The 56,109-nt window shown below is 66.0% G+C and carries 56 protein-coding genes (2 of these 56 running past the window's edge); 41 read left to right on the top strand and 15 right to left on the bottom strand.

Annotated elements, in window-relative coordinates; all coding sequences use genetic code 11:
• The 4 genes from QX135_RS23470 to QX135_RS23455 all read right to left on the bottom strand — a co-directional run.
• Positions 1 to 938 carry the 5' portion of an ABC transporter permease gene (locus QX135_RS23470; RefSeq protein WP_316178467.1) on the bottom strand. 43 nt of this gene lie to the left of the window's left edge, so the window shows 938 of its 981 coding nt (coding positions 1-938); the start codon lies at positions 936 to 938; its stop codon lies beyond the left edge, outside the window.
• Positions 935 to 1,915 (bottom strand): ABC transporter permease, encoded by a 981-nt coding sequence (locus tag QX135_RS23465; RefSeq protein ID WP_315754908.1) that lies wholly within the window; start codon positions 1,913 to 1,915, stop codon positions 935 to 937. The genes QX135_RS23470 and QX135_RS23465 overlap by 4 nt, the downstream gene beginning before the upstream one ends.
• A complete protein-coding gene (locus QX135_RS23460; protein WP_315796191.1) occupies positions 1,912 to 3,453 on the bottom strand; it encodes a sugar ABC transporter ATP-binding protein in 1,542 nt (513 codons plus the stop codon). Before QX135_RS23460 ends, QX135_RS23465 begins: the two co-directional genes overlap by 4 nt.
• 76 nt (positions 3,454 to 3,529) lie before the next feature.
• Positions 3,530 to 4,669 (bottom strand): sugar ABC transporter substrate-binding protein, encoded by a 1,140-nt coding sequence (locus QX135_RS23455; protein WP_315796193.1) that lies wholly within the window; start codon positions 4,667 to 4,669, stop codon positions 3,530 to 3,532.
• 224 nt (positions 4,670 to 4,893) lie between these two features.
• Between QX135_RS23455 and QX135_RS23450 the strand changes: the two genes are divergently transcribed.
• The 4 genes from QX135_RS23450 (at position 4,894) to QX135_RS23435 (ending at position 9,343) form a co-directional block, all read left to right on the top strand.
• Complete coding sequence (locus QX135_RS23450; protein ID WP_315796195.1) at positions 4,894 to 5,919, top strand: LacI family DNA-binding transcriptional regulator; 1,026 nt, start codon at positions 4,894 to 4,896, stop codon at positions 5,917 to 5,919.
• Positions 5,920 to 6,392: 473 nt separating this feature from the next.
• Positions 6,393 to 7,853 carry an aldehyde dehydrogenase family protein gene (locus tag QX135_RS23445; protein WP_316234316.1) on the top strand — a complete coding sequence of 487 codons (1,461 nt, stop codon included), beginning with the start codon at positions 6,393 to 6,395 and terminating at the stop codon, positions 7,851 to 7,853.
• A 183-nt stretch (positions 7,854 to 8,036) separates the two neighbouring features.
• Positions 8,037 to 8,453, top strand: coding sequence for a carboxymuconolactone decarboxylase family protein (locus QX135_RS23440; RefSeq protein WP_315736685.1), 417 nt, complete (start codon positions 8,037 to 8,039; stop codon positions 8,451 to 8,453).
• Positions 8,450 to 9,343, top strand: coding sequence for an NAD(P)-dependent oxidoreductase (locus QX135_RS23435; protein ID WP_316234315.1), 894 nt, complete (start codon positions 8,450 to 8,452; stop codon positions 9,341 to 9,343). The genes QX135_RS23440 and QX135_RS23435 overlap by 4 nt, the downstream gene beginning before the upstream one ends.
• On the opposite strand, the gene QX135_RS23430 is transcribed toward QX135_RS23435, so the two are convergent.
• The 9 genes from QX135_RS23430 to QX135_RS23390 all read right to left on the bottom strand — a co-directional run bounded on the left by QX135_RS23430 (position 9,344) and on the right by QX135_RS23390 (position 17,810).
• Complete coding sequence (locus QX135_RS23430) at positions 9,344 to 9,631, bottom strand: YciI family protein (protein WP_316234314.1); 288 nt, start codon at positions 9,629 to 9,631, stop codon at positions 9,344 to 9,346.
• 66 nt (positions 9,632 to 9,697) lie between these two features.
• Complete coding sequence (locus tag QX135_RS23425) at positions 9,698 to 10,672, bottom strand: sugar ABC transporter substrate-binding protein (RefSeq protein WP_316234313.1); 975 nt, start codon at positions 10,670 to 10,672, stop codon at positions 9,698 to 9,700.
• Positions 10,673 to 10,711: 39 nt separating this feature from the next.
• Entirely contained in the window at positions 10,712 to 11,689 is a 978-nt protein-coding gene (locus QX135_RS23420) for an ABC transporter permease (protein WP_316234312.1), read from the bottom strand.
• Positions 11,686 to 12,636: an ABC transporter permease gene (locus tag QX135_RS23415; protein WP_316234311.1), complete on the bottom strand. Its 951-nt coding sequence runs from the start codon at positions 12,634 to 12,636 to the stop codon at positions 11,686 to 11,688. The genes QX135_RS23420 and QX135_RS23415 overlap by 4 nt, the downstream gene beginning before the upstream one ends.
• The gene (locus QX135_RS23410) at positions 12,629 to 14,152 is read right to left on the bottom strand and encodes a sugar ABC transporter ATP-binding protein (RefSeq protein ID WP_316234310.1); all 1,524 of its coding nucleotides are present in this window, start codon (positions 14,150 to 14,152) and stop codon (positions 12,629 to 12,631) included. Before QX135_RS23410 ends, QX135_RS23415 begins: the two co-directional genes overlap by 8 nt.
• Positions 14,149 to 15,543 carry an FAD-linked oxidase C-terminal domain-containing protein gene (locus QX135_RS23405; RefSeq protein ID WP_316234322.1) on the bottom strand — a complete coding sequence of 465 codons (1,395 nt, stop codon included), beginning with the start codon at positions 15,541 to 15,543 and terminating at the stop codon, positions 14,149 to 14,151. The genes QX135_RS23410 and QX135_RS23405 overlap by 4 nt, the downstream gene beginning before the upstream one ends.
• Positions 15,544 to 15,607: 64 nt before the next feature.
• On the bottom strand, positions 15,608 to 16,492 hold the full coding sequence (locus QX135_RS23400) for an intradiol ring-cleavage dioxygenase (protein WP_316234309.1): 885 nt from the start codon (positions 16,490 to 16,492) through the stop codon (positions 15,608 to 15,610).
• A gap of 13 nt (positions 16,493 to 16,505) precedes the next feature.
• Positions 16,506 to 17,405, bottom strand: coding sequence for an NAD(P)-dependent oxidoreductase (locus tag QX135_RS23395; RefSeq protein ID WP_316234308.1), 900 nt, complete (start codon positions 17,403 to 17,405; stop codon positions 16,506 to 16,508).
• 84 nt (positions 17,406 to 17,489) lie between these two features.
• Positions 17,490 to 17,810, bottom strand: a complete 321-nt coding sequence (locus tag QX135_RS23390) for a Dabb family protein (RefSeq protein ID WP_315736696.1) — start codon at positions 17,808 to 17,810, stop codon at positions 17,490 to 17,492.
• A 104-nt stretch (positions 17,811 to 17,914) separates the two neighbouring features.
• Here QX135_RS23390 and QX135_RS23385 point away from each other — a divergent pair, with 104 nt between their 5' ends.
• The 29 genes from QX135_RS23385 to QX135_RS23245 all read left to right on the top strand — a co-directional run bounded on the left by QX135_RS23385 (position 17,915) and on the right by QX135_RS23245 (position 47,217).
• A complete protein-coding gene (locus QX135_RS23385) occupies positions 17,915 to 18,844 on the top strand; it encodes a LysR family transcriptional regulator (RefSeq protein ID WP_315736697.1) in 930 nt (309 codons plus the stop codon).
• Positions 18,845 to 19,773: 929 nt separating this feature from the next.
• Entirely contained in the window at positions 19,774 to 20,784 is a 1,011-nt protein-coding gene (gene pstS, locus QX135_RS23380; RefSeq protein WP_315736698.1) for a phosphate ABC transporter substrate-binding protein PstS, read from the top strand.
• Positions 20,785 to 20,871: 87 nt separating this feature from the next.
• Positions 20,872 to 21,879 (top strand): phosphate ABC transporter permease subunit PstC, encoded by a 1,008-nt coding sequence (gene pstC / locus QX135_RS23375; RefSeq protein WP_410053229.1) that lies wholly within the window; start codon positions 20,872 to 20,874, stop codon positions 21,877 to 21,879.
• 3 nt (positions 21,880 to 21,882) lie between these two features.
• Positions 21,883 to 22,764, top strand: coding sequence for a phosphate ABC transporter permease PstA (pstA, locus tag QX135_RS23370; protein WP_315713506.1), 882 nt, complete (start codon positions 21,883 to 21,885; stop codon positions 22,762 to 22,764).
• Complete coding sequence (gene pstB, locus QX135_RS23365) at positions 22,761 to 23,582, top strand: phosphate ABC transporter ATP-binding protein PstB (protein ID WP_316178494.1); 822 nt, start codon at positions 22,761 to 22,763, stop codon at positions 23,580 to 23,582. The genes pstA and pstB overlap by 4 nt, the downstream gene beginning before the upstream one ends.
• A 30-nt stretch (positions 23,583 to 23,612) precedes the next feature.
• A complete protein-coding gene (gene phoU / locus QX135_RS23360) occupies positions 23,613 to 24,329 on the top strand; it encodes a phosphate signaling complex protein PhoU (RefSeq protein WP_315736702.1) in 717 nt (238 codons plus the stop codon).
• A 16-nt stretch (positions 24,330 to 24,345) separates the two neighbouring features.
• Complete coding sequence (gene phoB, locus QX135_RS23355) at positions 24,346 to 25,053, top strand: phosphate regulon transcriptional regulator PhoB (protein WP_315713503.1); 708 nt, start codon at positions 24,346 to 24,348, stop codon at positions 25,051 to 25,053.
• A 145-nt stretch (positions 25,054 to 25,198) separates the two neighbouring features.
• Complete coding sequence (locus QX135_RS23350) at positions 25,199 to 26,515, top strand: trypsin-like serine protease (RefSeq protein ID WP_316178497.1); 1,317 nt, start codon at positions 25,199 to 25,201, stop codon at positions 26,513 to 26,515.
• A gap of 170 nt (positions 26,516 to 26,685) precedes the next feature.
• The gene (locus tag QX135_RS23345) at positions 26,686 to 27,807 is read left to right on the top strand and encodes a HoxN/HupN/NixA family nickel/cobalt transporter (protein WP_316178499.1); all 1,122 of its coding nucleotides are present in this window, start codon (positions 26,686 to 26,688) and stop codon (positions 27,805 to 27,807) included.
• Positions 27,808 to 27,822: 15 nt separating this feature from the next.
• On the top strand, positions 27,823 to 28,839 hold the full coding sequence (locus tag QX135_RS23340; RefSeq protein ID WP_316178752.1) for a HupU protein: 1,017 nt from the start codon (positions 27,823 to 27,825) through the stop codon (positions 28,837 to 28,839).
• Positions 28,836 to 30,275, top strand: coding sequence for a nickel-dependent hydrogenase large subunit (locus tag QX135_RS23335; protein WP_315736706.1), 1,440 nt, complete (start codon positions 28,836 to 28,838; stop codon positions 30,273 to 30,275). The genes QX135_RS23340 and QX135_RS23335 overlap by 4 nt, the downstream gene beginning before the upstream one ends.
• 233 nt (positions 30,276 to 30,508) lie before the next feature.
• On the top strand, positions 30,509 to 31,600 hold the full coding sequence (locus QX135_RS23330) for a hydrogenase small subunit (RefSeq protein WP_316178502.1): 1,092 nt from the start codon (positions 30,509 to 30,511) through the stop codon (positions 31,598 to 31,600).
• A 21-nt stretch (positions 31,601 to 31,621) separates the two neighbouring features.
• Complete coding sequence (locus QX135_RS23325) at positions 31,622 to 33,412, top strand: nickel-dependent hydrogenase large subunit (RefSeq protein WP_315736708.1); 1,791 nt, start codon at positions 31,622 to 31,624, stop codon at positions 33,410 to 33,412.
• Between the two features lie 14 nt (positions 33,413 to 33,426).
• Complete coding sequence (gene cybH / locus QX135_RS23320; RefSeq protein WP_316178504.1) at positions 33,427 to 34,170, top strand: Ni/Fe-hydrogenase, b-type cytochrome subunit; 744 nt, start codon at positions 33,427 to 33,429, stop codon at positions 34,168 to 34,170.
• A gap of 12 nt (positions 34,171 to 34,182) precedes the next feature.
• Complete coding sequence (locus QX135_RS23315) at positions 34,183 to 34,770, top strand: HyaD/HybD family hydrogenase maturation endopeptidase (RefSeq protein ID WP_316178506.1); 588 nt, start codon at positions 34,183 to 34,185, stop codon at positions 34,768 to 34,770.
• A gap of 22 nt (positions 34,771 to 34,792) precedes the next feature.
• Entirely contained in the window at positions 34,793 to 35,083 is a 291-nt protein-coding gene (locus tag QX135_RS23310; protein WP_315736711.1) for a HypC/HybG/HupF family hydrogenase formation chaperone, read from the top strand.
• 235 nt (positions 35,084 to 35,318) lie between these two features.
• The gene (locus QX135_RS23305) at positions 35,319 to 35,765 is read left to right on the top strand and encodes a hydrogenase accessory protein (protein WP_316178508.1); all 447 of its coding nucleotides are present in this window, start codon (positions 35,319 to 35,321) and stop codon (positions 35,763 to 35,765) included.
• Entirely contained in the window at positions 35,762 to 36,625 is an 864-nt protein-coding gene (locus tag QX135_RS23300) for a hydrogenase expression/formation protein (protein WP_316178510.1), read from the top strand. The genes QX135_RS23305 and QX135_RS23300 overlap by 4 nt, the downstream gene beginning before the upstream one ends.
• The gene (locus QX135_RS23295; RefSeq protein WP_315778869.1) at positions 36,622 to 36,834 is read left to right on the top strand and encodes a rubredoxin; all 213 of its coding nucleotides are present in this window, start codon (positions 36,622 to 36,624) and stop codon (positions 36,832 to 36,834) included. The genes QX135_RS23300 and QX135_RS23295 overlap by 4 nt, the downstream gene beginning before the upstream one ends.
• Complete coding sequence (gene hybE / locus QX135_RS23290) at positions 36,831 to 37,340, top strand: [NiFe]-hydrogenase assembly chaperone HybE (RefSeq protein ID WP_315778867.1); 510 nt, start codon at positions 36,831 to 36,833, stop codon at positions 37,338 to 37,340. The genes QX135_RS23295 and hybE overlap by 4 nt, the downstream gene beginning before the upstream one ends.
• The gene (locus QX135_RS23285) at positions 37,337 to 38,443 is read left to right on the top strand and encodes a nickel-dependent hydrogenase large subunit (RefSeq protein ID WP_316178513.1); all 1,107 of its coding nucleotides are present in this window, start codon (positions 37,337 to 37,339) and stop codon (positions 38,441 to 38,443) included. Before hybE ends, QX135_RS23285 begins: the two co-directional genes overlap by 4 nt.
• Positions 38,436 to 38,777, top strand: a complete 342-nt coding sequence (hypA, locus tag QX135_RS23280; RefSeq protein ID WP_315736719.1) for a hydrogenase maturation nickel metallochaperone HypA — start codon at positions 38,436 to 38,438, stop codon at positions 38,775 to 38,777. Before QX135_RS23285 ends, hypA begins: the two co-directional genes overlap by 8 nt.
• A complete protein-coding gene (hypB, locus tag QX135_RS23275) occupies positions 38,777 to 39,745 on the top strand; it encodes a hydrogenase nickel incorporation protein HypB (RefSeq protein ID WP_316161525.1) in 969 nt (322 codons plus the stop codon). Before hypA ends, hypB begins: the two co-directional genes overlap by 1 nt.
• Positions 39,742 to 42,012, top strand: a complete 2,271-nt coding sequence (gene hypF, locus QX135_RS23270) for a carbamoyltransferase HypF (protein ID WP_316178516.1) — start codon at positions 39,742 to 39,744, stop codon at positions 42,010 to 42,012. Before hypB ends, hypF begins: the two co-directional genes overlap by 4 nt.
• Positions 42,012 to 42,248, top strand: a complete 237-nt coding sequence (locus tag QX135_RS23265; RefSeq protein WP_315736723.1) for a HypC/HybG/HupF family hydrogenase formation chaperone — start codon at positions 42,012 to 42,014, stop codon at positions 42,246 to 42,248. The genes hypF and QX135_RS23265 overlap by 1 nt, the downstream gene beginning before the upstream one ends.
• A complete protein-coding gene (gene hypD / locus QX135_RS23260) occupies positions 42,245 to 43,372 on the top strand; it encodes a hydrogenase formation protein HypD (RefSeq protein ID WP_316178518.1) in 1,128 nt (375 codons plus the stop codon). Before QX135_RS23265 ends, hypD begins: the two co-directional genes overlap by 4 nt.
• Positions 43,369 to 44,409, top strand: a complete 1,041-nt coding sequence (hypE, locus tag QX135_RS23255; RefSeq protein WP_316178520.1) for a hydrogenase expression/formation protein HypE — start codon at positions 43,369 to 43,371, stop codon at positions 44,407 to 44,409. Before hypD ends, hypE begins: the two co-directional genes overlap by 4 nt.
• An 8-nt stretch (positions 44,410 to 44,417) precedes the next feature.
• Positions 44,418 to 45,875, top strand: coding sequence for a sigma-54 dependent transcriptional regulator (locus tag QX135_RS23250; RefSeq protein WP_316178522.1), 1,458 nt, complete (start codon positions 44,418 to 44,420; stop codon positions 45,873 to 45,875).
• Positions 45,850 to 47,217 carry a sensor histidine kinase gene (locus tag QX135_RS23245; RefSeq protein ID WP_315811240.1) on the top strand — a complete coding sequence of 456 codons (1,368 nt, stop codon included), beginning with the start codon at positions 45,850 to 45,852 and terminating at the stop codon, positions 47,215 to 47,217. The genes QX135_RS23250 and QX135_RS23245 overlap by 26 nt, the downstream gene beginning before the upstream one ends.
• Before the next feature lie 121 nt (positions 47,218 to 47,338).
• Here the strand turns inward: QX135_RS23245 and QX135_RS23240 are convergent, their stop codons facing one another.
• Both QX135_RS23240 and QX135_RS23235 read right to left on the bottom strand, forming a co-directional pair.
• Positions 47,339 to 48,025, bottom strand: a complete 687-nt coding sequence (locus QX135_RS23240) for a GntR family transcriptional regulator (protein WP_316178524.1) — start codon at positions 48,023 to 48,025, stop codon at positions 47,339 to 47,341.
• Positions 48,026 to 48,125: 100 nt separating this feature from the next.
• The gene (locus QX135_RS23235) at positions 48,126 to 48,839 is read right to left on the bottom strand and encodes a GntR family transcriptional regulator (RefSeq protein WP_316178526.1); all 714 of its coding nucleotides are present in this window, start codon (positions 48,837 to 48,839) and stop codon (positions 48,126 to 48,128) included.
• A gap of 138 nt (positions 48,840 to 48,977) precedes the next feature.
• On the opposite strand from QX135_RS23235, the gene QX135_RS23230 reads away from it, so the two are divergent.
• The 8 genes from QX135_RS23230 to QX135_RS23195 form a co-directional block, all read left to right on the top strand.
• Entirely contained in the window at positions 48,978 to 49,502 is a 525-nt protein-coding gene (locus QX135_RS23230) for a copper chaperone PCu(A)C (RefSeq protein ID WP_316178528.1), read from the top strand.
• A 91-nt stretch (positions 49,503 to 49,593) separates the two neighbouring features.
• Entirely contained in the window at positions 49,594 to 50,748 is a 1,155-nt protein-coding gene (locus QX135_RS23225) for a PQQ-binding-like beta-propeller repeat protein (RefSeq protein WP_316178530.1), read from the top strand.
• Positions 50,669 to 51,343 (top strand): hypothetical protein, encoded by a 675-nt coding sequence (locus QX135_RS23220; RefSeq protein ID WP_316234307.1) that lies wholly within the window; start codon positions 50,669 to 50,671, stop codon positions 51,341 to 51,343. Before QX135_RS23225 ends, QX135_RS23220 begins: the two co-directional genes overlap by 80 nt.
• A gap of 58 nt (positions 51,344 to 51,401) precedes the next feature.
• Positions 51,402 to 51,932 (top strand): c-type cytochrome, encoded by a 531-nt coding sequence (locus QX135_RS23215; protein ID WP_315755013.1) that lies wholly within the window; start codon positions 51,402 to 51,404, stop codon positions 51,930 to 51,932.
• On the top strand, positions 51,929 to 52,561 hold the full coding sequence (locus QX135_RS23210) for a hypothetical protein (RefSeq protein ID WP_316178534.1): 633 nt from the start codon (positions 51,929 to 51,931) through the stop codon (positions 52,559 to 52,561). The genes QX135_RS23215 and QX135_RS23210 overlap by 4 nt, the downstream gene beginning before the upstream one ends.
• A gap of 81 nt (positions 52,562 to 52,642) precedes the next feature.
• A complete protein-coding gene (locus tag QX135_RS23205) occupies positions 52,643 to 54,196 on the top strand; it encodes an AMP-binding protein (RefSeq protein WP_316178536.1) in 1,554 nt (517 codons plus the stop codon).
• Between the two features lie 37 nt (positions 54,197 to 54,233).
• Entirely contained in the window at positions 54,234 to 55,172 is a 939-nt protein-coding gene (locus QX135_RS23200; protein ID WP_315755020.1) for an AEC family transporter, read from the top strand.
• Between the two features lie 28 nt (positions 55,173 to 55,200).
• A protein-coding gene (locus QX135_RS23195; RefSeq protein WP_316178538.1) for a thiamine pyrophosphate-binding protein crosses the window boundary here: on the top strand, positions 55,201 to 56,109 show its 5' portion. 804 nt of this gene lie beyond the right edge of the window; the window shows 909 of its 1,713 coding nt (coding positions 1-909); it begins with the start codon at positions 55,201 to 55,203; the stop codon falls past the right edge of the window.

The following is a 56,109-nucleotide window of genomic DNA, read 5'->3' as shown; positions in this document are numbered from 1 at the left end:
ACGGCGCCGTAGATCAGCTGGCGGCCGGCCTCGCTGATCTGCATCACCGACAGGATCGATTGTAGCAGGGTGATCAGCACGACGCCGGCGACGGTGCCGAGATAGCTGCCGCGGCCGCCGAGAATGTGCGTGCCGCCGAGCACGACGGCGGCGATCGAGGGCAGCAAATAGGCGTCGCCCATCGACTGCGCTGCCTTCGAGGCATAGCCCGCGAGCAGCACGCCGCCGAAGGCGGAGAGGGCGCCCGACAGCGCGAACGCCAGCATGGTGATGCGGCGTGTATCGATCCCTGAGAGATAGGCGGCGCGCTCGCGGTTGCCGATGGCGTAGATGGCGCGGCCGAACGTGGTCCGCGACAGCAGCCAGATCGCTACGCCGCCGATGATCGCCCAGACCAGCACCGCGTTCGGAACGCCGGGAACAATGGTGCCGGTGGCGAGATAGCGCATCGCCTTGGAGGCGGAATCCTGCGGCGCGAAGCCGCCGGTGTAGGCGACCATCAGCCCTTGCGCGACCGCGTTGGTCGCCAAGGTGATGATCATCGAGGGGATGCGCAGATAGGCGACGCCGATGCCGTTCAACAGACCGATGGCGGCGCCGCAGAGAATGCCGCAGGGAATCGCGATGATGGCGCCGGTCGTGCCATGAGCGGCCGCCGCGCAGGCCATCATCGCACCGGTCGTGACGACCCACGGCACCGACAGATCGATCTGGCCGAGCAGGATCACCAGCATCATCCCGGTGGCGATCACGCCCAGGAAGCTCGCGACCTTCAACTGCTGCAGCAGATAGTCCGGCGACAGGAAGCTGCGCGAATAGAGACTGCCCACGAGCAGCAACAGCAGGATGCAGCCGAACGAGGCCGCCACCGCCGGATCGATCCGGCGCAGTATGGCGATCCCCCGACGGGCTGGTTGTGATGCCGTTGCGTCGCTCATCCGAACCACTCCAGGCGATTGCGCACCCGCACCAGGCCGAACGCTCCGATCGAGACCGCGAGCATCAGCACGAGGCCCTGGAATAGCGGCTGCCACAGCGGATCGAAATCGAACACGAACAGGAGATCGCCGATGGTGCGGAACGCGAGGGCGCCGAAGATCGCCCCGATCGCGCTGCCGCGCCCGCCCATCAGCGACACGCCGCCGAGCACCACGGCCGCGATCGAGAACAGCGTGTAGGCGTTGCCGCTCGCATAGGCGGCCTCGCCGGTATACGAGAAGAACGTCAGGAACAGGCCGCCGATCGCCGACAACAGGCCGGCCAAGGTGTAGGCGACAAACTTGGCCGCGCGGATCGGCGCGCCGGACATGTAGGCTGCGACCTCGGAGGAGCCGGTCGCGAACGCGGCGCGGCCGACGACCGAGCGGCTATAGGGCACCCAGATCAGCAGCGCCGTCACAGCCAGAACCACGAGACTCGTGGGCAGCACGCCGAACAGCCTGCCGGTCAGGGCATCCGCCAGCGTTTCGTTGACGGACCCGCCGGGATTGGGTCGCAGGAACAGCGCGAGCCCGTAATACATCGCGCCCGTGGCGATCGTGGTCACGATCGGCTGCAGACGCCCGAAGATCACGATCGCGCCGTTGATCATGCCGCAGACGATGCCGGTGCCGAGCACGCCGGCCACGCCGAGCGCCGTCTCGGTGGCGGTTCCGACCACGATCCAGGACGCGAGGCAGTTGGTCAGAGTCAGGATCATGCCGACGGACAGATCGATGCCGGCGGTGATCACCACGATCGCCTGCGCCATGGCGACGAAGGCCAGCAGCGTCGCCTTGTTGGCGGCGGTCTGCACCATGTTGGCGCTGAAGCCGGCCGGATGATTGGTCGCATAGAGCACGAACATCGCGACGAAGATCCCGATCGCGAGCAGGGTGCCGCGCTGTTCGGAGAGCCAGTACCGCCACTCGGTCATGCCAGACTCGCTTCCGCTCGCTCGCCCTCGTCGACGTTGAGCGCGCTGCTGACCAGCGCACGTTCGGTGATCTCGGCCCCCGCGAGCTCGCGCCTGATCGCGCCATCGTACATCACCAGCACGCGGTCGCAGCAGCCGATCAGCTCGTCATAGTCGGTCGAATAGAGCAGGATCGCGGCGCCCTCGTCGGCAAGCCGGCGCAGCAGCCGGTAGATCTCCTGCTTGGTGCCGACATCGATGCCGCGCGTCGGATCATTGAGCAGGATGATGCGCGGCTTGTTCATCAGCCATTTCGCGATCACGACCTTCTGCTGGTTGCCGCCGGAGAGCGCGCTGACGGCGAGATCTGGAGAGGCCGTCTTGATCTCGATCAGGCGGATCATCTCGTCGATCAGCGTCGATTGCCGCTGCCGGTCGATGATGCCGAATGTCGCGAACCGGTCGAAGGCCGCGGCCGAAAGATTGTCGCGCACCGACATCGGCAGCATCAGCCCTTCGGTCTTGCGGTCCTCCGGAATGAGCGCGAGACCAATGCGCTCCGACTTGGCGGTGACGGGGCTGTCGATCGTCACCTTGTTGCCGTCGATCAGAATGTCGCCGCGACAGTCCCGCAGCACGCCGAACAGCGCCAGCAGCAGCTCGCGCTGGCCCTGGCCGTCGAGCCCGCCGAGACCGATGATCTCGCCGGCCTGCAGCGAGAACGAGATGTCCTTCAGCCGGTCGCCCCAGCCGAGGCTCTTGCATTGCAGCGCTGGCGGCCGGCCATCGATTTTCCGCGGCGGCTTTTCCGGGAAGGCATGCTTGTACTCACGGCCGATCATGAGCTCGATCACTTCGGCATCCGTTTTGGTACCGGCCGGGAAAGTCGCGATGCGGCGGCCGTTGCGGAACACGCTGCAGTCGTCGGCGAGCTCGGCGATCTCGTGCATGCGATGGGAGATGTAGAGCAGCGCCAGCCCCTCGCTGCGCAGGCGCTTCAGCACCTTGAACACCTTGGTCACGTCGGAAGCGGTCAGCGCCGAGGTTGCCTCGTCGAGGATCAGGATCTTGGGCTGCCGCGACAGCGCTTTCGCGATCTCGACCATCTGGCGGCGCGACAGCGGCAGGTCCTTCACCAGCGCACGCGGATGAATGTCGCCGGCGCCGGCGCGGTGCAGCGCCTCCTCTGCAAGTCGACGCTGGCCCCGCCGATCGATCATTCCGAATCGCGTCGGCGGATGAGAGATCATGATGTTGTCTGCGACCGACAGGTCGGGAATCAGCGACAGCTCCTGGAAGATGCAGACGACGCCGGCATCGTTTGCCGCGGAAGGACCGGTGAAGGCGACCTCGCGTCCCGCAAGCGTCATGCGGCCTTCGTCCGGCGTGACCACGCCGACCATGAGCTTGATCAGCGTCGACTTGCCGGCGCCGTTCTCGCCGAGAATCGCGTGGATGCGGCCGGGGTGGACCTCCAGGTCCGCACCGTCGAGAGCGATCACGCCGCCATAGCGCTTGGACAATCCTTCGGCGCGAAACAGCGGCTCGGCCGCGATCATGCTTGCTCCCTCAGTCGTTTGGGCAATAGGGACGGGCTGGCCGCGAGAGAACTCGCGGACCAGCGATCGCACCGGCCTATTGGTTTTCTTTCGACTGGCCCATGATCTCCTGCGCCGTGAAGTTGATGCCGCAGGTCGGGAAGGAGTTGCCGACGAAGAAGTTGTCGGACTGTGCCGGGAAGTAGTCCTGATCCTTCTTGAAGCTCGGATCTTCCACGACGGCGAGCGGCAGCTTGACCGATTGCGGCACTACCTTGCCTTCGAGGGCGGCGAGCGCGACCTTGATCGCGACCGCGACCTGCGCAGGGCCGGTACCGGCGGAAGAGCATTTCAGGCCTTCGGACGCCTTGGCGGCGCAGAACTTGCGGAAGCCGTTTTCGGTCTCGCCACCGAACGGCACCATCTTGTGCTTGGCGTCGAGCATGGCCTGCACGATGCCGGTGTCGCCGCCCTGGCCGGAGATCGCATCGAACGGGCCATTGGTCGCGATCGCATCCGCCGTGGCCTTCTGGGCGACGCCGTCGTCCCATTTGCCGACGACCTCGGTGACCTGCCACTTCTTGCCGGAGGCATCGAGAACGGAGTGGAAGCCGTTGTGCCGGTCGGTGTCGACCGAGGTGCCGGCGACGCCGCGCACCTCGAGCACCTTGCCGCCGCCGGGCACGTTCTTGACCAGCCACTTCGCCCAGAGTTCGCCGAGACCCTTCTGGTCGACATTGACGTTGATCGCATCTTCCGTCGCAAGGATGTTGTCGAAGGCGACGAGGATCACGCCGGCCTGCTTGGCACGCTTGATCACCGGCCCGAACGCGGTCGGGTTCTGCGCGTTGACGACAATCGCGTCATAGCCGGAGTCGATGAAGTTGTTGATTGCCGAGATCTGGGCCGGGACGTCCTCGCCGGTCGAGACGACCTTGAACTCCTTCAGCTTGGCCTTGACCTCCGGCTGCGCCGCATAGGCCTTCGCGGTCTGAATCATCTGGATGCGCCAAGTATTGGCGATGTAGCCGTTCGCCAGTGCGATGCGGTACGGGCCCTTCTTGGCCGGAAACTTGAAGAACTTGGTGTCCGCGGTCCACGGCACCATGCATTCAGGCTCGGTCGCCGGTCCCTTGACCATCTCCGGCTCCGCCAGCGCCTTGCCGGCAAACGCCGTGACCAACACCAGCGATGCACAAGTGGCAAGGCATCGCGCCCTCATCGACTTGGACGACATTCGTGACCTCCCCTGTTGTTGTGGCGCCAAATCAATGACGCATGTGCGAGACGCCTCTTTGTTTCCGGAGGTTTGTGCGAGCATTGCTCGTCGTCTCGACCCGCCAAGCGTTACTGATCAATGACAGCGCTGTCAATTACCGTCGCGCGGCTTTTGCCAAGCGGCCGGTCGCATGTCATGAATATGGTTCGGACAAATCCGCGTGAATCAATGTTGCAAGGATCATGTCTCAGAAGCGTCGCACCACGCTGGAGGACGTCGCCCGCATCGCCCATGTCAGCGCTGTCACCGTGTCGCGGGCGCTGCGGCGGCCCGATATGGTGTCGCCGGAGTTGCGCAAGCGGATCGATGCCGCGGTCGACAGGCTGGCCTATGTGCCGAATTTCGCGGCGAGCCGGCTCGCCTCGACCCGCACGCATTCCATCGGCATCGTCGTATCGTCGCTCTCCAACGGCATCTTCGCGGACTACCTGCAGGCGATCTACGACGCCCTGCTGCCGCTCGGCTTTCGCCCCGTCGTCGTCAGCAGCCGTTATTCGGCGGAGGAGGAGGAGGGCGCCATCAGGACGCTACTGGGCCAGAACATCGAGGCGCTGATCCTGGTCGGGGTGAATCAGACGCGGGCCGCGCGGCGCGTTCTCGAACGTTCGCGGATTCCGGTGGTGCAGACGTTCGAGCTGACCGACGATCCGATCGATCTGAACGTCGGACTTTCGCAGCGCCAGGGCGGCTATGCCGCGACCCGCTTCCTGATCGGGCTGGGACATCGGCGGATCGCCTACCTCTCCGGACAGCGCGACGACCGGGCACGAGCCCGGCTGGAGGGTTATCGCGCGGCGCTGACGGAAGCTGGTTTGGACGGCGAGTCGCTGGTTGCCTGGCTCCCGGCACAGACGACGATCTCGCTGGGGCGGAAGCTGACCGAGGAGATGCTCGCGAGCGGAGCTCCCGATGCGATTTTCTGCTGCGATGACAACATCGCGCTGGGTGCGTTGTTCGCCTGCCAGCAGGCGGGGCTGGAGGTCCCGCGCCGGATCTCGCTGATCGGCTTCAACGACCTGGAATTCGCGGCGGCCTCCAATCCGCCGCTGTCGACCGTGCTGACGCCGCGCGCCGACATGGGGCGCGTGGCGTCCGAACTGGTGCTTCAGGTGATCGCCACCGGCAAGCGGCCGAGAACGCGGCGGATCGACCTCGGTTTCGAGATCGTCGCACGCGGCAGCACCGGACCGCACCTCGTGGCTTCGTGATGATGGTCGCGCCCTTTCGGGCGCAGTGCTGCACGTGGTGCGGCCGAGCACCCATTGCATCACCCACGAGCAGGCCAATCTCTCGCAAGGAGGCAGCGGCCGCGCTGGGCGAGATCGCCGCGCCGGCCACCAGCGTTCCCGACCGCCTGGCGGACCAGGCGGTAAGCCAGATGACGAGCCTTGCGACGATCACGTCGCGGCCGATCGCGCGCGAGCCCCGAAGCGCCGCGCGCCGCACGTTCTCGTGCACCCCACGCCCCGTTCTGGACGGCTCCGATATTGTCTGACAGAAACGTCGGACGCATCCATCGGGCATCATGACCGCTGCAGCGCAAACGGGGGAGAGCGGCCGGCCAATCCGGCCATGGTGACACGCCTCCGTTGCCTCGGCCGTCGCGCGGCCGCGTGGTGATGCACCGTGCCGAGGTCTGACATGACCGAGGACGAGCTGCAAGAGAAGCCGGAGAGCTGCCATGAACGCCAATGTCAAACTGCCTGCCGCAAAGGGCGTCTTCATCGACAACACGTGGCAGCCCGCGCGGTCGGGCCGCACCATTGCGATGCTTGCTCCGGCGACCGGCCAGGTGATCGCTTCGATCGCGGCAGGGGATGCGGCCGACATCGATCTTGCCGTGGCGGCGGCGCGCCGCGCGCTCGAAGGCCCGTGGGGCCGGCTCGCCGCGGTGGACCGCGGGCGCCTGCTGTCGAAGCTCGGCCGCCTCGTCGAGGACAACGCCGAGGAACTCGCGAAGCTCGAAGCGGCGGATACCGGCAAGCCGATGAAGCAGGCCAAGGCGGACGTGGTCGCGGTCGCGCGCTATTTCGAATATTACGGCGGCGCCGCGGACAAGGTGCATGGCGACACCATTCCCTTCCTCGACGGCTTCTTCGTCACCACGGTGTACGAACCGCTCGGCGTCACCGGCCATATCATTCCGTGGAACTATCCGGGCCAGATGTTCGGCCGCACCGTCGCGCCGGCGCTGGCGATGGGCAACGCGACCGTGATCAAGCCGGCCGAGGAGGCCTGCCTTGTGCCGCTGCGTCTTGCCGAGCTCGCGGCGGAAGCCGGCTTCCCGGCCGGTGCGATCAATGTCGTGCCGGGCCTTGGCGAGGAGGCGGGTGCGGCGCTGTCGGCGCATGACGGTATCGATTTCATCTCCTTCACCGGCAGCCCGGAGGTCGGCACGCTCGTGCAGACGGCGGCCGCGAGGAACCACATCGGCTGCACGCTCGAACTCGGCGGCAAGTCGCCGCAGATCGTGTTCGCCGACGCCGATCTCGATGCGGCGCTGACCTCGGTGGCCGCGGCGATCGTGCAGAACGCCGGCCAGACCTGCTCGGCCGGCTCGCGCGTGCTGGTGGAGCGTTCGATCTGGGACCGCTTCCTGGCCGACCTCAAGCTCCGCTTCGAGAAGATCACCGCCGGCACCCCGGAGATGGATCTCGATCTCGGCCCCGTCATCAGCGCGGTGCAGAAGAAGCGCATCGAGAGCATGCTGGCGCGTGCCGAGTCCGGCGGCGCCAAGCGCGTGGCCCAGGGCAAGATCGCCGACGGCGTGCCGAGCGAAGGCTTCTACGTCGCGCCTGCGCTCTACCAGCAGGTCGCCCGCGACTCCGAGCTGGCGCGCGACGAGGTGTTCGGCCCGGTGCTGGCGGCGATGCCGTTCGACGACGAGGCCGATGCGATCAAGCTTGCCAATGGCACCGATTTCGGCCTGGTCGCGGGCGTATGGTCGGGCGACGGCTCGCGGGCGATGCGCGTCGCGCGCAAGGTCAGGGTCGGCCAGATGTTCGTCAACGGCTACGGCGCCGGCGGCGGCATCGAGCTGCCGTTCGGCGGCATGAAGAAATCGGGCCATGGCCGCGAGAAGGGGTTCGAGGCGCTGTACGAGCTCGCGGCGATGAAGACCCTGATCGTCAAGCACGGCTAGCGGATTCACATCTCCGATCAATTCCGCCGTGCGGACGTCACTGACAACGCCGCCCGGCGTTGTTGTTGTCAGTCCGCGCGGCGAGGCGCTAGAGCATGATCCGGAAAAGTGGAAGCCGGTTTTCCGAAAAGATCATGCTCAGACAAAGAGCTGACATCAGGGTTTGCAGAAGGAGACGAGCGGATGAGCGACGAAAAAGAATTGTTCGAGAAGGGCCTGAAGGTGCGCCGCGAGGTGCTCGGCGCGGCCTACGTCGATGGCAGCCTCGCCAAGGCCGACGACTTCATGATGGCCTTCCAGCACATCACCACCGAAATGTGCTGGGGCTATGCCTGGACCCGGCCAGGACTGGATCGCCGCACCCGCAGCATCATCAATCTCGCGATGCTGACCGCGCTCAGCAAGCCGAGCGAGCTGAAGCTGCACGTCAAGGGCGCGCTCACCAACGGCGTCACGGTCGACGAGATCAAGGAGATCCTGCTGCACGCGACCGTCTATTGCGGCATTCCCGCAGGGCTCGAAGCCTTCAAGGCCGCGCATGAGGTGCTGGTCGCCGAAGGCGCGATCGCCAAGAAGGACGGCGCAAAGGACGGCACATGAGCGCGCCGCAAAGGATCCTGTTCGTCGGCATCGGCAACATGGGCTGGCCCATGGCCGCGCGCCTGCTCGGCGCCGGCTTTGCGGTCGCCGTCAATGACGCCGTGCCCGGGCGGGCTGCTGAGTTCGTCGCCAAGGTTGGCGGTGTCGAGGCCGGCGACCTCGCGGCTGCGGCGGGGCAGGCGGATGTCATCATCACGATGCTGCCGACCAGCAGGCATGTCGCGGACGCTGTCGGGACTCTGCGCGCCGGTCTGAGGCAGGGTCACATCGTGATCGACATGAGCTCCGGCGCGCCGGCGGCGACGCAGGCAATCGCGGCCGATCTCGCCCTGCTCGGCGTGACCATGCTCGATGCGCCGGTCAGCGGCGGCGTGCCGCGCGCAGTGACCGGCGAGCTCGCGATCATGGCCGGCGGCGAGCCGGCCGCGCTCGACCGTGTCGAGCCGCTGCTGCGCGCCATGGGAACGACGATCCACCGCATCGGCGGCCTTGGCTCGGGCCAGGCGATGAAGGCGCTCAACAACCTCGTCTCCGCCGGCGGCTTCCTGATCGGCATCGAGGCGCTGCTGATCGGCCAGCAGTTCGGCATCGATCCCGGCCTGATGACCGACGTGCTCAACGCTTCGACCGGCATGAACAACTCGACGCAGAAGAAGTTCAAGCAGTTCGTGCTGTCGCGCCAATTCAACAGCGGCTTCGGACTCGATCTGATGGTCAAGGACCTCTCGATCGCGCTCGAGGTCGCGCGTGCCAGCGGGGTCGCGGCCCCATTCTCCAATCTCTGCCGCGAGCTGAGCGCGAGCGCGCAAGGGCTGCTCGGACCCGGGCAGGATCACACCGCGCTGGCGAAGCTGAGCGAGGCGCTGGCCGGCATCGAGCTGAAGGGCTGACTACCCCTGGCGCCGCAGGAACCCGGTGATCGTCACCTTGTCCCAGATGCCGGCCGCGGCAAACGGGTCGGCGCGGTTGAAGGCTTCGACCTCGGCGCGGCCGGGTGCCTCGACCAGGAACAGGCTTCCGATCATCGTCGACCCATCGTCGGAGACGAGCGGGCCGGACATCACGATGGTGACGGGCAGGCGGGCGGTGTCACCGAGATAGGCCTTGTGCGCGTCGTAGTTTGCAAGCCGGACCGGGAGCGCGTCCGGCTTGTCGAGCGCGTGAATCGCAAACAGCATGGATTCTCTCCGCAAGTTGAAGCAGGACGGCTGCGTGCCGTCCTGCTTCCGGACTGATGGCTGATCCTATTTCGCGCCGAGCTTGCTCGCATCCTCGTAGCTCGGGCAGGTCCGCTGTTCCAGCGCTACGTCGAACGGCTGGTAGTTGTCCTTGGTGATCACCGTCGGCTTCAGCACGATCTCGTTGATCACCGGCTGCCCGCGCAGCGAGCGGACGGCCATCATGGTGCCGAGGCAGCCTTGGGCGAAGCCGTTATAGTCGCCGCTGGCGAGCAGCTTGCCGGACTTGATCGCGTCGATCGCCTCCTTGGTGCCGTTGATGCCGATCACCTGGGCCTTGCGGTTGGCGCCGTCCAGCGCCTCGATGGCGCCGACGGCCATGGCATCGTTGGCGGCGAGCACGCCGTCGATCTGCGCATTGGACTGCATCAGGTTCTCCATCACCTGCAGGGCCTGCAGGCGCTGATAGTTGCCGGGCTGCGACGCCAGCAGCTTGGCGCCGGGGTTCTCCTTGAGCGCGTCGTTGAACCCGCGGACGCGGTCGACATTGGTCAGCGAGCCCTTGACCCCTTCGATGATGACGATGTTGCCCTTGCCGCCGAGCGTCTTGAGCAGGAACCGGCCGGTCTCGAGGCCCAGGCTGTAGTCGTCGGCGCCGACGAAGGAGACGAACTTGCCGCCCGCCGAGCGGTCGGTGATGTTGACGACGGGGATCTTGGCGTCGTTGATCTTATCGACGCCGGGCACCATCGCCTTGTAGTCGACCGGCGTGAAGACGATGGCGCTCGGCTTCTTCACCACCACGTCCTCGATCTGGCTGAGCTGCTCGGGGATCGAGTCCGGCTTGGTCGGGATGTAGTGCAGGATCTTGGCGTTCAGCACCTTCGCCATGTTGTCGGCGCCGACCCGCACCGTCTGGAAGAACGGATTGGTCTGGTTCTTGGTGAACACGGCGATCGTCTCGCCGTCGGCGCGGGCCTGCGTCGTGACAGCCGTGATCAGGAGTGCGAGCGCGAGGCTGTGCGGTATCCGGTGTTGCATGGTGTTTCCATCCCTCGTTTTCTGAGTTTGCTTATGAGCTCATTGCGTCGGGCGCCGCGTCTTCATGTCGAGCCAGACGGCGATGATGACGATGATTCCGGTGACGAGCGGCTGCCAGTTGGCGCTGATCGCGAGCAGGTTCATGCCGTTCAGCACCAGCGTCAGGATCAGGGCGCCGATGAAGGTGCCGAACACGGTTCCGACGCCGCCGAACAGCGATGTGCCGCCGATCAGCACCGCGGCGATGGCCGGCAGCGTCAGGCTCTCGCCGATGTCGGCTTCGGCGGAGTTGAGCCGCGATAGGAAGATGATGGAGGCGAGCCCGGCCATGGTGCCGGAGACGGTGTAGACCAGCAGCAGCCGGCGCGCGACCGGAATGCCGGACAGCCGGGCCGCGACCGGATTGGCGCCGATGGCGTAGATCTCCTGGCCCCAGATCGTGCGTTGCGCGAAGAACGATCCGATCGCGAGAAACACCAGCAGCAGATAGACCGGGATCGGCAGCCCGAGCAGATAGCCGCTGCCGATCTGGCGGAAGCCCGCGGGAAAGCCGTGGATCGTCTCGCCCGCCATGTACCAGTAGGTGACGCCGTTCAGCACCCAGAGCATGCCGTAGGTGGCGATGAAGGAGGGGATGCGCAGCGCCGTGACCATGAAGCCATTGAGGAAGCCGACGCTGCCGCCGGCGAGCAGCCCGGTCAGGATCCCGAGTGCGGGCGAGCCGGTCTGATGGATCACGGTGCCGGCGAGACACGCCGACAAGGCAACGTTGGCGCCGACCGACAGGTCGAGGCCGGCCGTGAGCACCACCAGGGTGAGGCCGGAGGCGATGAAGAAGGTCAGGCTTGCCTGCCTGAGCACGTTGAGAATGTTGCCGAGGCTGAGGAAGGAGTCGCTCAGCACGGTCAGCGCCGCGCAGATCAAGAGCGCGGCGAGCAGCCGGTAGAACACCTGCGCCGTGCTCTGCGACAGGAACGACCGCGGCGGCAGGACGCTGTCTTTGATGATGTCGCTCATGACCGGCTCCGCAGGCCGTCGAGGAACATCGCGACGATGACCAGCGCACCGACGCTCGCGACCTGCACGGAGGATGGCAGCGACACCAGATTGAGGCCGTTGCGCAGCACGCCGACGGCGATGACGCCGAGCACGGTGCCGAGCAGCCAGCCATTGCCGCGCTCGAACGAGGTGCCGCCGACCGCGACCGCCGCGATGGCGTCGAACTCCAGCCCGAGCCCTGCGGTCGGATGTCCCGAATTCATCCGCGATGTCATCAGCAGCCCCGCGATGCCCGCCATCGTGCCGCCGATCGCATAGACCGCGATCAGCAGCCGTGTCGGCGACAGGCCGGCATAGCGGAGCGCCTCGCGGTTGCCGCCGAGCGCGAAGACGTAGGTGCCGAACCTGGTGTGATAAAGCAGGCCGTGAAACACCGCGTAGGTCGCGAGCCCCATGAGGATCGGCACGGGGATGCCGAGCAGGGTGGCCGAGTAGATGTCGCGCACGCTGTGGGGAATGCCGACCACGCTCTGGCCGTCGCTGACGATCAGCGACAGGCCCTGCGCCATGCCGAGCGTGGCGAGGGTGGCCACGAACGGCGGAATCCCGACGATCGCGACCAGCCAGCCATTGACGGTGCCGAACGCCGCGCCGACCAGGATCGCGGCCCCGAACCCCAGCAGCACCGATTTGGTCGCGAGCGAGACGATGGCGACGCACAGCGACGTCAGCGTCAGCACCGCGCCCATCGAGAGGTCGAGCCCCTCGGTCATGATGACCAGGGTCATTGGCAGCGCGAGCATGGTCAGGATCGTCGACTGCACCAGCACGTTGGAGAGGTTCGCGGCCGACAGGAAGCCCGGCGCGATCGCGCCGAACAGCGCGATCAGCAGCACCAGGACGATCGCCACGCCCGGGATGCGCTGCAGCGAGCGGATCGGCGAAACGACAGCGGCGTCACTCATCATGCATCCCCAGTCGCACGATATTCTCCTCGGTGAGCTCGCCACGCGCCAGGTGTCCGGCGATGCGGCCCTCGCGCATGACATAGGCGCGGTCGCAGACGTGGCAGATCTCGATCTGCTCGGACGAGATCATCAGCGCGGCGGCGCCCTCGGCGACCAGCCGGTCGATCAGCGCGAAGATCTCGGACTTGGCGCCGACGTCGATGCCGCGCGTCGGCTCGTCGAAGATGAACAGCTTGGCGCCGGCCGCGAGCCATTTGCCGATCACGACTTTCTGCTGGTTGCCGCCCGACAGCAGGCCGACGGTCTGCCGCGCATTCGGCGTTGCGATCCGCAATTGCCGGATCAGCCCGTCCGCCGTGCGCTGCGCGCCGCGCGGATCGTAGAGGCCACTGGGAAACAGCTTCTTCAGCGCCGACACGACGAGATTGTCGCCGACCGAGCGCAGCAGCGCCAGGCCCTCGCTCTTGCGGCTCTCGGGGATCAGCGCGATGCCGCGGCGGGCAGCGATATCAGGCTCGCCCGAGATCGGCTTGCCGTCGAAGATGATCTGGCCTTCGCTGATTGGATCGGCGCCGAAGATCGCGCGTGCGACCTCGGTGCGGCCCGAGCCGACGAGGCCGCACAGGCCGACGATCTCGCCGCGCCGCACCTCGATGTTGATGTCGGCGATCCCGGTCGGGGCGCTCAGTCCCTTGACCTCGAGCAGCAGCTCGCCGGGTGCTTCCGCGAACTGGCGCGGATAGGTCATGTCGACATTGCGGCCGACCATCATGCGCACGAGCTGGTCGGGCGTGACGTCGGCGGGGCTGACATCGCCGATGCGGCGGCCGTCGCGCAGCACGGTAATGCGGTCGCCGAGCGCGAACACCTCGGCCATGCGGTGCGAGATGTAGACGATCGCCACGCCGTCCGCCTTGAGCCGTCGGATCAGCGCGAACAGCAGCTCCGCCTCGCGGTCGGACAGCGCCGCCGTCGGCTCGTCCATCACCAGGATCCGCGCATTCTGGCTGATCGCTTTCGCAATCTCGACCATCTGCTGCTGCGCGACGCCGAGCGTGTCGACGATGACGGAAGGATCGATGCCGAAGCCGATGCTGTCGAGCACGCGTTTCGCGTCGGCCAGGATCCTGCGGCGGTCGATGGTGCCGGGCAGCCGGCCTTTCGGCTCGCGGCCGAGATAGATGTTCTGCGCGATGTCGAGGAACGGCACCAGCGAGAATTCCTGGAAGATCACGGCGATGCCGAGGTCCTGCGCATCGGCCGTCGAGGCGATCGCCACCTTCCGGCCTTGGTAATAGACATCGCCGGCATCCGCGCTATAGGCGCCGCACAGGATCTTCATCAGGCTGGATTTTCCGGCGCCGTTCTCGCCGAGCAGCATATGGACTTCGCCCGGATGGATCGCGAACGAGACATCATCCAGCGCCTTGACGCCGGGGAACGTCTTGCTGATGCCGCGCAGCTCCAGCAGCGGCGCGGGCGATGAGGCTGCCGTGGCTGCGGCCGTGCTCATGGCCGCGCTCCGCCCGCAAAGATCTTGCCCGGATTCATCAGGCCATCCGGATCGAGCGCGGCCTTGATCGCGCGCATCACGCCAACGGCCTCGCCGAGCTCGTCCTCGAGATAGCCGACCTTGCCGAGGCCGATGCCGTGCTCCCCGGTGCAGGTGCCGTCCATCGCGATCGCGCGTGCCACCATGCGCGCCTGCAGCGCCTTGGCGCCGGCGAGCTCGTGCTCATCGGTCGGATCGATCAGGATCAGCATGTGGAAATTGCCGTCGCCGACATGGCCGACGATCGGTGCGAGGAAGCCGTTGGCGTCGGCGTCCCGGCGCGTTTCGGTAAGGCATTCGGCCAGCCGGGAGATCGGCACGCAGACGTCGGTGATGACGGCGCGGGCGCCCGGCCGCAGGCCGAGGCCGGCGTACAGCGTATTGTCGCGGGCGTGCCAGAGCCGGCTGCGGTCCTCGGCCGCCTTGGCCCAGGCGAAGCCGCGGCCGCCATGCTCGATCGCGATCGCCTCGGCCGTCTGCGCCTGCTCGGCGACGGCGGCCTCCGAGCCGTGAAATTCCAGGAACAGCGTCGGCGTTTCCCGATAGCCGAGCTTCGCATAGGCGTTGATGCCGCGCATCATGACGTCGTCGACGAGCTCGATGCGCGCGGCGGGGACCGCCGACTGGATCAGCGCGATCGCGGTGTCGACCGCGTCGTGCAACGTCGGGAAGCTGCAGGTCGCGGCCGAGATCGCCTGGGGCAGGGGATGCAGCTTCAGCGTGATCTCGGTGATGATTCCGAGCGTCCCCTCCGCGCCGACGAACAGCCGTGTCAGGTCGTAGCCGGCGGCGGATTTGCGCGCACGCTTGGCGGTGCGGATCACCCGGCCGTCGGCCAGCACGACCTCGAGCGCGAGGACGTTGTCCTTCATGGTGCCATAGCGCACCGCCATGGTCCCGGAGGCGCGGGTCGAACTCATGCCGCCGATCGAGGCATCGGCGCCGGGATCGATCGGAAAGAACAGGCCGCTGCCGCGCAGCTCGGCATTGAGCTGCTTGCGGGTGATGCCGGGCTGCACCACGACGTCCATGTCGGCGTCATGCACGGCCAGCACCTTGTTCATGCGGGCGAAGTCGAAACAGACCCCACCCGCGACAGCCGCAGCGTTGCCTTCGAGCGACGTGCCGGCGCCGAACGGCACGATCGGCGTGGCAGCCTCGGCGCACAGCCTGACGATGTCGGCGACCTCCTGCGTCGTCTCGGGAAACACGACGATGTCGGGCGGCATCGCCGGATAGTACGACTCGCTCCGGCCGTGCTGATCCAGCACGCCGCGCGCGAGACTCGCACGCGGCCCGATCAGGTTCGAAAGCCGCTCGGCCAATGCGCCGGTGCCGACCCGCAACTCCATCATTCCTCCCGTCCGCTTCCTCGACGATGACAGGACTCTTGACGGTCCTTGTCGTCCGCTCAGCTCAAACCTGATTGGCGCGCTCCGCAAGCCGTTTCAGGCCGAAATCATAGTTGAGATGAAAATATCCCTGCGCCACCATGCGGCCATCTGGCGCACGGCCCGGCGGGCAGCGCGTGAAGTCGCGGATCAGGCTGTCCTTGACGCCGAACACGACGTCGGAATCGAGATATTGGTCACCGGCGACGAACACATGCGTCACCAGCCGCTCGAAGCCGGGCGCCGAGATCATGAAATGCACATGCGCCGGCCGCCACGGATGCCGCCCCTGCGCCGTGAGCATGTCGCCGACCGGCCCGTCGTTGGGGATCGGATAGGCCGCGGGCTTGATCGACCAGAAATGGAAGCGGCCGTCGGCGTTGGTATGGAAGCGCGCGCGCATGGCGAGATCGCCGATCTGCTCGAGCCGCTGCACGTCGTAATAGCCGTCGTCGTCGGAGTGCCAGACGTCGACCACGGCGCCTGCCAGCGGCGCGCCGTCCGCGCTCGACACAGAGCCGGTCACCAGCAGCGGATCGCCTTTCATCGGGCCCGCGATATCGTCGCCGTTGGCGCGTTCCGGCGCCGCCTGGACGAAGAAGGGGCCGAGCACCGTGGCCTCGGTGGCGCCTTCCGGCACCGGATGATTGATGGCGTCGACCAGCATCGAAACGCCGAGCGTATCCGACAGCAGGATGAACTCCTGGCGCTTGTCGTCGCACATCTGGCCGGTGCGGGTCAGGAAGCCGATGCCGTATTCCCATTCCTGCTGGGTCGGACGGACCTCGCGCACGAAGGCATGGAGATGGCGCACCAGCGCCTCGCTGACCTGTTTGATCCGCGCATCACGCGCGCCCGCCAGGCGTTCGAGCACGGCATCCGTGATCGTGGTCTCGTTGAAGTTGCGCAAGACGCGGCCCCTTTCAGAGAGGCTCGCCGAGCCCGGACAGCCGCTCGACATGCCGGACGGTGGCGAGGAAGTCGGTGTCGGCATCGCCTGACGCGATCAGCGCGCCGTAGGTCTCGCGGACCTGTGCCGCGAGCTGCAGCGGCACGCCGACGGCATGGCCGGCGCCGAGAATCAGATCGAGATCCTTGGCCATCTGCGCGCAGGAGAACGTCGCGGCAAAGTCGCGCGCCAGCAGCGGCGCGGTCTTGTACTTCACCATCGGCGAGGCGACTGCGCTGTCATGCAGCACCTGCAGAATGTCGGGCCAGGCGATGCCGCCCTTGCGTGCGAGGGTGAGGCTTTCGGCCATCATCGACGCCGTCGTCGCGATCATCAGGTTGACGGCGAGCTTGGCGTAGCGCGCCTCTTCCGCCGCGCCCAGATAGGTCTGCGCGCGCGTGAAGCCGGCCAGCACCGGCGTGATCAGGGTGAACGCCTCTCTTGGACCGGACACGAAGCACGTCAGCTCGCCGGTGTGCGCGATGCTAGCATTGCCGGAGATCGGCGTGCGCAGATAGGCGACGTCGCGGGCGCGGGCGGCAGCAGCGACCGCGCTCGACGCGTCGACGCCGACGGTGCTGGTCTCGATCAGGATCGCCCCCGGCGCCATGGCCGCGATCAGTCCGCCGCTGTCCAGCATCGCCGCGCGCAGTGCGGTATCGTCGGGCAGCGACGAGATGACGACGGCATGGTCGCGCACCGCCTCGGCAGCGGACGACGCGGCGGCCATGCCGAGCGCACGTGCCTCGTCGAGCCGGGCGGCGTTGCGGTCGAATGCCGTGACGGCATGTCCGGCCTTGGCGAGCCGCGCCGCGATCGGCAGGCCGATCTTGCCGATGCCGATGAAGGCGAGGCGCTTGTCAGGAAGTGACATGGGTGAGGTCCGCCGATTGCTTCATTTGCTGTGCCTGTGGTGACGCGATGCTGCCTCGCAGGTTCGTCGACGTGAGGGGGCCGGTCACGTGCCGGTCGCCACGGGATAGTCGACCTGGAAGCGGCCGATCCTGAGGTCGCCGAGCTCGTCGCGGACGCGCAGGTGCTCCGGATGCGACGCATAGGCCTTCAATGCGGCGCTGCTGGCGAATTCGGAGAACAGGACGACGTCGCAGGCATAGTCGACGTCGCTGACATCGAGACCGACCTCGATGTGGGTCAGGCCGTCGATCCGGCCTTTCAAACTCTCGAACAGGGTCTTGACCTTGAGCCGGGCCGCGGCGCGCTCGGCAGCCGTCTCGGCGCGCAGCCGCCACATCACGATGTGCCTGATCGGCCCCGTCATTCGTGCGTCCCTCACCTGTGCTTGTTCTTGTCTGACGATTTTGCCTTGCAGGAAATGGAAATAAAGGACAAAAATTGTAACTCTGTTTTCCGCTCAGCGTAACAATGGACCGTCTGCTCCAACTCGAGGTGTTTTCCAAGACGGCCGAGCTGGGCAGCCTGTCCAAGGCCGCCGAGTCCTTGCGGATGTCCAACGCCGCGGCGAGCCGGCATCTCAGCGCGCTGGAGGAACGGCTCGCGGTGCGCCTGATCGAGCGCAACACGCGCCGGCTCTGGCTGACCGAAGCCGGGCAGGAGCTGCTGCAGCGCTGCGGCCCGCTGCTCAACGAGCTGGCCGAGGCCGAGGACGCCGTCAGCGACCGCGCGCTGTCGCCGCAGGGCATGCTGCGCGTCACCAGCTCGCTGTCGTTCGCGACGATCTATCTCGCGCCGATGCTGCCGGCGTTTCGCGCGATGTATCCAAAGCTGAGCCTGCAGATCATCGCCGCCAACCGCTACCCGGATTTCATCGAGGCGGGCATCGACGTGGCGATCCGCACCCGCGAGCATGAGCCGGACTCGGGCATCGTCGTTCGCCGCATCGGGCAGATGCGGCGCGTGCTGGCGGCCGCGCCGTCCTATCTCGCGAGCCGTGGCTGTCCCGTCGTTCCCGGCGATCTGGTGCGCCACGACATGCTGATCTACAATCTTGCCAATGATCCGTATTCCCTGTCCCTGCGCAACGGCACGACAGCCCAGAGCATTCGGATCGCGCCGACGCTCGACAGCAATGACGGCCAGGTGATCAAGGGCGCCGCGCTTGCCGGGCTCGGCATCCTGATCCAGCCGCTCTACATCGTGCAGAGCGACATTCTGGCCGGCCGGCTGGTGCCGGTCCTGCTCGACTGGGAGCTGCCGCTCTTGACGATGAACATCGCCTACCAGAACCGCGTCAGGCTGCCGGCCAAGATCAGGGTGTTCGCCGATTTCCTCGTCGATCACATCCGGACCCATTCCGACCCGGGGATCTGGATCGAGCCGCCCAAGCCGGATTGAGCCGATGCCCGCGTGCGGGGGAGGGCGGATCATGTTCTGAGAAAAATAATTACCTTGCTATTTTTCGGAAATCATGGTCTCCTGCGTGCATCCCGCCTCGAGCAGAGGGACGTACGCGTCGTCACGAACGTGGAGGTGGGCTGCGATGGACGTGACGGCTGTGCCAGACGAGCGCAGGCGGCGCGGACGGCGAAGTCGTGTGGTCCTGGCCTCTCGACGCTGAGGTCAAGTCCGTGGTCGTTGCTTGACGGCACGCGCGGGCGATGGGGGCAAGAACGCCGATCCCCAGGGAGAGCACGAAGGACACCGTTAACACCGTCGCGCGGGGAAGGCCGGGTCTGTCCGGCTGTACCTGTGGTACCTGCCGCCTGCATTCTTTTGAGCAGGCGGGCCACGGGCCTCAGCCGAGGTCCGGCCTTCCTCGCGCCCTCTCATGATCAGGAGGGACACGACGAACCCACACCTCGGGCCTCGTAGGCCGCGGGAACGCACGCGCTCATCTCCATGGCTGCTCATGTCGCCAACCCAATCCCCGGTGTCGTCCCGGACAAGCGCGCACAGCGCGCCGATCCGGGACCCATAACCCCAGGGCGCAGACGGGCATCCAGTACGCCGCGGCGTCTCGGCGGATCATGGCCGCCGGTGGTATGCTGGTTCGCCCGCCCGCGCGGGCGATGACGGCGGTGATGGTCTGTCCCCGGGGGGAGCGACGCTCGCACGGACGCGAGGTGCCGCAGCCCGCCGCAATATGTCGGTTGGCCCGTAGAAATTCGGAGTTGGATCGAAAGATCAATACTTATCAACGGCTTGTGACTGTCATCCGACTGTCATCGAACCTTTATAAAAGCCACACTGAGGCCCCGTAAAGCGGCCGGGGAAGCGCAATCGGGCGCAGATGGCGCTTCGCTTCCCAAGCATGGAGACCAGCTATGAATTTCGTCAAAGCTATCGTCGCTGCCGGCTTGGTCGCCGCATCGACGTCGGCCTTCGCTGCCGACATTACCGGTGCGGGCGCGACGTTCCCGTTCCCGATCTATTCCAAGTGGGCGGACGCCTACAAGAAGGAGACCGGCAACGGTCTGAACTACCAGTCGATCGGTTCTGGCGGCGGCATCAAGCAGATCCAGGCCAAGACCGTGACCTTTGGCGCCACCGACGCGCCGCTCAAGGCCGAGCAGCTCGAGAAGGACGGCCTGGTGCAGTGGCCGATGGTGATGGGCGGCATCGTGCCGGTCGTCAACCTCGAGGGCGTGAAGCCGGGCGAGATGGTGCTGGACGGCGAGACGCTCGCCAACATCTATCTCGGCAAGATCACCAAGTGGGATGACGCCGCGATCAAGAAGCTCAACCCCAGCGTCAAGCTGCCGTCCGATGCGATCGCCGTGGTCCGCCGCTCCGACGGCTCGGGCACGACCTTCAACTTCACCTACTACCTCTCCGAGGTGAGCGCCGACTGGAAGAGCAAGATCGGCTTCAACACCGCCGTCGAGTGGCCGGTCGGTGTCGGCGCCAAGGGCAACGAGGGTGTGTCCGGCAACATCGGCCAGACCAAGAACTCGATCGGCTATGTCGAGTACGCCTATGCCAAGCAGAACAAGCTCACCTACACCGGCATGATGAACAAAGCCGGCAAGACCGTGCAGCCGACCGTCGAGGCCTTCCAGGCCGCGGCCGCGAATGCCGACTGGGCCAAGGCCCCCGGCTACTACGTGATCCTCGCCAACCAGCCCGGCGACAAGTCCTGGCCGATGACGGCGGCGACCTTCATCCTGATGCACAAGGAGCCGGCCGACAAGGCGGCGTCCGGCGAAGCCATCAAGTTCTTCAAGTGGTCGTTCGAGAAGGGCGGCAAGATGGCTGAGGAGCTCGACTACATCCCGATGCCCGACAGCGTCGTGAAGCTGATCGAGAAGACCTGGTCGGCCGACATCAAGAGCTGAGCTGGACGTATCGAAAATCCCCTCTCCCGGCCTCCGGGGGAGGGACGCTACCGGGGTTGCGGCGTGTCCAAGGAACAGGGGGCAGAATTGGCAGAGGTGGCGGTTCAGACCGAAGTCAGCGATATCGCGGCCGCTGCCGGACCCTATGACCGGGCACGCGCGCTCAACGCCTTCAAGCTCGGCGACGTGACCTTCTATTGGATCACGCGGCTGTCCGCGATCTCCGTCCTGTTGATCCTGGGCGGCATCATCCTGTCGCTCATCGTCGGCGCATGGCCGGCCATGAGAGAATATGGCTTCGAATTCCTGTGGACGCGGCGCTGGGCGCCGTCGGCCGATCCGCCGGTGCTCGGCGCGCTCGGCCCGATCTACGGCACCTTGGTCACGTCCTTCATTGCGATGCTGATCGCCATTCCGGTCGGTCTGGGCATTGCGATCTTCCTCACCGAGCTGTGCCCGCAATGGCTGCGCCGTCCGATCGGACTTGCCATCGAGCTGCTCGCCGGCATTCCCTCGATCATCTACGGCATGTGGGGCTTCTTCGTGCTGGGCCCGTTCCTGGCCTATACGTTCCAGCCGTTTATGATCAATCTCTGCGCCGGCATCCCCGTGCTGCAGGACATCTTCGCCGGTCCGCCGTCCTATCTCAGCCTGTTCAACGCCTCGCTGATCCTGGCGATCATGGTGCTGCCGTTCATCACCTCGATCTCGGTCGACGTGTTCAAGACCGTCCCGCCGGTGCTGAAGGAAGCCGCCTACGGGGTCGGCTGCACCACCTGGGAGGTCGTGCGCAGCGTCGTCATTCCCTACACCCGCGTCGGCGTCATCGGCGGCGTCATGCTGGCGCTGGGCCGTGCGCTCGGCGAAACGATGGCGGTGACCTTCATCATCGGCAACTCGTTCCGGATCTCATCCTCGATCTTCGCGCCGGGCACCACGATCTCGGCCGCGATCGCCTCCGAATTCCAGGAGAGCGACGGGCTGCACCAGTCGAGCCTGATCCTGCTCGGTCTGCTGCTGTTCGTGCTCACCTTCTTCGTGCTGGCGAGCGCGCGCCTGATGCTCATGCGGCTCGAAGCCAAGGCGGGAAAATAAGCCATGTCCAGCGCTGATACGCTTACACTCGATGCGCCGGTCAATCCGATCTATGCGCGCCGGCGCCGCAGGGACATCGTGATCCGCGGCCTCTGCGTCGCCGCCGCGATGTTCGGCGTCACCTGGCTGGCGCTGATCCTGTTCACGCTGTTCTATAACGGACTCGCCGGCCTCAGCCTGCAGGTTTTTGCCGCCGACACGCCGCCGCCCGGCTCCAGCGAAGGCGGCCTGCGCAACGCCATCGTCGGCTCCTTGATCATGACGATCATCGGCGTCGGCATCGGCGCGCCGCTCGGCCTGTTCGCCGGCACCTATCTCGCCGAATACGGCCGCAACGACCGCCTGACCTCGGTGATCCGCTTCATCAACGACATCCTGCTGTCGGCGCCCTCGATCATCATCGGCCTGTTCATCTACGGCGCGGTGGTGGTGCCGATGGGCGGCTTCTCCGCGCTTGCGGGCTCGCTGGCGCTGGCGGTCATCGTCATACCCGTGGTGCTGCGCACCACCGAGGACATGCTGCTGCTGGTGCCCAACCCGCTGCGCGAGGCGGCCTCGGCGCTCGGCCTGCCGCGCTCGCTGGTGATCCGCCGCATCGCCTATCGGGCGGCGCGGTCGGGCCTCATCACCGGCGTGCTGCTTGCCACCGCCCGCGTCGCCGGCGAGACCGCGCCTCTGCTATTCACCGCGCTGTCGAACCAGTTCTGGAGCCTCAACCTTTCCAAGACGATGGCGAACCTGCCCGTCACCATCAACAATTTCGTCCAGAGCCCTTATGCCTACTGGAAACAACTGGCCTGGAGCGGAGCCCTTCTCATCACTCTGGCCGTGCTCGCCCTGAACATCGGTGCACGCATTCTCGGCGCCGAGAGGAACACCAAATGACCGAACTGTCCGTCTCCGTCAGTCAGCCCAATCACGCTCTTCACGGCAAGGCGCTTCCGGATGCGCCGGCCAAGGTGACTGCGCGCAACCTCAACTTCTACTACGGCGACCATCACGCGCTGAAGAACATCAACCTGTCGCTGGGCACCAACCGCGTCACCGCGTTCATCGGCCCGTCCGGCTGCGGCAAGTCCACGCTGCTGCGCGTCTTCAACCGGATGTACGATCTCTATCCGGGCCAGCGGGCGACCGGGCAGCTGATGCTCGACAACACCAACATCCTCGATCCCAAGCTCGATCTGAATCTGCTGCGCGCCCGGGTCGGCATGGTGTTCCAGAAGCCGACGCCGTTCCCGATGACGATCTACGAGAACATCGCCTTCGGCATCCGCCTCTATGAGAAGATATCGAAGTCGGAGATGGACGACCGGGTCGAGAAGGCGCTGCGCGGCGGCGCGCTGTGGAACGAGGTCAAGGACAAGCTCAACGCCTCGGGCCTGTCGCTGTCAGGCGGCCAGCAGCAGCGCCTGTGCATCGCGCGCACGGTCGCGGTCCGTCCCGAGGTGATCCTGTTCGACGAGCCGTGCTCGGCGCTCGATCCGATCTCGACCGCCAAGGTCGAGGAGCTGATCCAGGAACTCGCCGAAAACTATACGATCGCCATCGTGACGCATAACATGCAGCAGGCGGCGCGCGTCTCCGACAAGACCGCCTTCATGTATCTCGGCGAACTGATCGAGTTCGACGACACCAGCAAGATCTTCACCTCGCCGAGCGATCGGCGGACCCAGGATTACATCACCGGCCGGTTCGGCTGACGCCGACGACATTGTCTTCAGGAGATCATCATGGCCAGTGAACATACCGCCAAGGCGTTCGACAGCGATCTGCAGGACCTCACCCGTCTGGTATCGGAGATGGGCGGCCTCGCGGAGCGGCTGATCGTCGATTCCGTCGATGCGCTGGTGCGGCGCGACATCGCGCTCGGCCAGAAGGTGGTCGCCACCGACGCCGAGGTCGACAAGCTGCAGCGCATCATCGAGGAGCGCGCCGTGCTCACGATCGCCCGTCGCCAGCCGATGGCGGTCGACCTGCGCGAGATCGTCGGCGCGATGCGCGTGGCGACCGATCTGGAGCGCATCGGCGACCTCGCCAAGAACATCGGCAAGCGCGTCGCGGCGCTGGAGAGCGACTTCCATCCGCTGAAGCTGATCCGCGGCCTCGAGCACATGACCGATCTGGTGCAGTCGCAGGTCAAGACGGTGCTGGACGCCTATGCTGCGCATGACCTGCCGGCGGCGATGACGGTGTGGAAGGGCGACGAGGAAGTCGACGCCATCTGCACCTCGCTGTTCCGCGAGCTCCTGACCTACATGATGGAGGATCCGCGCAACATCTCGTTCTGCATCCACCTGATGTTCTGCGCCAAGAACATCGAGCGCATCGGCGATCACGCGACCAACATCGCCGAGACTGTATTCTATATGATCGAAGGCCAGCAGATCATGGACAAGCGCCCGAAGGGCGACATGACGAGCTTCGCGACGACGATTCCCGGTAACTAAGAGAGACGGTTCAGACATGGGCGCCCGAATTCTGGTGGTGGAGGACGAGGAGGCGCTGACGACGCTGCTGCGCTACAACCTCGAGGCCGAAGGCTACGAGGTCGAGACCGTGGCGCGCGGCGACGAGGCCGACACGCGGCTGAAGGAGCGCGTTCCGGATCTCGTCGTGCTCGACTGGATGCTGCCGGGCCTCTCCGGCATCGAGCTGTGCCGCCGCCTGCGCGCGCGGACCGAGACCCGGCAACTGCCGATCATCATGCTGACGGCGCGCGGCGAGGAGAGCGAGCGCGTGCGCGGACTCGCCACTGGCGCCGACGACTACATCGTCAAGCCGTTCTCGGTGCCGGAGCTCCTGGCGCGCGTGAAAGGCCTGCTGCGGCGGGCGAGCCCGGAGCGGCTGGCAACCGTGCTGTCCTATGGCGACATCGAGCTCGACCGCGAGAAACGCCGCGTGGCGCGCTCGGGGCGGCCGATCGATCTCGGCCCGACCGAATACCGCCTGCTCGAATTCTTCCTCGAGCACCCCGGCCGCGTGTTCAGCCGCGAACAGCTGCTCGACAGCGTCTGGGGCCGCGACATCTACATCGACGAGCGCACCGTCGACGTCCATATCGGCCGCCTGCGCAAGCTGCTCAATCCCGGTCGCGAGCAGGACCCGATCCGCACCGTGCGCGGCGCCGGTTATGCGCTCGATGATCGCTTCGCCAAGAGCGAGCAGGTGTAAGGGCGATGGGCGTGAGGATGAAGAAGGTGTGAGGCGCGAGCGGGCCCGATTGAGGAGATCGCGGTCCGCTTTCCGCCACGCCGCCGCCGTCTTGATCGTGTCTGCTTCGTGGCCCGTCACGATGTTTCGGTCCCAGCGGACGCCCTTGATCAAGACCATCATCATATCTCTTGTCATGCTGCTCGGCAGCTTGGCGGGCGCCCCGGCCGCCGAGCTCGAAGACGCGGTCGCGGCGGCAGGCAACGGGCAGCATGCGGCGGCGATGCGACGGCTGCTGCCGCTGGCCGCCAAGGGCGATGCGCGGGCGCAGTTCGACGTCGGCTTCATGCACGCCTTCGGCTGGGGCGTGCCGCGTAATCCGAGCGAGGCGCTGGCCTGGTACCGCAAGGCCGCCGATCAGGGGCTCGCCGTCGCGCAACACTATCTCGGCATCGCCTACGTCAACGGCGAGGGTGTTGCCTCCAACTACGGCGAAGCCAGTCGCTGGTTCAGCCGCGCGGCGGCGCAGGGCTTCGCCCAGTCGCAATACATGCTCGGCCTGATGCTGCTCGACGGCCGTGGCGCAAAGCAGGACGTCGTGCAGGGCTATGCCTGGCTGGTGATGGCGGGCCGTAGCGGCGTGCGATCGGCCGGCCGCGACGTGCAGCGGGTCAGGTTGACCGAGCCGCAGCGCGTCCAGGCCCAGAGCGCCATTGCGTCCTGGCAGCCGAAACCGGAATCGGCGGATGCGGGCATTGCCACTCCGCGTCCGGAGCAACTGCTCGGGCTCGATCGCCACATCGGCGAGGTCGTCGATCCCACCTCCTGGCCGGCGTCGTCGATCGGCGTCGTCACCGTCGCGCAATACTCGAGCGGCGGCTGGTGCACCGGCACGCTGGTCGCGCCGCGCGTCGTGCTCACCGCCGCGCATTGCGTCTTCAACGGCGTGGCGCAGGTCAGCCCCGGCAACGTCCGCTTCCTGGCCGGCATGAACCGTGGCACGCCGGCGGCATCGTCGGTCGCCGACAAGCTGATCGTGGCGCCCGATTTCGTTCCGACCCGGCACGACAGATGGTCGCTCGACCGCTCGCCCGCCGATTGGGCGCTGATTGTGCTGAAGGACGCGCTGCCGTCGAAGCCGGTCGCGGTCAAGGCGCTGACCCGCGAGGAATTGCAGGCTGCGACGACGGCCGGCACCATCTCCGAGATCGGCTACGGCCAGGAGCGGCGCTATTCGCCGACCGGCCAGCGCAATTGCAGCGCCGGCATGACCGGGGATGCCCGGCTGCTGACAGTGCATTGCCTGGCCAATTTCGGCTATTCGGGCTCGCCGATCCTGGCCGAGGTCGGCGGGGAGCCGGCCGTGGTCGGCATCTTCTCGGCGTTCCACGAGGAGACCCGGCTGATGTTCGCCGCCCCCGCGAGCCGCTTCGAGGCGGTCGTGCGGCGCGAGATCGCGGCACAGAGTGCCTCGGCGCGGTGAGGGAAGGAGCGAGAGAGACGAGGTCCCGCCGCTGGTCATGATCTGTGCGTGACTGGATAGCGGGTTGCCAAGCGAGAGGGCGGTCCGGGAAGCGCCACCCAGGTTTTCCTGCAGCTTTCGCCTGCAGCGGGGCCTTACCGAACTGGCCTGGCTCTTGCTATAGTCCGAGTATGACGATTGTTCCAATTGATCATCCTCGGGCCGCGCGGCTGCTGTGGTGGCGGTCGCAGCCCGGCCGCAACGTTGCGCTCGTCGGCGGGCTGGTCGCGGCCAACGCGCTCGCCTGGGCCTGGGCATTCGCGCTCTACGCCGACCGGCCCGCCATCGTCGGCACCGCGATGCTGGCTTGGCTGCTCGGACTGCGCCATGCGGTCGATGCGGATCACATCGCGGCGATCGACAACGTCGTGCGGAAGCTGGTGCAGGACGGTAACCCTCCGCGCGCCGCCGGCCTCTATTTTGCGCTCGGCCATTCCAGCGTCGTCGTCATCGCCACCATCGTCGTGAGCCTCATCGCCGGCGCCGACCTCCTGGATGAAGAGAGTGCGATCAGGGCGATCGGCGGCGTCATCGGCACGTCGGTGTCGGCCGGCTTCCTGCTGCTTATCGCGTTGGCGAACCTCATTCTGTTCGTGAACCTCTGGCGCCGCGCCGCACAGCCGCAGTCCGAGATGGAAACAGCCGGAAACAGCGGACGGGGCATCCTCATCCGCCTGCTGCGCCCCGTGCTCCGCCTGGTGGGACGCGCCTGGCACATGTATCCGCTCGGCTTCCTGTTCGGTCTCGGCTTCGACACCGCGAGCGAGATCGGGCTTCTCAGCCTGTCGGCGACCGAGGCTGCGCGCGGCGCGAGCCTCGTCCATGTGCTGGTATTCCCGGCGCTGTTCGCGGCTGCGATGGCCACCGTCGACACCGCCGACAGCATGCTGATGGTCGGCGCCTATCGCTGGGCGCTGACCGATCCCGCACGCAAGCTGCGCTATAACCTCGTGATCACCGGCGCATCCGTTGCGATCGCGCTGGTGATCGGCAGCTTCGAGGCGTTCACGCTGTTGGCGCCGCGGCTTGGCCTGACGGGGGGATGGGCTGACGTCGCCACCGCGCTGGGCGACGGTGTCGCCAATCTCGGAATCGTCGCGATCGGCCTGTTCGGACTGGTCTGGGCGGTCGCCATGCTGCTCGGTCGCAGTCAGCGCGGTTCCGAGGCGACGCCCGGCGAAGCGCTTGCCAGCGTTCGTGCGGGGGCGCTAAACCCGCCGGCGATACGAAGCGGAACGCATAAGACGGGCTAGGAGCGGGGCCTCATGATGGTCGGCTCGGAGGGAACGATCAGGATGCTGTGGCTGCAGGGCGCGAGCTGCGGCGGCTGCACCATGTCGATCCTGGAAAGCGGTGCGTCCGGCTGGTTCGACGAATTGCGCCAATCCGGCATCGATCTGGTATGGCATCCCTCCGTCAGCGAGCAGACAGGGGACGAGGTCGTGGAGCTGTTGGAGGCGATCCGCGACGGCCGCGAGCGGCTCGATCTGCTGGTGCTCGAAGGCTCGGTGGCGCGAGGCCCCGGTCTGACCGGCCGCTTCAACATGCTCGCCGGCACCAACCGCTCGATCTATCACTGGCTGCTCGATCTGGCGCCGCTGGCCGACTACGTCGTCGCCGTCGGCAGTTGCGCCGCCTATGGCGGCATTCCCGCGGCTGGCATCAATCCGACCGATGCGGTCGGACTGCAGTTCGAGGGCAGCGATATCGGCGGCGCGCTTGGCGCGGCCTTCCGCTCGAAACGCGGGCTGCCGGTGATCAACGTCGCAGGCTGTGCGCCGCATCCAGGCTGGATGATGGAGAGCCTGCTGGCGCTTACCTCGGGCGATCTGACGGCAGATGGTCTCGACGCGGTCGGCCGTCCGACCTTCATCGCCAACCACCTCGCTCATCACGGCTGCTCGCGCAACGAGTTCTACGAGTTCAAGGCGAGCGCGGAGACGATGTCGGAGCGCGGCTGCCTGATGGAGCATCTCGGCTGCCGCGCAACGCAGGCGGTCGGCGACTGCAATCAGCGCTCGTGGAACGGCGGCGGCTCCTGCACCAAGGGCGGTTATGCCTGCATCGCCTGCACCTCGCCGGGCTTCGAGAGCGCGCAGAACTATCTGGAGACGGCGAAGCTCGCCGGCATCCCCGTCGGCCTTCCCACCGACATGCCGAAAGCCTGGTTCGTCGCGCTCGCAGCGCTGTCGAAATCGGCCACGCCGCGCCGCGTCCGACTCAATGCGACGGCCGATCATGTCGTGGTGCCGCCGGGCCGTTCCGGCGACAAGCGCCGTCCATGACGCGGATCACGGTCGGACCGTTCAATCGTGTCGAAGGCGATCTCGAGGTCAGGCTCGATATCGAGAGCGGCCGCGTCGCGCGGGCGGAGGTGACGGCGCCGCTCTATCGCGGCTTCGAGCAGATCCTTGAGGGCCGGCCGCCGCTCGACGCCCTGGTGATCGCGCCGCGCATCTGCGGCATCTGCTCCGTGTCGCAATCGATCGCGGCCGCCGCGGCGTTGCGCCAGGCCATGGGCATTGCGGCAGCACCAAACGGCATCCTCGCGAGCAACATCGCGCACGCGGCCGAGAACGCGGCGGATCATCTGACGCATTTCTACATCTTCTTCATGCCGGACTTCGCCCGCGATGCTTATGCCTCGCACGCTTGGCATTCGGCCGCGGCCGAACGTTTCGCGGCGACGAAGGGCAGCGCTGCCCGCGATGCGCTGCCGGCGCGCGCGCGACTGCTCGAGATCATGGGCCTGATCGCCGGCAAATGGCCGCACAGTCTCGCCTTCCAGCCAGGCGGGACGACCCGCGCGATCGAGCTCGGCGAGCGCGTGCGGCTCAGCGCGATCGCGGCGTCGTTTCGCGGTTTCCTTGAGCGCGTCCTGTTCGCCGACAAGTTGGAGAACGTGCTCGCCTTGTCGACGCCGGACGAACTCGACCGTTGGCGCGAGGGCCGAGCCGGCGACTTCGCGCATTTCCTTCGGCTGGCCGATGCGCTCGCGCTGGCCGACCTCGGCAGCGGACCAGGTCTCTTGATGAGCTTCGGCGCGTATCACGACTTCAATGGAGCTCGTTTTCGCGCTGGCGTCCGCACGAGCAGTGGCGAGGTCCAGGCTTTGCCGTCGGACGGCATCACCGAGGACGTCTCGCACGCCTGGATGCACGATACGTCGCTCGATCCGTCCGAGAGCCGCACCGTGCCCGATGCCGACAAAGCCGACGCCTATAGCTGGTGCAAGGCGCCGCGTCTCGCGGGAGAACCGGTCGAGGTCGGCGCTCTCGCAAGGCAGGCCATCGACGGTCAGCCGTTGGTCACCGCGCTGCTCGCGAGCGGTCGCAGCAATGTCCGCAATCGTGTCATCGCCCGGCTGATCGAAACCGCGCAGCTCGCGCTGTCGATCGAGCACTGGATCAAGGCATTGCGTCTCAACGAGCCGTTTTGCGAAAACAGCGCCAGCGCGGTCGACGGCAATTTCGTCGGGCTCGTGGAAGCTGCGCGCGGCAGCCTCGGCCACTGGCTCGCAGTGCGCTCCGGCCGGATCGAGCGTTATCAGATCATCGCGCCGACGAGCTGGAATTTTTCGCCGCGCGACGCCAACGGCGTTGCGGGCCCGCTCGAGCAGGCGCTCGTCGGCACCGAGGTCGGCGATGCCGGCGCGCGTGCGGTCGGCATCCAGCACGTGGTGCGGTCGTTCGATCCCTGCATGGTCTGCACGGCGCATTGAGCGCGCTGCACACAGGCAGGCGGCAAGCGGAAACAAGATTGTCGGTGCAAAGCGCGTGATTTCCGATTGTCGCGCGCGATCCACCACCGAAGGCTCCGTCGCTGCGATCGCACCGCCTCAAGCATCTGAAATCATTATGATTCAAATCCAGCAATGATGCTGGCCCGCATCTTGCTGTCCTTCTCGCCAGAACGCGATCAGATGATCGCCAACGCGATGTCAGGGGAGGACTCATGGGCGCGGCAACGGAAACCTTTTACAGCGTCATCAGGCGTCAGGGCATCACGCGGCGCAGCTTTCACAAATTCTGCAGCCTGACCGCGACGAGCCTCGGCCTCGGCCCGGTCGCGGCGAGCCGCATCGCCAATGCGCTGGAAACCAAGCCGCGCACGCCGGTCATCTGGATGCACGGGCTGGAGTGCACGTGCTGCTCGGAGAGCTTCATCCGCTCGGCGCATCCGCTGGTGAAGGATGCCGTGCTGTCGATGATCTCGCTCGACTATGACGACACCATCATGGCGGCGGCCGGCCACCAGGCGGAGGCCATCCTCGACGAGACACGCGCGAAGTACAAGGGACAGTATATCCTCGCGGTCGAAGGCAATCCGCCGCTGAACGAAGGTGGCATGTTCTGCATCGACGGCGGCAAGCCGTTCGTCGAGAAGCTGAAGATGATGGCCGAGGACGCCATGGCGATCATCGCCTGGGGCGCCTGTGCCTCCTGGGGCTGTGTGCAGGCGGCAAAGCCCAATCCGACGCAGGCGACCCCGATCGACAAGGTCATCACCAACAAGCCGATCATCAAGGTGCCGGGCTGCCCGCCGATCGCGGAAGTCATGACCGGCGTCGTCACCTTCATCACCACCTTCGGCAAGCTGCCTGAGCTCGACCGCCAGGGTCGGCCGAAGATGTTCTACTCACAGCGTATCCACGACAAGTGCTATCGCCGGCCGCATTTCGACGCCGGCCAGTTTGTCGAGGAGTGGGACGACGAGGCCGCGCGCAAGGGCTACTGCCTCTACAAGATGGGCTGCAAGGGCCCGACCACCTACAACGCCTGCTCGACGGTGCGCTGGAACGGCGGCGTGTCGTTCCCGATCCAGTCCGGTCACGGCTGCATCGGCTGCTCGGAGGACGGCTTCTGGGACAAGGGCTCGTTCTACGACCGTCTCACCAACATCAAGCAGTTCGGCATCGAGCACAACGCCGACCAGGTCGGCATGGTGGCCGCGGGCACGGTGGGCGTAGCGGTCGCGGCGCATGCGGCGGCGACGGCCGTGAAACGGCTCGCCACCAAGCGCGACGACGCCAAACAAGATCATTGATCGCATTCAGGGCAGGCAACGATGGGCATCCAGACTCCCAACGGCTTCAATCTCGACAATTCCGGCAAGCGCATTGTCGTCGATCCGGTCACCCGGATCGAGGGACACATGCGGGTCGAGGTCAACGTCGACTCCGACAATGTCATCCGCAATGCGGTTTCCACCGGCACGATGTGGCGCGGCATCGAGGTGATCCTCAGGAATCGCGATCCGCGCGACGCATGGGCCTTCACCGAGCGGATCTGCGGCGTCTGCACCGGAACGCATGCGCTCACATCGGTGCGCGCGGTCGAGAACGCGCTCGGCATCACCATTCCGGAGAATGCCAACTCCATCCGCAACCTCATGCAGCTTGCGCTGCAAGTGCACGACCACGTCGTGCACTTCTATCATCTGCACGCGCTGGACTGGGTCGACGTGGTCTCGGCGCTCTCGGCCGATCCGAAGGCGACGTCGACACTGGCGCAGTCGATCTCGAGCTGGCCGCTGTCGTCGCCCGGCTATTTCAGGGACCTCCAGACCCGCCTCAAGAAGTTCGTCGAGTCGGGGCAGCTCGGCCCGTTCAAGAATGGATATTGGGGCAGCAAGGCCTATAAGCTGCCGCCCGAAGCCAACCTGATGGCGGTGGCGCACTATCTGGAGGCGCTCGATTTCCAGAAGGAGATCGTCAAGATCCACACCATCTTCGGCGGCAAGAACCCGCACCCCAACTGGCTCGTGGGTGGCGTGCCGTGTCCGATCAACATCGACGGCACCGGTGCGGTCGGCGCCATCAACATCGAGCGGCTGAACCTCGTCTCCTCGATCATCGATCGCCTGATCGAGTTCAACGAGATGGTCTATCTCCCCGACGTCGCCGCGATCGGCTCCTTCTACAAGGACTGGCTCTATGGCGGCGGCCTGTCCGGCAAGAGCGTGCTCGCCTATGGCGACGTGCCCGAGCATGCCAATGACTACTCCGCCAAGAGCTTGAAGCTGCCGCGTGGCGCGATCATCAACGGCAACCTGTCCGAGGTGTTTCCGGTCGATCACGCCAATCCGGACGAGATCCAGGAGTTCGTGGTTCACTCCTGGTACAAATATCCCGACGAGACCAAGGGACTGCATCCCTGGGACGGCATCACCGAGCCGAACTACGTGCTCGGCCCCAATGCCAAGGGCACCAAGACCGACATCAAGGAGCTCGACGAGGGCGGCAAATATTCCTGGATCAAGGCGCCGCGCTGGCGCGGACATGCGATGGAGGTCGGACCGCTCGCACGCTGGGTCGTCGGCTATGCGCAGAACAAGGCGGAGTTCAAGGATCCCGTCGACAAATTCCTGAAAGATCTCGACCTGCCTCTGACGGCACTGTTCTCCACGCTCGGCCGCACCGCGGCGCGCGCGCTGGAATCGGTCTGGGCCGGACGGCAGATGCGCTACTTCCAGGACAAGCTGATCGCCAACATCAAGGCGGGCGACAGCTCGACGGCGAATGTCGACAAATGGAAGCCCGAGAGCTGGCCGAAAGAGGCCAAGGGCGTCGGCTTCACCGAGGCGCCGCGCGGCGCGCTCGCGCATTGGATCAAGATCAAGGACACCAAGATCGACAACTATCAGTGCGTCGTGCCGACGACCTGGAATGGCTCGCCCAGGGATCCCAAGGGCAACATCGGCGCATTCGAGGCGTCGCTGATGAACACCCCGATGGCCAATCCCGAGCAGCCGCTAGAGATCCTGCGCACGATCCATTCCTTCGATCCGTGTCTGGCCTGCTCGACGCACGTCATGAGTCCGGACGGACAGGAGCTGGCCAAGGTCAAGGTCAGGTAGGCGGGAGAAGCACCATGATGGATGCAGTTGCACGTCCCGCGGAGTCCGAGCCCAATCTGGCCGCGATCGCGGCCGATGCGGCCGGCGAGCATGCGATCGGCCGGCCCACGGTTTATGTCTACGAAGCGCCCGTGCGCATCTGCCACTGGGTCAACGCGTTCGCGATTCTGGTGCTGATGGTCACGGGCTATCTGATCGGATCGCCTCTCCCGACGGTGTCGGGAGAGGCGTCCGCGAACTTCGTGATGGGCTATATCCGCTTTGCCCATTTCGCGGCCGGACAGGTGCTGGCGGTGTTCTTCCTCGCCCGCATCTTCTGGGCCTTCGTCGGCAACCATCACTCCCGGCAGATCTTCTACATTCCGGTGCATCGCAAGCAGTTCTGGAAGGAAGTGCTGCACGAGATTCGCTGGTACGCGTTCCTGGAGCGTGAGCCGAAGATGTATGTCGGCCACAATCCCCTGGCGCAGACGGCAATGTTCACCGGCTTCACGCTGTTCGTCGCCTTCATGATCGTCACTGGCTTTGCGCTCTATTCGGAAGGCACCGGGATCGACAGCTGGCAGCACAAATTGTTTGGCTGGGTGTTTGCGATCTGGCCGAACAGCCAGGATGTGCATACCTGGCATCATCTCGGGATGTGGGCGCTGGTCACGTTCGTGATGGTGCATGTCTATGCCGCCATTCGCGAAGACATCATGTCGCGCCAGAGCATCATCTCCTCGATGATCTCAGGCGAACGGCAGTTCCGCGAGTAGCAGGAGGCCGGCATGGTCGATGAGCGCGGGCGCGATCGCATTTTGGTGCTCGGGATCGGCAACATTCTCTGGGCTGACGAAGGCTTCGGCGTGCGGGTGGTGGAGGAATTCCACCGCCGCTTCACCGTGCCCGACAACGTCACGATCCTGGATGGCGGCACGCAGGGACTTTACCTCGTCAACTATGTCGAGGAAGCCGACGGCCTGATCGTGTTCGACGCCATCGACTATGGCCTTGTGCCGGGCGAGCTCAAGCTCGTCCGCGATGACGAGGTGCCGCGCTTCACCGGCGCCAAGAAGATGAGCCTGCACCAGACGGGCTTCCAGGAAGTGCTGAGCGCGGCCGACCTGCTCGGCCGCTATCCGCAGCGGCTTGCGCTGATCGGCTGCCAGCCGCTCGACCTCGAGGATTGGGGCGGTCCGCTGACTGCGCCGGTTCGTGCGCAGATCGCGCCGGCGATCGATCTGGCCTGCGCCCTCCTGGCGGAATGGGGCGCGCCCGCCGTGTCGCGGCGTGAATCGCTCGCCGGCGACGAACGCCTGCTCGCGAACGACATCGACCATCACAGCTACGAGCTGCGGGCGCGCACGGCCGAGTAACCGCGCCGCGAGGGAATCCGACATGTGTCTTGGCCTGCCGATGACAATCCTCGAGACCGATGGCGTCTCGGCGCTGTGCAGCTTCGACGGCGAGGAGCGCCGCGTCTCGGTGCTGTTGCTGTCGAACCCGCCGGTCGGGGCCAAGGTGCTCGTCTATATCGACAACGCCGTTCGCCTGCTCGATGACGAAGAAGCGCGGCTGATCGGCGAGGCGCTGCGCGGCTTGCAGGCGGCCGTGAACGGCGAGAATTGCGACGACTTCTTCGCCGACCTGATCGGGCGCGAGCCGGAGCTTCCGGAGCATCTGCGGTAGCGGTGTTATGCCCTTGGATGGGCGCCAGATTCCTGGCAATAAGATTTCCATAAGAAAAGTAAGTTGCCAGACATTATCTGGAAAGCGGCTTTCCGATTGATTGCGGAGCTCTTAATTTCAATAAAAATATGAGATATTTCAACGTATTGAGCGTTCCGCTGTCGCGCGGGCGTCTGGCACGTTGATTGCTAACATGGAGAGCACGGCAACGATAACTGGTCAGGGAGAAACGTCGATGGAAATGCAGCAGCGTGACCCCGCGCGCATGCGAGGCGGGTTGCCGGAGGTCGATGCCGGCACCGTCGACGCCTTTCTCGCCGAGGCCGATCGCGCCGGGCTGGTCGCCGTGCTGCTGTCGGCAGGTGATCCCGCGCGGTTTCCGGAGGCGCTCGATGTGGCCATCGTGCTGCCGGAGCTGATCACAGCGTTTCAGGGCCGGCTGCGTGGCGCGGTCATCGCGCGCGACGCGGAGGCGGAGTTCGGGACGCGCTTCGGCGTGCGCGTCCAGCCGAGCCTAATCCTGTGCCGCGGGGCGGAGACGCTCGGCCTGATCGCCAAGATCCAGGACTGGTCTGTCTATGTCGATCGCATCTCGCGGCTGATCGACCGGCCGCAGGGCGCGACTGCAACGGTCGTCGCCAGCATCGTCCCAGTCCATCAGCCTGCGGGAGCCGAGCGATGAAGCCGGGATTCTGGATCGCGCCTGAAGGAGCCGAGGAGCCGGTCAACATCTTTCCGATCGGCGAAGAGGCGCTCGATACATCGCACAAGGGGCTGACCGCTTCCGGGGCCCTGGCCAAGCTGGCCTCGCTCGACTCGGAGGCGCTGGCGCGGAGCTGCCCGCGGGCGGTCGAGCTGCTGTCGACGATTGCAGCGGCTATCGCGGCGCAGACCGCCGGCGCGCCGACGCAATTATTCCGGCTCGAGGGCCTCAACGATCTCGAGCGCCGGCTGATCGACGACGTGCTGGGCGAGGGCGAAGTCGCCGGCGTCGTGGCTCTTCCCGACGGGACGCTGGCTCAGATCCAGGAATCGGTGCTCGCCGGCATCTGGCGGGTGCGGCTGGAAGCGGATGAGCGGCACGACTACGTCGAAGTCGGCGCCGTCCCGGAGATCGTGTCGCGCGCCGCCGCCGATCTGACTGCAGGTGACATCGTGATCGGCCCTGTGCCCGAGGGCACCATGAACGCGCTGCCGGTGCTCGCCGAGATCCGCGAGCGCGCGCTGTCCTGGCGACCAGGTCAGCGCTCGCAGACCATCAACTTCACGCTGCTGCCGATGAGCCCAACCGACATGAGCTTCCTGCAGCAGACGCTCGGCAACGGTCCGATCCAGCTGATGTCGCGTGGCTACGGCACCTGCCGCGTGCTCGCGACCGGCATCCGTCATGTCTGGTCGGTGCAGTTCTTCAACGCCATGGACACGATCATTCTCGACACCCTCGAGGTCGGCGGTGTGCCGGTGGTCGCGCTCGCCGCGGCTGAGGATTTCGAGGATTCGGCCGAGCGTCTGACCCAGATCATCGAGGCCTATTTCACATGAGCGGCGGCTTCGAGAATTTCGGTGTCCGCAGCGATCTCGCTGATGACGTGCTGCTGGAGTGCGGCATCTGCTGGACGCGCTACGACCCGGCCGAGGGGGATGGCGTGGCGCAGATTCCGCCGGGCACGCCGTTCGCGGCCTTGCCGGATGACTGGCATTGCCCGAACTGCGATGCGCCGAAAGCCAAGTTCATGGTGGTCGGGCCATGAGCACTGAGGCGGTCGGGCAGGGGACGTCGGACGTCACGCCGGCCGCGTGGGGCGAGCGTCTTGCCGGCGTTTATCGCGAGATCGGCGCTCGCGCGATGCGCGAGCTGCCGATCTATCACGACGCGCTCGACGTCGAGGCGATCGGATTTTCAGTGGTCGACGGCCGCATCCTCGGAATCGTCGTCACGCCCTGGTTCATGAACGTGGTCACTCCGGCCGCACAAGGCGCCGCCGGATCCGTCGTCAAGATCGTGCTTCCGGCTGGCTCGTTCGAATTCACGATCGGCGATGTTGCCGAGGTCGGTCGGATCGCGAGCTGCTCGCTGTTCTCGCCGATGTTCCAGTTCGAGGACATGACCGCGGCGCGTGCGGCGGCGGAGGCTGCGCTCGCCGCGCTGATGACGGCGCCGGAGGATGATCTGTCGTCCGAACGCGCTGCGAAGGCGTCGAGCGCGATCGATCGCCGTGCGTTCCTGCGCGGCACCCTCTCCGAGGGCCGCGCATGACCCTCACCTTTCGCAACCGCATCGACGTGACGCTGTCGGTCGCCGATCGGCTGATCACAGGCGTCGACATTCAGCCGCGCACGAGGCCGCCGCTGGGACGACTGTTCGCCGGCAAGCCGGCCGATATGCTGCTCGCGGCCCTGCCGCGGTTGTTCTCGCTGTGCGCCAGTGCGCACCAGGTCGCGCTGCTGTCAGCGTTGGAAGCCGCACGCGGCGAGCAGGCGCCGCCGTTGACCCGTCACCGTCGGATCAAGGCCGTGGTGGTGGAGCGCTTCGCCGAGCTTATGCGCGGGCTGCTGATCGCGCCATTTGCGCAAAATCGCAGTGACGCGCAGCTGGCGCAACGGCTGTTGCAGGCGGTCGCGTCGCTGCAGATGCATTCCGGCGCTGACACCCAGCAGCAATCTCGCGCTGCAACCTTGTCTCAAATCAAGACGGGCATGGTGGTCCTGGGCATAGGCTTGCCAGCGGAGCCGGTTCTGCCGGAAACTCCGCTTGCATCTCTGATGGACTCGGCCCGGAATGCCGTCGACGATGGAGGATGGAGGCACATGCCGGCCGCGCACGACATCCTGTCGGCCGCCGACGATGACGTCATCGTCGCGCAATTGATGGACGTGGGATCTGCCTTTGCTGAGGCTCCGGAACTCGACGGCCGGGCTCCGGAGACCGGGGTCTGGGCCCGGTATGCGGAGCGCCATCAGTTGGCATCAGCCGGTCCCGTCGAACGCCTCTCAGCCAAGATCACCGAGGTTGCCGAGCTGTTCCGCTGGATCGAGGCCGGCGAGGCTGAGGACGAAGCGGCCGACCAGCATGCCATCGCGAGCTACGCGCTCGGGTCGCGGCGCGGCGGCGCCGCGGTTGAATGCGCCCGCGGCCGGCTGCATCACGCAATCGAGCTGGATGCGCACGGCGCGGTCTCGCGTTTCGAGTATCTGGCGCCGACGGAATGGAATTTTCACCCGCGCGGCCCTGTCGTGAGGAGCCTCACCGGGGCTGCGCTGCGCGGAACGGGCGATCGCGAGGCCATCAATACGATGGTCGGATCGTTCGATCCCTGCGTCGGCTATCACCTGGCATTCCGGGAGATGGCCGATGCATGAGATGGCGCTGTGCGAGGGCATCGTCGAGATCGTCGAGCAGGAGGCGCGCAAGGGCGCCTTCTCCACGGTGAAGACGGTGTGGCTGGAGATCGGTGCGCTCAGCCATGTCGCGCCGGAGGCGCTGCGATTCTGTTTCGAGGCGGTGACCGCGAAGACCCTGTTGCAGGGGGCGGCGCTCGAGATCATCGAACAGCCGGGCACGGCGTGGTGCCTGGGCTGTTCGCGCAGCGTCGAGATCAGCCAACGCTACGCGCCTTGTCCGGCCTGCGGCAGTCATCAGCTGCAGGTCACGGGCGGTGAGGACATGCGGGTCAAGGAGCTGGAGGTCGAGTAATGTGCACGGTGTGCGGCTGCAGTGACGGCAAGTCCTCCGTCGAATCCGGTGATCATCATCACGATCACGGTGAGCATCAACATGCTCATGGACATGATCAGTCCGGACATCATCATCATCACGGCCATCACTGCCATGATCATGATCACGAGCATGGTCACCATCACCATGATCATGACCATCATGATCACGGTCACGCGCATGACCACCATCATGATCACGCCGCCGACCGCATCGACTGCTCGGCCAACCCTGCGGGGCAGGAGGTTGCCGGTCTCTCCAGCGGACGCATCATCCAGATCGAACGCGACATTCTCGGCAAGAACAACCGGCTCGCGGCCGAGAACCGCGCACGCTTCGCCGCGCATGACGTGCTGGCATTCAACTTCGTCTCCAGCCCGGGCGCCGGGAAGACCTCGCTGCTGGTCCGCGCCGTCTCCGATCTCAGGCAGAGCCGGCCTGTCGCGGTGATCGAGGGCGACCAGCAGACCTCCAACGATGCCGAGCGCATCCGCGCCACCGGCGTTCCGGCGATCCAGATCAATACCGGCAAGGGCTGCCATCTCGATGCGGGCATGATCGGCGAAGCCTATGGCCGGCTGCCGGCACTGCGCGGCGGGCTACTGTTCATCGAGAATGTCGGCAACCTCGTGTGTCCGGCCGCCTTCGATCTCGGCGAGGCCTGCAAGATCGTCGTGTTCTCGACCACCGAGGGCGAGGACAAGCCGCTCAAATATCCCGACATGTTTGCAGCGTCATCGCTGATGCTGATCAACAAGATCGATCTGGCGCCGGTGCTCGATTTCGATCTTGCGCAGACGATCGAATATGCCCGCCGCGTCAATCCGAAGATCGAGGTGCTGACGATCTCGGCCAAGACCGGCGAGGGCCTCTCGGCGTTCTACGCCTGGATCAGGAAGCAGTCGGACCGGATGCGGGCGAGCGCGATGAACGCGGTGCAGGGATGAGCACGTCCGGCCGGACATCGGCGGCGAACCATACGCGCCTCCGGCTCCGCGTCCGCGGTGCCGTGCAGGGCGTCGGCTTTCGTCCCTATGTCCATGGCTTGGCGATCCGCCATCGGCTCGGCGGCTTCGTCGCCAACGATGCTGATGGCGTGCTGATCGAGGTCGAGGGCGACGAGGTCGCCGAATTCGTCGAGGCTCTGCCGCGGCAGACGCCGCCACTGGCGCGCATCGACGACATCGCCGTCGAGCCGATCGTGGCCGACGCCGGCACGGGCTTCCGGATTGCCGAGAGCGTGAGTGGGCGCGTCACGACGCGGATCGTGCCGGACGCCGCCACCTGTGCCGCGTGCCTGGCCGAGTTGTTCGATCCCGGCAGCCGCTTCCATCTCTATCCCTTCGTCAACTGCACCCATTGCGGTCCGCGCTTCACCATTGCCGAGCGCCTGCCTTACGATCGTGCGTCCACGGCGATGAAGCGCTTTCCGATGTGCGAGGCGTGCCGGTCCGACTACGAAGATCGCGCAGGGCGCCGCTTTCATGCCGAGGCGATCTCGTGTCCAAGCTGCGGGCCGCGGCTCAGCCACGGCATCGATGAGATCGCGGCCGCGCTCGCGAATGGCAGGATCGTCGCCGTTAAGGGGCTCGGCGGCTATCAGTTGCTCTGTGATGCGCGAGACGAGCAGGCCGTCCAGCGGCTGCGTGCCCGTAAGCAGCGCGACGGCAAGCCGTTCGCCGTGATGTTGGCCACGGCCGACGCTGCAACTGAGATTGCCGAGATCGACGCGCCTGAGCGCGCGCTGCTGGAGCGGGTGGCGCGGCCGATCGTGCTGTTGCGCTCACGCCAGCGTGTTGCGTCCTCGATCGCACCAGGCCTCGCAAAGATCGGTGTGATGCTGCCGGTCGCACCGCTGCATCATCTGATCTTCCATGCGCTCGGGGCGCGCCGCCGCCACGCGGCTGCTGATGGGCCATGGGCGCTGGTCTGCACCAGCGCTAATCCGAGCGGGGAGCCGCTGCTGACCGACAATGATGAAGCGAGGAGCGGTCTGGCTGATATCGCGGATCTGATCGTTACCCATGACCGAGACATCGTCATCCGCGCCGACGATTCCGTGCTTGCTGTCGTGGCTGGCGTTTCCCGCTTCGTCAGGCGTGCGCGCGGCTATGTACCGGAGCCGATCCGGCTCGCACGTGCCGGGCCGCCGGTGCTCGCGGTCGGCGCTCATCTGAAGGCGACGGTGACGGTAACGCGCGGCGACGAGGCGTTCGTATCGCAGCATCTCGGTGATCTCGACACGGCAGCCGCGATCCGCTTCTTCGAGGAGACGATCGCGCATCTCACCTCCATCCTCGACGTCGAGCCGGTCGCGATCGCGCATGACCTGCATCCGGACATGGCGTCGACCCGGTTCGCGCAGGCACGAGGTCTGCCGACGTTGCCCGTGCAGCATCACCATGCGCATGCGGCTTCCGTCATGGCCGAACAGGGCGTGACCGGCCCCGCCCTCGCGCTGGTGCTGGATGGCTACGGCTATGGCAGCGATGGCGGCGCCTGGGGCGGTGAATTACTGTCGTGCGACGGCGCTGGCTTCCAGCGCCTCGGCCATCTCGCCCCATTGAAGATGCCGGGCGGCGACCGGGCCGCACGGGAGCCGTGGCGGATGGCGGCGTCAGTGCTGCACGATTTCGGTCGCGGTGACGAGATCGAGCGGCGTTTCGTAGCGCAGCCCCAGTCGCGCAACATAGTCACGCTGCTAGACCTTGCCGATACCGCGGTCACCACCAGCGCCGGCCGGCTGTTCGATGCCGTAGCTGGTTTGCTCGGTGTCAGCACGGTGCAGAGCTATGAAGGCGAGGCGGCCATGAAGCTGGAGGCGCTGGTGCGTGAACCGGCGACGCTTGAGCGCGGCTGGACCATTGCCGATGGCGTGCTGTCGCTGCGGCCGCTGCTCGCGCATCTGATCGCGCGTGATCTCGACACTGTCGAAGCGGCGGGGCTGTTTCACGGCACGTTGGCCGCGGCCTGCGTCGACTGGATCGCGAGAGCTTCGCGCGCGACTGGCATCGGCACGATCGTGCTGAGCGGCGGCTGCTTCCTCAATGCGCATCTGGCCGAACAGATCGTGCGCGGCTGCCGTTCCGCAGGCCTCGATCCGCTGCTGCCGCGCCGGCTGCCGCCCAATGACGGCGGCCTCAGCCTCGGGCAGGCCTGGGTGGCTGGTCTGCATCTCACACAAAGCAATGTGCTGTCTGGAGGGACCGTCTGATGTGCCTGGCCATTCCCGCCGAGGTGATCAAGCTCTTGCCTGACGACATGGCGATCGTCTCGATTGACGGCGTCAGCAAGGAGGTCTCGATCGCGCTGATCGAGGAGATCGCCGTCGGCGACTACGTCATTCTTCATGTCGGCCATGCGCTGGCCAAGATCGATCCGGAGGAGGCGCGCGAGACGCTCGACCTGCTCCGGCAGATGGGCGAGGCTGTGGCGGAGGTCAGGCCATGAAATATGCAGACGAATTTCGCGACAAGGAGCTGGCAACAGGTCTTGCGCGCGCCATCCGCGCCAAGGCCGATCCGGCGCGCGCCTATCGCTTCATGGAGTTCTGCGGCGGACATACCCATGCGATCGCGCGCTATGGCCTCGAGGACATGCTGCCGGACAATGTTCGCATGATCCACGGCCCCGGCTGCCCGGTCTGCGTGCTGCCGGCCGGGCGCATCGACATGGCGATCGCGCTCGCCGAACGGCCGGAGGTTCTCCTCTGCGTCTATGGCGACCTGATGCGCGTGCCGGGCTCGCGCGGGTCCTCGCTGCTCAAGGCGAAGGCGCGCGGCGCCGACATCCGCATGGTGTATTCGACGCTGGATGCGATCGCGCTGGCCGAGCAGAATCCCGGTCGCGAGGTGGTGTTCTTCGCCATCGGCTTCGAGACCACGACGCCGCCGACGGCCGTGATGATCCGGGCCGCCGAGAAGAAGCAATTGTCGAACTTCACCGTGTTCTGCAACCACGTGCTGACGCCGCCGGCGATGCGCGCGATCCTCGACAGCGACGACACGGTCGAGATCGACGGCTTCGTCGGACCGGCGCATGTCTCGACCGTGATCGGCACCGAGCCCTACGCGCCGTTCGCGCGCGATGACGGCAAGCCCGTCGTGATCGCGGGCTTCGAGCCGCTCGACATGATGCAGGCGATCCTGATGCTGATCGAGCAGGTCAATGACGGCCGCCACGAGGTGGAGAACCAGTATCGTCGCGCCGTCACCGGCAGCGGCAACCAGCGCGCCATCCGCGAGGTCGCCGAGATCTTCGAACTGCGCGACCAGTTCGAATGGCGCGGCCTCGGCAGCATTCCGGCGAGCGCATTGAAATTGCGGCCCGGCTTTGCGCATCTCGATGCCGAGCTGCGCTTTGCCATGTCCGAGCTGGTGGTGGCCGACAATCCGGCCTGCGAATGTCCGGCCATTCTGCGCGGCCTGAAGAAGCCGGTGGACTGCCGGCTGTTCGGCACCGCCTGCACGCCGGAGACGCCGATCGGCTCCTGCATGGTGTCGTCGGAAGGTGCCTGCGCGGCGCATTGGACCTATGGCCGCTTCCGCGACCATCAGCGGAGGCTTGCATCATGAGCATGCATCAGCGCCGGCTCGACCTGAAGAACGGCTGCGTCGATCTCTCGCACGGCGCCGGCGGCCGTGCGATGGCGCAACTGATTGCCGGCCTGTTCCACGAGGCGTTCGGCAACGAATGGCTGGCGCGCGGCAACGACCAGTCGGCGTTCGACGTCGCAGCCGGCCGGATGGTGATGACGACCGACGGCTATGTGGTCTCGCCGCTGTTCTTCCCCGGCGGCAACATCGGCTCGCTCGCGGTGCACGGCACGGTCAACGACATCGCGATGGCCGGCGCGACGCCGCTGTATCTGTCGGCGAGCTTCATCATCGAGGAGGGTTTTCCGTTTTCCGATCTGAAGCGGATCGCCGATGCGATGGGAGTGGCGGCGCGCGAGGCCGGCATCGCGATCATCACCGGCGATACCAAGGTGGTCGAGCGCGGCAAGGCGGATGGCGTGTTTATTTCGACGGCCGGTGTCGGCGTCGTGCCTGAAGGCCTCGATTTGTCGGCCGACAAAGCCAGGCCCGGCGATCGCGTGCTGCTGTCCGGCAGCCTCGGCGACCACGGTGTCGCCATCATGTCGAGGCGGCAGAATCTCACCTTCGACACCGAGATCATCTCGGACTCGGCCTCGCTGCACGGCCTCGTCGCCGACATGGTTGCGGCCGGCGGCGCCGGCATCCGGCTGATGCGCGATCCCACGCGCGGCGGGGTTGCGGCCACGATGAATGAGATCGCCCAGCAGTCCAATCTCGGCTTCCGCCTGCAGGAGGAATCGATTCCGGTGAAGCCCGCGGTCGCAGCCGCCTGCGAGCTGCTGGGGCTCGATCCGCTGCATGTCGCCAACGAAGGCAAGCTCGTCGCGGTGGTCGCGCCCGAGGTGGCCGGCGCAGTGCTCGCCGCCATGCGGGCGCATCCGCTCGGCCGCGATGCCGCCGAGATCGGCGAAGCCGTGGCCGACGATCACCGCTTCGTCCAGATGGCGACGAGCTTCGGCGGCGGCCGCATCGTCGACTGGCTGTCCGGCGAGCAGTTGCCGCGGATCTGCTGAGACGCGCGATGGGCATCCAGGGAACGATACTGGTCGTGGATGACGAGGTCCGGTCGCAGGAGGCGCTGCGCCGCGTCCTCAACCAGGATTTCGAGGTCTTGTGCGCGGGCAACACGAACGATGCCGAGAAGCTGCTCGAAGGCGAGATCGTGCATGCCGTGATCTGCGACCAGCGCATGCCGCAGGAATCCGGCGTCAGCTTCCTGAAGCGCGTGCGCGAGATGTGGCCCGACCCTGTACGGATGATCATCTCCGGCTATTCGGACTCCGAGGACATCATCGCCGGCCTCAACGAGGCCGGCATCTATCAGTACATCACAAAGCCCTGGCAGCCGGATCGCCTGATCGAGATCGTCCGCGAGGCCGTGCAGCTGTACCGGCTGCAGAAGGAGACGGAGACCGCCGGCGTCGACGTGAAGGCCACGCCGGCCCATATCAAGAAGGTGGTGTCGGTCAAGCGCGGCGCCGCCAAGCAGCTCTATGATTTCGACCGCATCGTGCATTCGGCCGCGAGCCCGATGCGCAACGTGATCGAGCTCGGCCGGCGGGCCGCCGACTACGACATCTCGGTCTTGATCACCGGCGAATCCGGCACCGGCAAGGAGCTCTTGGCGCGCGCGATTCACTACGGCTCCGCGCGGGCCACCAAGGCGTTCGTCGTCGAGAATTGCGGCGCGCTGCCGGATGAGCTGCTCGAGAGCGAGCTATTCGGCTGCAAGAAGGGCGCCTTCACCGGCGCCTATCAGGACCGCATCGGCCTGTTCGAGGTCGCCGATGGCGGCACCATCTTTCTCGACGAGATAGGCGAGACCTCGCCGGCATTTCAGGTCAAGCTCCTCCGCGTGCTGCAGGAGAGCGAGATCCGGCCGCTCGGCGCGCAGCGCGTGCGCCAGGTCGACGTGCGCGTGGTCGCTGCCACCAACCGGGATCTTGAGGCCGAAGTCGAGGCCGGCCGCTTCCGCCGCGATCTGTACTACCGGCTCGCCGCGTTTCCGGTGCACATGCCGTCCTTGCGCGAGCGTCCGATGGACATTCCGCTGATCGCCGAGGGCGTGCTGTCGGCGGTGAAGACATCGTTCAACCGGCCGCATCTGCGGTTCGCACCGACGGCGCTGGAGGAATTCTCCCGTTATCACTGGCCCGGCAATGTTCGCGAGCTGCAGAACGAGATCCAGCGCATGGCCGTGCTGGCCGATGCCGACGAGCTGCGCTGTCCGCCGTTCGCCGCCCGGCGCAGCGCACGCCGCGCCGCGCCCGCGATCCCCAATGGCAAGCTCAATGGTTCCGGGAGCCTGAAGGACAGGGTCGAGGATCTCGAAAAGACCATCATCGTTCACTGTCTGGAGAAATATGATGGTAACATCAGTCGCGTCGCCAGCGAGCTCGGCCTGTCACGGGTGGGGCTCCGGAACAAATTGTCGAGATACGATCTGAAGAAACATGGCAAAGGCCACTCACTCTCCTGAGTCCGGGGCTGACACGCTGCTCAAGCTGATCGCGAGCAGCAGCACGCTCGAACTCGACAGCGAGCGCGAAGGCGTGTGGATCGAAGTGATCCGCAAGATGGACGAGGTCTATTCCGACCTGCTGCGCTACGAGGTCGATCTCGAGCACAAGAACGCCGAGCTCGAGGAAGCCCAGGCGTTCGTCACCAACGTCATCGAGTCCGTCTCCGACATCCTGGTCGTCTGTGACGCCAGGGGCACGGTGCAGCAGGCCAACTCCGCCTTTCTGCAGACATCGGGACGGGCCTTGGCCGACATCGCCGGTCGCGATATCGCCGAGATGATTGATCCCGATCATCGGCCCAAACTTGTCTCGCTGCTGAAGCCGCGCAGCAGCGCCGAAGTGGTCGACGGTGAATTGCGCTTTGCCGCGGCGGCCGGCGTCAGCTCCGACCTGTTCGCGATCAACAGCTCGCCGCGGCATGACCATCGCGGCCGCTTCATCGGCGTCGTGCTGACGGGCCGTCCGATCGGCGAGCTGCGCCGCGCCTATGAGGCCCTGCACAAGGCGCATCAGGAGCTGCAGCGGGCGCAGCGGCAATTGGTCGAGCAGGAGAAGATGGCAAGCCTCGGCCGGCTCGTCGCGGGCGTGGCCCACGAGCTGAACAATCCGATCAGCTTCGTCTATGGCAACATCCACACCCTGATGCGCTACCGCACCTCGCTGGTCGGCTATCTCGATGCCATCCATGAGCAGCCGGTCAGCGAGGACATCGCCGCGCTTCGCTCGGATCTGAGGATCGACGCCATCCTGGAGGATTTCGGGCCGCTGATCGACGGCACGCTGGAAGGTGCGGTGCGCATCAGCGAGATCGTCAAGAACCTGCGCCGCCTGTCGTTCTCGAAGCTCGGCGAGGTCGAGCGCGTCAACATCGAACGGCTGATCAATACCGCCGTGCTGTGGGCAGGGCGCACCAAGCAGCATCGTGTCGACATCCAGATCGAGGTCGAGCCGGATCTGTGGATCTCCGGCAACGAAGGCCAGCTGCATCAGGTGATCGTCAACCTCGTGGAGAACGCGATCGACGCGATGCGATCGACCGACCTGCCGCGCCTTCTGGTCGCGGTGGCGCGCCAGGGCAACGAGATCGCCTTTCGCATCACCGATAACGGCCCCGGCATCGACAAGGATCATCTGACCCACATCTTCGAGCCGTTCTTCACGACCAAGCGCGTCGGGGAGGGGACGGGGCTCGGGCTGTGGATCAGCTACGGCATCGTCCGCGAGCACGGCGGCGAGCTGTCCGCGACCAACGAGCCGCAGGGCGGCGCCACGTTCTCTTTCAGCTTGCCGGCGGCTTGACCATAGCGGCGGGGCTGCTGCCGACGCTGAAGTGGGATGCTGGGTATCCCTTCGAAACGATGCTGGGGTTCCTGACGGCGGTGCCGTCGGATGTTGCGGGCAGAAGCCAAGCTTGAGGTGATCAGGACGCCGTCTCGACCGGCACGCGCTCGCGCTGATTGGTCAACCGCGCCAGCAGCACGGTTGCGGTTCGCGTGATGTGTTGCCGTGCGAGATCCTCGGCCTTCTGCGCATCGCCGGCGATCACCGCCCGCAGGATGTCCTCATGCTGATCCCAGATTCGCCGCGGCGTCTCGTCGCGCATCAGCACCTCGCCCATCAGCCGGCGCAGATGCAGCCAATGCGGCAGCGTGGTGTCCTGGATGACGGAGTTGCCGGAGATCTCGTAGAGGAATTCATGAAACTTGACGTCGGCCTCGATCAGCTTCTCGACCGAATGCTCGCGCTCGGCGCTCCGGCCCTGCTCGATCAAATTCGGGCCTTCCTCGGCCGCTCGCTTGGCGCCGCGGGTCGCCGCGAGCCGGCAGGCGAGGCCCTCGGCGACCGCGCGTATTTCATAGAGGTTGCGGATGAAGTCGGTGTCGATCGGTGCGACTTCCAGGCCGCGGCCCGGCGCCTCGCGCACAAAGCCGTGATTGCGCAGCAGCAGCAGCGCCTGCTGCACCGGCTGGCGCGATACGCCGAGGTCGCGGGCCAGATCGTCCTGAATGAGGCGGGCCGATTCCGGCAGTTCGCCGCCGACGATGTCGGAGAGAATGCGCTCGTAGACGCGTTCGGTCAGGCTCGGCTGTGTCTTCAGCGGCGGCACACGGCCTCCACGGGATCAGGTGTGATGTCCGGTCGCGAATGTGGAGCTGCCGTGCCGGAGCCCGGCGCTCGCATTGCGGCCGATGTCGGTCTGAACGGGGTCATAGCGAGAATTTCCGCGCAGTGAGCGTTCGCCGCTGCTTGGGCTTGCTGTCCTGCTGGATTTCGAGGTGATGGATGAACACACTGGCCGCGCGCGAAATGTGCTCGCGGCTCAGCCGTTCGGCCTCGTCGCTGCGGCCCTCGATCACGGCTGCAAGAATGTCCTCATGCTCGTCCCAGACCGCCCGGGACATGCTCTGCTCCTTCTGCAGCACGTCGGACATCACGCGCTTCAGGCAGGGCCAATGTGGTGCCATCGTCTCGCCGATCAGCGCGTTGCCGGAGAGGTCGCCGAGGAAGCAATGGAAGGCGATGTCGGTCTCGATCTTGCGGTTGACGAGCCCGCTCTTCACCGCCTCGTGGCCGGCCGCGATGTACGCCGGACCTTCGCGCGCGGCGCGATCGCTCGCGCGCTCGGCGGCCAGCCGCGCCGCGAGGCCTTCGAGCACCGCGCGCATCTCATAGAGGTCCCGAACGAGGCCGGGGTCGAGCGGCGCCACGATCAGGCCGCGGCCGGGCGCGCTCTGCACCAGCCCGCAGCCGCGGAGCAGGATCAGCGCCTGCTGAACTGGCTGGCGCGATACCCCGTAGGCCTGGGCCAGATCGTCCTGGATCAGCCGCGAGCCCGGCGTGAGAACGCCGCTGACGATCTCGTCAGTGATCGCTTCGACGACCTGGTCGACCAGAGAGGGAGCGGCGGGCACGATTCGCATGGGTCACCACATTTTGCCGCACATTAGCATGTCAAGTCCGAAAATCCATTTGCGAGGTATTCGAATTCAGAGTACGAATTCAAAAAAGGACGCTGCGTTAAGGCAAGTTAAAAAGCGGCCAAATAGGGAGGGACTCCGTTGTCGGAAGATCCGACCAGTCTGGAGCGCGAGCAGGTTTGGTCTGCGCGCTCGGAGGGCCGCGTGCGCGCCGGCGTCATGCTGGCGGTGTCGCGGGCATTGCTGGTGGCCTCGGTCGCGTCCTTCGCCGCGATGGCGCCTGCGCTCGGGGCGGCCGGAGAAGGCCTGACCTTGTCCGATGCGTGGGTGCCGGCGGCGCCCGAGGTGGGACGCGACATCCCGTTGCTGATCACGATCAAGAATGACACGACCGCGCCGGAAGCCTTGATGCGCGTGCGTTGTCCGATCGCCAATTTCTCGGAGCGGCACACCGTCGACCGCGGCGAAGGCGCTCCGGCGATGCGCTCCATTCCCAACATTCCGATCGCCGCGGGCAGCACCCTGGTGCTGCTGCCGACCGCCTATCACGTGATGCTGCTGCAGACGCGGGAGCCGCTCGAGCCAGGCAAGCGCTTCACCTGCACGATCGTATTCCAGAAAGCAGGATCCATCGAAACGGAGGTCGAGGTTCGCAAGTCGCCTTGAAGCGTGTTTGTCGCCTGCTGCCCTCCGCCTTCGGGCTTGGCGGAGTGGTATTCGCTCCAACTCATAATCAATATAATGGGAGAAGGAAACGATGAGGACTAACGTCAGGTCGACCCTGCGGGCGGTGCTGCTGGCCAGCGCAGCCTTCGCCTGTTTCCAGCTTGCATCGCCGGCGCAGGCCGCCGACGAAATGACCCCCGAACGGCTGCTTAACGCCGACAAGGAAGCCGGCAACTGGCTCCACCATCATAAGAACTACTCGGGCACACGGTTCTCGGCGCTGAAAGAGATCAACAAGGACAACGTCAAGAACCTGAAGGTCGCCTGGACGATGCATCTCGGCGGCGTCGAGGGCGGCGGCATCTGGAGCCACGGCGGCCTCGAAGGCACGCCGATCGTCGAGAATGGCATGATCTATGTCACCGACGGCTGGGGCTCGGTCTACAAGATCGACGCGCGCGGTGGCAAAGGCCAACTGGTCTGGAAGATGGATCCTAAGACGGATCACGACTGGGCCGGCGCCATCGCCTGCTGCGGCGTCGACAATCGCGGCGTCGCGCTGTGGGGCGATCTGGTCGTCTCGCACACGCTCGACGGCCGCCTGATTGCGACCAACAAGGAGACCGGCCAGGTTGCCTGGCAGCGCCAGGTTGCCGATCCCGACAAGGGCGAGGTCATCACCGGTGCGCCGCTGATCGTGAAGAACATGGCGATCTCGGGCGTGGCCGGCGCCGAATACGGCATCCGCGGCTGGATCGCGGCGACCGATCTCGGCACGCAGAAGGAGGTCTGGCGCACCCACACCATTCCGGGGAAGGGCGAGCCGGGCAGCGAGACCTGGAAGGACAGCAACGACGCGGCTGCGGCCGGCGGCGGCTCGACCTGGGTGACCGGGACCTACGACCCGGCGACCGACACCATCATCTGGGGCGTCGGCAATCCCGGTCCGGACTGGGACAACGCCTATCGTCCCGGCGACAACCTCTACACCGACAGCTCGCTGGCGCTCGATGCCAACACCGGCAAGATCAAGTGGCACTATCAGCACACGCCGAACGATCCCTTTGACTATGACAGCGTCGCCGAGAACGTCCTGGTCGATGTGCCCGCGCCGAACGGCTCCACCCTGAAGCTCGCGCTCGAAGCCGACCGCAACGGCTTCGCCTATGCGATCGACCGCACCAGCGGCAAGTTCATCTGGGGCCAAGGGGCTCGATGCCGAAACCGGCAAGCCGATCGAGTATGATCCGAAGAACCCGGTGCAGCGCTACAATGCGTCGGTGACGCCGCATCGTGAGAACAAGGTCGCGGACATCTGCCCGGGCAACATGGGCGGCAAGAACTGGCCGCCGACCTCCTACAATCCGGACCTGAAGCTCTGGTACATCCCTGTCATCGAGAGCTGCAACCGGATCACCGTCGAGGAGGCGACCAAGGACAAGCTGAAGCCGCGCGAATTCTGGACCGGCGGCGGACCGAGCCAGCCGTTCAAGATCACGGGCAGCGTGACCGCGATCGATGTCACCACCGGCAAGATCGCCGGCAAGATGGAGACGCCGTTCCCGAACCTCGGGGGCATGCTTTCGACGCCTGATCTGGTCTTCACCGGCCAGCCCTCGGGCGAGGTGATGGCGCTCGACGCCAAGACGCTGCAGAAGCTGTGGGAGTTCAACACCGGCGGCGGCGTCAATGCGCCTCCCGTGACGTTCTCGGTCGGCGGCAAGCAGTATGTCGCGATCCTGGTCGGTCTCGGCGGCGCCTGGGACAAGTGGTTCATCGAATCCACGCCCGAGCTGAAGAAGATCCAGCCCGGCTCGATGCTCTACGTCTTCTCGCTGTGAAGTCGATTGCGGAGCGGAGGCATAGCCTCCGCTCCGTCCTGTTCGACAAGAAAATCAGATGAAACTCAGTGCGATCACGTTCGCTGTGGCGTCGGCTCTCGTCCTCGGCTCCGCTTCGCTCGCATTGGCGCAGTCTGCGGCGCCGGCAGATCCGACCGATGCCGGCAAAGCCGTGTTCAAGCGTGCGAACTGCGTCGGCTGCCACAAATGGCACGGCAATGGCGGCGGCGGCTACGGCGGCGACGCGCTGTCGCTGCGCAAGACCGAGCTCGACCGCCAGCACATCGTCGAGACCGTCACCTGCGGCCGTCCCGGCACGGGCATGCCGTACTTTGCGCGCGGCTCCTATGACACGGCGAAGTGCTACGACATGAGCCGCCAGGATGTCGGCGAGCGCATGCCGCCCGAAGGCGGCGTGTTCCTGCGGCCCAACGATATCGAGGCGGTCGCGGACTACGTGCTCGCGCACATCAAGGGACGCGGCGAGCCGAGCTACGACGAGTGTACCGCCTTCTTCGGCAACACGTCCCGGGTCTGCGATATCTACAAGGCGAATGCCAGCAAGCCTGCAAGCGAGCCATCGAAATGAAACGGTCAACCTGCGCTGCGATCTTCGCCACGTTCGTGCTGTCCTTCTTGACGCATGCGGCCTCCGCGCAGGCCGTGCCGAACTACGATCTGCGTGACATCACCGTCGGCATGCCGGTCGGCGACCTGCCTAGTGAGGGCTATGTCAATCTGACCTGCGCCAAGGACCCAAACCGCAAGCTCAGTGCGTGGTCGGCGTGGCGCGATTGTCCCGCGGACGAGCAGGCGCGGCATGCGGTGCGTTTCGATTTCGATCCGGAGACCAGCCAGGACGGCACCAAGGTGGCCGGTCATCCCGTGCTGCTGACGGTCCTGGTCGACGACAAGGGCACCGTCACTGGCCTGACGATCGAGACCGATCCGAAGGCGCGGCTCTATATTCGCAAGAAGGCGTTCCTGCTCGGCAACCAGGTGAAGTCGCGCTATGGCGCCGAGGGTTGGGACTGCAAGGAGCTGGAGCCGACGGCGGGCGAGCAGCCGGTCGGCGGCGTGTTCCTGCGCGAGGTCTGCAAGAAGACGGTGCCCGGCCGGACGCTGACGGTCGAGCGCGAGCTGTTCCGCAAGCCGGATCAGGACGCCAAGAGCTTCGTCGATCAGACGCTGGTGCGGATCACCAAGGATATCAACTAGCCCGCCGCCGACCTTCATCGCGCTCCGCTGGAGGCGCGCGCCAGTCGGCGTCGTGAACCCGGTTGCCGGGAGGAAACGACGATGAGGGATCTCTTGAATTTCGGGCAGATGCTGTCGGCCCATGCGCGCATGTCGCCGGAGCGCACCGGTGCCCGCGATCTCGAACGTGCGATGAGCTTTGCGTTGTGGAATGAGCGCACGTGCCGGCTCGCCAACGCGCTGCTCGGGCTCGGCCTTGCCAAGGGCGATCGCGTTGCGATCCTTGCCTACAATTGCGTCGAATGGTGCGAGATCTATGCGGCCACAGCCAAAGCCGGGTTGGTGGCGCTGCCGATCAATTTCCGCCTCACCGCGTCCGAGGTGCAGTTCATCGTCCAGAACGCCGAAGCGGCGGCGATGATCGTGCAGGACGAACTCGTCGGCCTGGTCGAGGAGGCGCGCACGGATCTCGGCATCGCCGATGACCGCTTCATCCATTTCGGCGCGAAGCCGCGTCCGGCAGGCTATCGCGGCTATGAGGACATCATTGCGATGGCCGCGGATCGGGAGCCCGACCAGCAGGTCGCGCTGTCCGATCCCTGGACCTTGATGTACACTTCCGGCACCACCGGCAAGCCCAAGGGCGTGCTGCGCAGCCATCGCAGCGCCGTCCTCTTGTCGATGGTCACCGAGATCGAGCTGAAGCTGAGCCGCAACGACGGCGCGCTGCTGGTGATGCCGATGTGCCACGCCAACTCGCTGAACTTCTTCGGCGCGTTCGGTTATATCGGTGGCGTCAACTCGATCTATTCGCGCAAGAGTTTCGATCCCGAGCACGCCGTGACGACGCTTGCGGACGGCGGCTCCACGTTCACCTCGCTGGTCCCGACGCACTACATCATGATGCTGGATCTGCCGCGCGCGGTGCGCGCGCAGCATGATTTCAGCGCGGTCGCCAAGCTGATGATCTCCTCGGCGCCGGCCCGCCCGGAGACCAAGCGCGAGGTGATGGAGATGTTCCCGAAGTCCGGGCTCTACGAGCTCTATGGCGCGACCGAGACCGGCTGGGTCACCATGCTGCATCCGCATGAGCAGTTCACCAAGCTCGGCTCGGTCGGGCGCGAATGCGTCGGCGCCGCGCCCATCCGCATCTTGGATGATGCGGGACATGAGGTGCCAGACGGCGAGGCAGGCGAGCTCTATTCCTCGAACGCTCACACCTTCGACTGCTATTGGCGTCTGCCGGAGAAGACCAAGGAGGCGTTCCGCGGCGACTACTGCTCGGTCGGCGACATGGCCCGTCGCGATGCCGACGGCTACATCCATCTCGCCGACCGCAAGAGCAACCTGATCATCTCAGGCGGCGAAAACATCTATCCCTCCGAGGTCGAGGCGATGGTCGGCGCGCATCCTGGTGTCAAGGACATCGCGGTGATCGGCCTGCCCGACGACAAATGGGGCGAGCGCGTCCATGCCGTGATCGTGCCCCGCGACGGCATGGCGGTGAAGGAGGGCGATCTGGCCGAATGGGCGAAAGAACGGCTCGCCGGCTTCAAGCGGCCGCGCTCCTACGCCTTCATCACCGATAGCGAGATGCCGCGCAACGCGACAGGCAAGATCCTGCATCGCGAATTGAAGAAGAGATTTACGCAGTGAGTCGCTGCAATGCCGTACGGTCTGATATGTAGCTGCGATGCAGGCCGTCCTCAATTCCGCCCTTCCGATCTTCGCGCTGATCCTGACCGGATTCCTGTGCGGCTGGTTCGGTGTGTTCGACCGCACTGCGACCGACAATCTCAACCGCTTCGCGGTCTATCTGGCGCTGCCGGCGCTGATCTTCACGGCGATGTCCAGGATCGGCGTCGAGCAGGTCAGCCAGTTCGGCTTCATCGGCGCCTTCTGCGGCGGCATTGCCGCGACGTTCGCGACCGGTTTCGTGATCAGCCGTCTGCGCGGCCGTCGCGTTGCGAACGCCAGCATCGAGGGACTGGACGCCGGCTACAGCAATGTCGGCTTCATGGGCATTCCGATGTGCCTCTTGGTGTTCGGCCCGGACAGCGCGCCGGCCTCGATCATCGCCACCTTGTTCACGGCCTGCGTGCTGTTCCTGTTCGCGATCGTGGTCGTCGAGATGGATCTTCAGAAGGGCGCCACGCTCGGGGCGACGGTCGCCAAGGTCGCGCGTTCGCTGCTGACGAGCCCGTTGTTCATCGCGCCCGTGGCCGGGCTCGCGGTGGGCCTCAGCGGCTTTGCATTGCCGGCGCCGTTCCTGAGCTTCACGACTTTGCTTGGTGGAGCAGCATCGCCGGCGGCGCTCGTGTGCATCGGCCTGTTCCTGGCGCAGGAACGGGTGGTGACGCACGATGCGGCTTCGATCGGCATTCTCGTATCGCTGAAGCTCGTGATGCAGCCGGCGGTCACCGCGCTGCTTGCCTTCCACGTGTTCTCGATGCCGCCGCTGTGGTCGCATTCCGCCGTGATCCTGAGCGCGCTGCCGATCGGCTCCGGGCCGTTCACGATCGCCAAGCTCTATGGTCTGGAGGCCGGCGTCACCTCGGGCTCGATTCTCGTCTCGCATATCTTCGCCGTTCTCACCGTCTCGCTGCTCGTGGCCTGGCTCGCGCCGGGCTGATCACGTCACCATCCGCAGGAGTCGTCAGATGAAGATCTCTTCCGACAGTGCCGCCGATCTGATCGCCCGCCTGCTCAAGCGCCGCGGCGTCAGCCGCGTGTTCGCGCTGTGCGGCGGCCACATCATGCCGATCTGGATGCGGCTCGATGCGGAAGGCATCCGCATCATCGACGTGCGCGACGAGCGCGCCGCCGTGCACATGGCGCAGGCGCATGCCGAGCTCACCGGCGAGCTCGGCGTCGCGCTGGTCACCGCGGGGCCGGGCGTGACCAACGCGATCACCGGCATCGCCAATGCCCACGTGTCGCGCGCGCCGGTGCTGGTGATGTCGGGCGGCAATCCGCGGCCGCAGGAGAACCGCGGTGGCCTGCAGGACATGGATCACACCCAGCTCGTGCGCTCGATCACGCGCTATGCGCGCACTGTGCGCGAGCCGTCGCTGGTGCTGCAGGAGCTCGACGAGGCGATCTCCCGCGCCGTCGGCGACGGCGGCGAGCCGGGGCCTGTGTTCATCGATTTTCCCGTCGATACGCTGCGCGGCGTCGTGCCGAAGGCGCTGCAACTCGAGGAGCATCTCGCGCCGAAGCCGCGCGCCGCGACGCGGCCGGACCCGGCGGAGGTGGAAAAAGCGGTCGAGCTGTTGTGGTCGGCGCGCCGTGTGCTCGTCATCTCCGGCCGCGGCGCGCGCGGCGCCGGGCCCGAGCTGATCGCGCTGCTCGACCGGCTCGGCGCCGTCTATCTCGACACCGGCGAGAGCAGGGGGCTTGTGCCCGACGATCATCCCTCGGTCGTCGGTGCGATGCGCGGCGCCGTGATGGGCGATGCCGATGTGGCGCTGACGGTCGGCCGCCGGCTCGACTTCCAGCTCGCCTACGGCTCGCCGGCCGTGTTCAAGGACGCCAAGTTCGTCCGCATCAGCGACACCGCGAGCGAGCTG

Source organism: Bradyrhizobium sp. SZCCHNR1098 (assembly GCF_032489375.1).
GTDB lineage: Bacteria > Pseudomonadota > Alphaproteobacteria > Rhizobiales > Xanthobacteraceae > Bradyrhizobium.
Note: the sequence above shows the minus strand (reverse complement) of the source record. Positions and strands in the feature narration are given on the sequence as shown.

What these genes read in the sequence shown, in the direction of transcription:
- QX135_RS23235 (WP_316178526.1), bottom strand. Translation starts at nt 48,839, where the DNA reads ATGCGAATCGTGCCCGCCGCTCCCTCTCTGGTCGACCAGGTCGTCGAA.
- QX135_RS23420 (WP_316234312.1), bottom strand. Translation starts at nt 11,689, where the DNA reads ATGAGCGACATCATCAAAGACAGCGTCCTGCCGCCGCGGTCGTTCCTG.
- QX135_RS23425 (WP_316234313.1), bottom strand. Translation starts at nt 10,672, where the DNA reads ATGCAACACCGGATACCGCACAGCCTCGCGCTCGCACTCCTGATCACG.
- QX135_RS23325 (WP_315736708.1), top strand. Translation starts at nt 31,622, where the DNA reads ATGGGCATCCAGACTCCCAACGGCTTCAATCTCGACAATTCCGGCAAG.
- QX135_RS23390 (WP_315736696.1), bottom strand. Translation starts at nt 17,810, where the DNA reads ATGACGGGGCCGATCAGGCACATCGTGATGTGGCGGCTGCGCGCCGAG.
- QX135_RS23215 (WP_315755013.1), top strand. Translation starts at nt 51,402, where the DNA reads ATGAAACTCAGTGCGATCACGTTCGCTGTGGCGTCGGCTCTCGTCCTC.
- QX135_RS23335 (WP_315736706.1), top strand. Translation starts at nt 28,836, where the DNA reads ATGACGCGGATCACGGTCGGACCGTTCAATCGTGTCGAAGGCGATCTC.
- hypD (WP_316178518.1), top strand. Translation starts at nt 42,245, where the DNA reads ATGAAATATGCAGACGAATTTCGCGACAAGGAGCTGGCAACAGGTCTT.
- QX135_RS23210 (WP_316178534.1), top strand. Translation starts at nt 51,929, where the DNA reads ATGAAACGGTCAACCTGCGCTGCGATCTTCGCCACGTTCGTGCTGTCC.
- hypB (WP_316161525.1), top strand. Translation starts at nt 38,777, where the DNA reads ATGTGCACGGTGTGCGGCTGCAGTGACGGCAAGTCCTCCGTCGAATCC.
- QX135_RS23340 (WP_316178752.1), top strand. Translation starts at nt 27,823, where the DNA reads ATGGTCGGCTCGGAGGGAACGATCAGGATGCTGTGGCTGCAGGGCGCG.
- QX135_RS23220 (WP_316234307.1), top strand. Translation starts at nt 50,669, where the DNA reads ATGCGATCGACCGCACCAGCGGCAAGTTCATCTGGGGCCAAGGGGCTC.
- QX135_RS23205 (WP_316178536.1), top strand. Translation starts at nt 52,643, where the DNA reads ATGAGGGATCTCTTGAATTTCGGGCAGATGCTGTCGGCCCATGCGCGC.
- QX135_RS23200 (WP_315755020.1), top strand. Translation starts at nt 54,234, where the DNA reads ATGCAGGCCGTCCTCAATTCCGCCCTTCCGATCTTCGCGCTGATCCTG.
- QX135_RS23430 (WP_316234314.1), bottom strand. Translation starts at nt 9,631, where the DNA reads ATGCTGTTTGCGATTCACGCGCTCGACAAGCCGGACGCGCTCCCGGTC.
- QX135_RS23465 (WP_315754908.1), bottom strand. Translation starts at nt 1,915, where the DNA reads ATGACCGAGTGGCGGTACTGGCTCTCCGAACAGCGCGGCACCCTGCTC.
- QX135_RS23315 (WP_316178506.1), top strand. Translation starts at nt 34,183, where the DNA reads ATGGTCGATGAGCGCGGGCGCGATCGCATTTTGGTGCTCGGGATCGGC.
- QX135_RS23330 (WP_316178502.1), top strand. Translation starts at nt 30,509, where the DNA reads ATGGGCGCGGCAACGGAAACCTTTTACAGCGTCATCAGGCGTCAGGGC.
- QX135_RS23245 (WP_315811240.1), top strand. Translation starts at nt 45,850, where the DNA reads ATGGCAAAGGCCACTCACTCTCCTGAGTCCGGGGCTGACACGCTGCTC.
- cybH (WP_316178504.1), top strand. Translation starts at nt 33,427, where the DNA reads ATGATGGATGCAGTTGCACGTCCCGCGGAGTCCGAGCCCAATCTGGCC.
- phoU (WP_315736702.1), top strand. Translation starts at nt 23,613, where the DNA reads ATGGCCAGTGAACATACCGCCAAGGCGTTCGACAGCGATCTGCAGGAC.
- phoB (WP_315713503.1), top strand. Translation starts at nt 24,346, where the DNA reads ATGGGCGCCCGAATTCTGGTGGTGGAGGACGAGGAGGCGCTGACGACG.
- QX135_RS23445 (WP_316234316.1), top strand. Translation starts at nt 6,393, where the DNA reads ATGAACGCCAATGTCAAACTGCCTGCCGCAAAGGGCGTCTTCATCGAC.
- QX135_RS23455 (WP_315796193.1), bottom strand. Translation starts at nt 4,669, where the DNA reads ATGTCGTCCAAGTCGATGAGGGCGCGATGCCTTGCCACTTGTGCATCG.
- pstA (WP_315713506.1), top strand. Translation starts at nt 21,883, where the DNA reads ATGTCCAGCGCTGATACGCTTACACTCGATGCGCCGGTCAATCCGATC.
- QX135_RS23305 (WP_316178508.1), top strand. Translation starts at nt 35,319, where the DNA reads ATGGAAATGCAGCAGCGTGACCCCGCGCGCATGCGAGGCGGGTTGCCG.
- hypA (WP_315736719.1), top strand. Translation starts at nt 38,436, where the DNA reads ATGCATGAGATGGCGCTGTGCGAGGGCATCGTCGAGATCGTCGAGCAG.
- QX135_RS23295 (WP_315778869.1), top strand. Translation starts at nt 36,622, where the DNA reads ATGAGCGGCGGCTTCGAGAATTTCGGTGTCCGCAGCGATCTCGCTGAT.
- QX135_RS23265 (WP_315736723.1), top strand. Translation starts at nt 42,012, where the DNA reads ATGTGCCTGGCCATTCCCGCCGAGGTGATCAAGCTCTTGCCTGACGAC.
- QX135_RS23395 (WP_316234308.1), bottom strand. Translation starts at nt 17,405, where the DNA reads ATGTCACTTCCTGACAAGCGCCTCGCCTTCATCGGCATCGGCAAGATC.
- pstS (WP_315736698.1), top strand. Translation starts at nt 19,774, where the DNA reads ATGAATTTCGTCAAAGCTATCGTCGCTGCCGGCTTGGTCGCCGCATCG.
- hypF (WP_316178516.1), top strand. Translation starts at nt 39,742, where the DNA reads ATGAGCACGTCCGGCCGGACATCGGCGGCGAACCATACGCGCCTCCGG.
- QX135_RS23300 (WP_316178510.1), top strand. Translation starts at nt 35,762, where the DNA reads ATGAAGCCGGGATTCTGGATCGCGCCTGAAGGAGCCGAGGAGCCGGTC.
- QX135_RS23250 (WP_316178522.1), top strand. Translation starts at nt 44,418, where the DNA reads ATGGGCATCCAGGGAACGATACTGGTCGTGGATGACGAGGTCCGGTCG.
- QX135_RS23410 (WP_316234310.1), bottom strand. Translation starts at nt 14,152, where the DNA reads ATGAGCACGGCCGCAGCCACGGCAGCCTCATCGCCCGCGCCGCTGCTG.
- QX135_RS23450 (WP_315796195.1), top strand. Translation starts at nt 4,894, where the DNA reads ATGTCTCAGAAGCGTCGCACCACGCTGGAGGACGTCGCCCGCATCGCC.
- QX135_RS23405 (WP_316234322.1), bottom strand. Translation starts at nt 15,543, where the DNA reads ATGGAGTTGCGGGTCGGCACCGGCGCATTGGCCGAGCGGCTTTCGAAC.
- QX135_RS23415 (WP_316234311.1), bottom strand. Translation starts at nt 12,636, where the DNA reads ATGAGTGACGCCGCTGTCGTTTCGCCGATCCGCTCGCTGCAGCGCATC.
- hypE (WP_316178520.1), top strand. Translation starts at nt 43,369, where the DNA reads ATGAGCATGCATCAGCGCCGGCTCGACCTGAAGAACGGCTGCGTCGAT.
- QX135_RS23385 (WP_315736697.1), top strand. Translation starts at nt 17,915, where the DNA reads ATGGACCGTCTGCTCCAACTCGAGGTGTTTTCCAAGACGGCCGAGCTG.
- QX135_RS23310 (WP_315736711.1), top strand. Translation starts at nt 34,793, where the DNA reads ATGTGTCTTGGCCTGCCGATGACAATCCTCGAGACCGATGGCGTCTCG.
- hybE (WP_315778867.1), top strand. Translation starts at nt 36,831, where the DNA reads ATGAGCACTGAGGCGGTCGGGCAGGGGACGTCGGACGTCACGCCGGCC.
- QX135_RS23345 (WP_316178499.1), top strand. Translation starts at nt 26,686, where the DNA reads ATGACGATTGTTCCAATTGATCATCCTCGGGCCGCGCGGCTGCTGTGG.
- QX135_RS23460 (WP_315796191.1), bottom strand. Translation starts at nt 3,453, where the DNA reads ATGATCGCGGCCGAGCCGCTGTTTCGCGCCGAAGGATTGTCCAAGCGC.
- QX135_RS23225 (WP_316178530.1), top strand. Translation starts at nt 49,594, where the DNA reads ATGAGGACTAACGTCAGGTCGACCCTGCGGGCGGTGCTGCTGGCCAGC.
- pstB (WP_316178494.1), top strand. Translation starts at nt 22,761, where the DNA reads ATGACCGAACTGTCCGTCTCCGTCAGTCAGCCCAATCACGCTCTTCAC.
- QX135_RS23435 (WP_316234315.1), top strand. Translation starts at nt 8,450, where the DNA reads ATGAGCGCGCCGCAAAGGATCCTGTTCGTCGGCATCGGCAACATGGGC.
- QX135_RS23285 (WP_316178513.1), top strand. Translation starts at nt 37,337, where the DNA reads ATGACCCTCACCTTTCGCAACCGCATCGACGTGACGCTGTCGGTCGCC.
- QX135_RS23440 (WP_315736685.1), top strand. Translation starts at nt 8,037, where the DNA reads ATGAGCGACGAAAAAGAATTGTTCGAGAAGGGCCTGAAGGTGCGCCGC.